42 protein-coding genes and 1 riboswitch are annotated in these 48,686 nt (G+C 40.9%); of the genes, 15 read left to right on the top strand and 27 right to left on the bottom strand.

The annotated features are described in order from the left end of the window. Positions 1-961, top strand: a 961-nt coding sequence (gene glnS, locus QMF79_RS03960; RefSeq protein ID WP_281772861.1) for a glutamine--tRNA ligase, incomplete at its 5' end; no start/stop codon positions are given. Between the two features lie 135 nt (positions 962-1,096). Here glnS and QMF79_RS03955 read toward each other — a convergent pair. From QMF79_RS03955 to QMF79_RS03945, 3 genes are all read right to left on the bottom strand, one after another. Next, positions 1,097-1,561 carry a threonine/serine exporter family protein gene (locus tag QMF79_RS03955; RefSeq protein WP_111427157.1) on the bottom strand — a complete coding sequence of 155 codons (465 nt, stop codon included), beginning with the start codon at positions 1,559-1,561 and terminating at the stop codon, positions 1,097-1,099. Between the two features lie 10 nt (positions 1,562-1,571). Beyond that, positions 1,572-2,333 (bottom strand): threonine/serine ThrE exporter family protein, encoded by a 762-nt coding sequence (locus QMF79_RS03950; RefSeq protein WP_281772860.1) that lies wholly within the window; start codon positions 2,331-2,333, stop codon positions 1,572-1,574. 193 nt (positions 2,334-2,526) lie between these two features. Beyond that, positions 2,527-3,603, bottom strand: coding sequence for an acyl-CoA dehydrogenase family protein (locus QMF79_RS03945; RefSeq protein WP_281772859.1), 1,077 nt, complete (start codon positions 3,601-3,603; stop codon positions 2,527-2,529). 210 nt (positions 3,604-3,813) lie between these two features. Here QMF79_RS03945 and QMF79_RS03940 point away from each other — a divergent pair, with 210 nt between their 5' ends. From QMF79_RS03940 to QMF79_RS03925, 4 genes are read left to right on the top strand one after another with little or no spacing between them, the layout of a single operon-like run. After that, complete coding sequence (locus QMF79_RS03940; protein WP_281772858.1) at positions 3,814-4,605, top strand: ABC transporter ATP-binding protein; 792 nt, start codon at positions 3,814-3,816, stop codon at positions 4,603-4,605. Between the two features lie 25 nt (positions 4,606-4,630). Continuing rightward, a complete protein-coding gene (locus QMF79_RS03935) occupies positions 4,631-4,813 on the top strand; it encodes a hypothetical protein (RefSeq protein ID WP_231550897.1) in 183 nt (60 codons plus the stop codon). After that, entirely contained in the window at positions 4,770-5,807 is a 1,038-nt protein-coding gene (locus QMF79_RS03930) for an ABC transporter substrate-binding protein (protein ID WP_281772857.1), read from the top strand. The genes QMF79_RS03935 and QMF79_RS03930 overlap by 44 nt, the downstream gene beginning before the upstream one ends. An 11-nt stretch (positions 5,808-5,818) precedes the next feature. After that, the gene (locus QMF79_RS03925; RefSeq protein ID WP_111427153.1) at positions 5,819-6,529 is read left to right on the top strand and encodes an ABC transporter permease; all 711 of its coding nucleotides are present in this window, start codon (positions 5,819-5,821) and stop codon (positions 6,527-6,529) included. A gap of 71 nt (positions 6,530-6,600) precedes the next feature. On the opposite strand, the gene QMF79_RS03920 is transcribed toward QMF79_RS03925, so the two are convergent. The 8 genes from QMF79_RS03920 to QMF79_RS03885 all read right to left on the bottom strand — a co-directional run bounded on the left by QMF79_RS03920 (position 6,601) and on the right by QMF79_RS03885 (position 13,817). Beyond that, complete coding sequence (locus QMF79_RS03920; protein WP_281772862.1) at positions 6,601-7,428, bottom strand: metal ABC transporter permease; 828 nt, start codon at positions 7,426-7,428, stop codon at positions 6,601-6,603. Further along, positions 7,428-8,312, bottom strand: coding sequence for a metal ABC transporter permease (locus QMF79_RS03915; RefSeq protein WP_281772856.1), 885 nt, complete (start codon positions 8,310-8,312; stop codon positions 7,428-7,430). Before QMF79_RS03915 ends, QMF79_RS03920 begins: the two co-directional genes overlap by 1 nt. 3 nt (positions 8,313-8,315) lie before the next feature. Next, positions 8,316-9,098 (bottom strand): metal ABC transporter ATP-binding protein, encoded by a 783-nt coding sequence (locus tag QMF79_RS03910; RefSeq protein ID WP_281772855.1) that lies wholly within the window; start codon positions 9,096-9,098, stop codon positions 8,316-8,318. Positions 9,099-9,116: 18 nt separating this feature from the next. Next, positions 9,117-9,998 (bottom strand): metal ABC transporter substrate-binding protein, encoded by an 882-nt coding sequence (locus QMF79_RS03905; protein WP_111313137.1) that lies wholly within the window; start codon positions 9,996-9,998, stop codon positions 9,117-9,119. Between the two features lie 150 nt (positions 9,999-10,148). Next, positions 10,149-11,285 (bottom strand): methionine biosynthesis PLP-dependent protein, encoded by a 1,137-nt coding sequence (locus tag QMF79_RS03900; RefSeq protein ID WP_281772854.1) that lies wholly within the window; start codon positions 11,283-11,285, stop codon positions 10,149-10,151. Between the two features lie 174 nt (positions 11,286-11,459). Then, positions 11,460-12,269, bottom strand: coding sequence for a 4-hydroxy-tetrahydrodipicolinate reductase (dapB, locus tag QMF79_RS03895; RefSeq protein WP_281772853.1), 810 nt, complete (start codon positions 12,267-12,269; stop codon positions 11,460-11,462). Positions 12,270-12,333: 64 nt separating this feature from the next. Next, positions 12,334-13,419, bottom strand: a complete 1,086-nt coding sequence (gene rlmM / locus QMF79_RS03890) for a 23S rRNA (cytidine(2498)-2'-O)-methyltransferase RlmM (RefSeq protein WP_281772852.1) — start codon at positions 13,417-13,419, stop codon at positions 12,334-12,336. Beyond that, the gene (locus tag QMF79_RS03885; RefSeq protein ID WP_281772851.1) at positions 13,419-13,817 is read right to left on the bottom strand and encodes a DUF423 domain-containing protein; all 399 of its coding nucleotides are present in this window, start codon (positions 13,815-13,817) and stop codon (positions 13,419-13,421) included. The genes rlmM and QMF79_RS03885 overlap by 1 nt, the downstream gene beginning before the upstream one ends. A gap of 154 nt (positions 13,818-13,971) precedes the next feature. Further along, a riboswitch (molybdenum cofactor riboswitch) is annotated at positions 13,972-14,106 on the top strand. Here QMF79_RS03885 and moaA point away from each other — a divergent pair. The 4 genes from moaA (at position 14,099) to moaE (ending at position 16,393) form a co-directional block, all read left to right on the top strand. Further along, entirely contained in the window at positions 14,099-15,136 is a 1,038-nt protein-coding gene (gene moaA, locus QMF79_RS03880; RefSeq protein ID WP_281772850.1) for a GTP 3',8-cyclase MoaA, read from the top strand. Its footprint overlaps the riboswitch before it by 8 nt. Before the next feature lie 67 nt (positions 15,137-15,203). Then, positions 15,204-15,680: a cyclic pyranopterin monophosphate synthase MoaC gene (gene moaC / locus QMF79_RS03875; RefSeq protein ID WP_119222840.1), complete on the top strand. Its 477-nt coding sequence runs from the start codon at positions 15,204-15,206 to the stop codon at positions 15,678-15,680. Positions 15,681-15,690: 10 nt separating this feature from the next. Further along, positions 15,691-15,936 carry a molybdopterin synthase sulfur carrier subunit gene (moaD, locus tag QMF79_RS03870; protein WP_281772849.1) on the top strand — a complete coding sequence of 82 codons (246 nt, stop codon included), beginning with the start codon at positions 15,691-15,693 and terminating at the stop codon, positions 15,934-15,936. Between the two features lies 1 nt (position 15,937). Continuing rightward, entirely contained in the window at positions 15,938-16,393 is a 456-nt protein-coding gene (gene moaE, locus QMF79_RS03865) for a molybdopterin synthase catalytic subunit MoaE (RefSeq protein ID WP_281772848.1), read from the top strand. A gap of 177 nt (positions 16,394-16,570) precedes the next feature. Here moaE and QMF79_RS03860 read toward each other — a convergent pair whose 3' ends face one another. Beyond that, the gene (locus QMF79_RS03860) at positions 16,571-17,389 is read right to left on the bottom strand and encodes a PHP domain-containing protein (RefSeq protein ID WP_281772847.1); all 819 of its coding nucleotides are present in this window, start codon (positions 17,387-17,389) and stop codon (positions 16,571-16,573) included. Then, positions 17,389-18,009, bottom strand: coding sequence for a DNA glycosylase (locus tag QMF79_RS03855; RefSeq protein WP_281772846.1), 621 nt, complete (start codon positions 18,007-18,009; stop codon positions 17,389-17,391). Before QMF79_RS03855 ends, QMF79_RS03860 begins: the two co-directional genes overlap by 1 nt. 184 nt (positions 18,010-18,193) lie before the next feature. Between QMF79_RS03855 and gyrB the strand changes: the two genes are divergently transcribed. After that, on the top strand, positions 18,194-20,626 hold the full coding sequence (gene gyrB / locus QMF79_RS03850) for a DNA topoisomerase (ATP-hydrolyzing) subunit B (protein ID WP_281772845.1): 2,433 nt from the start codon (positions 18,194-18,196) through the stop codon (positions 20,624-20,626). Positions 20,627-20,677: 51 nt separating this feature from the next. On the opposite strand, the gene ligA is transcribed toward gyrB, so the two are convergent. Next, positions 20,678-22,720 (bottom strand): NAD-dependent DNA ligase LigA, encoded by a 2,043-nt coding sequence (ligA, locus tag QMF79_RS03845; RefSeq protein ID WP_281772844.1) that lies wholly within the window; start codon positions 22,718-22,720, stop codon positions 20,678-20,680. A gap of 80 nt (positions 22,721-22,800) precedes the next feature. Next, positions 22,801-23,709 (bottom strand): cell division protein ZipA, encoded by a 909-nt coding sequence (gene zipA, locus QMF79_RS03840; protein WP_281772843.1) that lies wholly within the window; start codon positions 23,707-23,709, stop codon positions 22,801-22,803. Between the two features lie 104 nt (positions 23,710-23,813). Here zipA and cysZ point away from each other — a divergent pair, with 104 nt between their 5' ends. After that, positions 23,814-24,662, top strand: coding sequence for a sulfate transporter CysZ (gene cysZ, locus QMF79_RS03835; protein WP_281772842.1), 849 nt, complete (start codon positions 23,814-23,816; stop codon positions 24,660-24,662). 21 nt (positions 24,663-24,683) lie between these two features. Here the strand turns inward: cysZ and QMF79_RS03830 are convergent, their stop codons facing one another. The 7 genes from QMF79_RS03830 to seqA all read right to left on the bottom strand — a co-directional run bounded on the left by QMF79_RS03830 (position 24,684) and on the right by seqA (position 37,578). Then, entirely contained in the window at positions 24,684-24,875 is a 192-nt protein-coding gene (locus QMF79_RS03830) for an alternative ribosome-rescue factor A (RefSeq protein WP_281772841.1), read from the bottom strand. A 144-nt stretch (positions 24,876-25,019) separates the two neighbouring features. Continuing rightward, a complete protein-coding gene (gene topA / locus QMF79_RS03825; RefSeq protein ID WP_281772840.1) occupies positions 25,020-27,620 on the bottom strand; it encodes a type I DNA topoisomerase in 2,601 nt (866 codons plus the stop codon). Positions 27,621-27,814: 194 nt separating this feature from the next. Beyond that, positions 27,815-28,897 carry a chorismate synthase gene (gene aroC / locus QMF79_RS03820; RefSeq protein WP_281772839.1) on the bottom strand — a complete coding sequence of 361 codons (1,083 nt, stop codon included), beginning with the start codon at positions 28,895-28,897 and terminating at the stop codon, positions 27,815-27,817. Between the two features lie 32 nt (positions 28,898-28,929). Then, positions 28,930-32,229 (bottom strand): mechanosensitive channel MscK, encoded by a 3,300-nt coding sequence (gene mscK / locus QMF79_RS03815; RefSeq protein WP_281772838.1) that lies wholly within the window; start codon positions 32,227-32,229, stop codon positions 28,930-28,932. Positions 32,230-32,236: 7 nt separating this feature from the next. After that, positions 32,237-35,557 (bottom strand): mechanosensitive channel MscK, encoded by a 3,321-nt coding sequence (mscK, locus tag QMF79_RS03810; RefSeq protein WP_281772837.1) that lies wholly within the window; start codon positions 35,555-35,557, stop codon positions 32,237-32,239. Then, positions 35,554-37,008, bottom strand: a complete 1,455-nt coding sequence (gene menE, locus QMF79_RS03805; RefSeq protein ID WP_281772836.1) for an o-succinylbenzoate--CoA ligase — start codon at positions 37,006-37,008, stop codon at positions 35,554-35,556. Before menE ends, mscK (QMF79_RS03810) begins: the two co-directional genes overlap by 4 nt. A gap of 6 nt (positions 37,009-37,014) precedes the next feature. Continuing rightward, on the bottom strand, positions 37,015-37,578 hold the full coding sequence (seqA, locus tag QMF79_RS03800) for a replication initiation negative regulator SeqA (RefSeq protein WP_281772835.1): 564 nt from the start codon (positions 37,576-37,578) through the stop codon (positions 37,015-37,017). 114 nt (positions 37,579-37,692) lie between these two features. Between seqA and QMF79_RS03795 the strand changes: the two genes are divergently transcribed. Together QMF79_RS03795 and cmoA are read left to right on the top strand one after the other, a co-directional pair. Further along, positions 37,693-38,481, top strand: a complete 789-nt coding sequence (locus tag QMF79_RS03795) for an alpha/beta fold hydrolase (protein ID WP_281772834.1) — start codon at positions 37,693-37,695, stop codon at positions 38,479-38,481. 14 nt (positions 38,482-38,495) lie between these two features. After that, positions 38,496-39,218 carry a carboxy-S-adenosyl-L-methionine synthase CmoA gene (cmoA, locus tag QMF79_RS03790; protein WP_119222826.1) on the top strand — a complete coding sequence of 241 codons (723 nt, stop codon included), beginning with the start codon at positions 38,496-38,498 and terminating at the stop codon, positions 39,216-39,218. A 50-nt stretch (positions 39,219-39,268) separates the two neighbouring features. Here cmoA and tsf read toward each other — a convergent pair whose 3' ends face one another. From tsf to rlmE, 5 genes are all read right to left on the bottom strand, one after another. Beyond that, positions 39,269-40,120, bottom strand: coding sequence for a translation elongation factor Ts (gene tsf / locus QMF79_RS03785; RefSeq protein ID WP_281772833.1), 852 nt, complete (start codon positions 40,118-40,120; stop codon positions 39,269-39,271). A gap of 105 nt (positions 40,121-40,225) precedes the next feature. Next, positions 40,226-40,942, bottom strand: coding sequence for a 30S ribosomal protein S2 (rpsB, locus tag QMF79_RS03780; protein WP_005706354.1), 717 nt, complete (start codon positions 40,940-40,942; stop codon positions 40,226-40,228). A 260-nt stretch (positions 40,943-41,202) separates the two neighbouring features. Beyond that, complete coding sequence (locus QMF79_RS03775; RefSeq protein WP_281772832.1) at positions 41,203-42,981, bottom strand: ABC transporter ATP-binding protein/permease; 1,779 nt, start codon at positions 42,979-42,981, stop codon at positions 41,203-41,205. Between the two features lie 168 nt (positions 42,982-43,149). After that, the gene (gene ftsH / locus QMF79_RS03770) at positions 43,150-45,081 is read right to left on the bottom strand and encodes an ATP-dependent zinc metalloprotease FtsH (RefSeq protein WP_281772831.1); all 1,932 of its coding nucleotides are present in this window, start codon (positions 45,079-45,081) and stop codon (positions 43,150-43,152) included. Positions 45,082-45,128: 47 nt separating this feature from the next. Continuing rightward, the gene (gene rlmE, locus QMF79_RS03765) at positions 45,129-45,755 is read right to left on the bottom strand and encodes a 23S rRNA (uridine(2552)-2'-O)-methyltransferase RlmE (protein ID WP_281772830.1); all 627 of its coding nucleotides are present in this window, start codon (positions 45,753-45,755) and stop codon (positions 45,129-45,131) included. 271 nt (positions 45,756-46,026) lie between these two features. Here rlmE and guaB point away from each other — a divergent pair, with 271 nt between their 5' ends. Then, positions 46,027-47,493, top strand: a complete 1,467-nt coding sequence (gene guaB, locus QMF79_RS03760) for an IMP dehydrogenase (RefSeq protein ID WP_281772829.1) — start codon at positions 46,027-46,029, stop codon at positions 47,491-47,493. A 109-nt stretch (positions 47,494-47,602) separates the two neighbouring features. Further along, positions 47,603-48,686, top strand: a 1,084-nt coding sequence (gene guaA, locus QMF79_RS03755) for a glutamine-hydrolyzing GMP synthase (protein ID WP_281772828.1), incomplete at its 3' end; no start/stop codon positions are given.

Genomic DNA, 48,686 nt, shown 5'->3' with positions numbered 1-48,686 from the left:
AGAATTCCAAGACAACCGTCGTTTATATGACTGGGTGTTAGACAATATCAGTATTGAACGCCCATTACCGCATCAGTACGAATTCTCACGTTTAAACTTAGAAGGTACTTTAACTTCTAAACGTAAGCTATTAAAATTGGTAAACGACGGAATTGTAGATGGTTGGAACGATCCGCGTATGCCAACCATTTCTGGTTTACGTCGCCGTGGTTATACGCCAGCATCTATTCGTGAATTCTGTCGTCGTATTGGCGTGACTAAACAAGATAACGTAGTGGAATACTCTGCCCTTGAAGCCTGCATTCGTGAAGATTTAAACGAAAATGCACCACGTGCAATGGCTGTAATTAATCCTGTTAAAGTAGTGATTGAAAACTTCGAAGGCGAAGAGTGGTTAAAAGCACTAAATCATCCAAATCGCGAAGAATTAGGCTCTCGCGAATTGCCTTTCACGAAGGAGCTTTACATTGACGAAGCTGACTTCCGTGAAGAAGCAAACAAACAATACAAACGCTTAGTATTAGGTAAAGAAGTGCGTTTACGTAATGCTTATGTGATCAAAGCAGAACGTGTAGAAAAAGATGCAAGCGGTAAAATTACTACCATTTATTGCACATACGATCCTGAAACCTTGGGTAAAAACCCTGCAGACGGTCGTAAAGTGAAAGGTGTAATCCACTGGGTTTCTGCAACACATGCCAAACCTGCAGAATTCCGTTTATACGATCGCTTATTCACTGTACCGAATCCCGGTGCGGAAGAAGAGATCGAAAGCGTCTTAAACCCAAATTCTTTAGTAGTAAAACACGGTTTTGTTGAACCAAGTTTAGCAAACGCAAAAGCAGAACAAGGTTACCAATTCGAACGTGAAGGCTATTACTGCTTAGATAGCAAAGATAGCCACCCAGAACATTTAATCTTCAACTTAACTGTAAGCTTAAAAGAGAGTGTAGCGTTTTAATTAGACGATAAATTACATAGGGGCTAATCATATTAGCCCTTTTTAATAGGATTATTTAAGGAGAACATTATGACTCATCGCACATCGCTAGTGTAGTAAAAAGTTGGACGGAGATAACCCGTCCCTACGCTAATATTACACCACAGGTTTCTCCCGATAAAACAACAAACCCGGCAATGCCAATCCAAACACAATCGCCCCCAGAATAAAGGTGGTATTTAAAAATGCACTAATCGCATTTTCAAACCTAATTTCAGAGAAGCCGAAATGATGAAGCTGCACCATCCCAATCATTGCCTTATAGGCATATACCCCAGGAATCATCGGAATAATTGCCGCAACAGTAAATGCTTTTGGATGTGCTAAATAACGGTGAGATAAATGCACACCAATAAAGCCAATCACACAGGTAGCAAAAAAAGTAGCAAAGACAATAGGAGTATGGATTTGCAGTAATAATGTGCGGGTAACATGCCCTAACGCACCTAAAATAGCACAATATTTCAACGCTTTTATAGGTGTATTAAACACCAAGCCGAACCCTACCGCAGGAATGGCTGCAAAGAACATATCGTCTAACAAACTGAATATAAAATCCATTTTAATGCCCTCAACTCGAAATATTCATCGCGCTTAACGCAAACACAATCCCCAAACAAGCCCCAAAAGTGAGAATAGTAGCAATTGTCCAACGCCCAATCCCCATATTGATATAGCCTTTCAAAATATCCGCCAGCGAATTGATAAGAGGAAAACCAGGTACAAGCAATAAAACGCTCGAAGCTAACGCCACTTGCGGATCGTTTCCCCACTGATATTTCAAGCTTAACCCCGAAATCAGCGATGCTACAAAAGAGGTCATCGCAAATACAATCAACGGATTATAATGCCGTTTTGATAAGGCTTGCCGCACAAACATTCCCACTGCAGAAGCGAAAAAAGTAATCACACAAATCACCCAATCTCCCCCTGAAAGATGATCAAAAGAAGCACAAGAAAGCCCTATCATTCCGACCACTAGTATTGGTGGATATTTCAGCGGTTTTAATCGATTCAACTTTTGTTGTGCCATCTCTAAATCATATAGTTTATGCTCCACCGCAATTACAATCCGCTGCACATCAGTGACCATCTGCATATTAATTCCTTTATCGCTGTTTTTCCGCGTGGTCGTAATGCAGTGTTCATCTGAAAGTGTTGTCAGCACAATTGCATTCGCCGTTAAAGCACACTCTACACTCTCTACACCTAATGCTACACCCAATCGCTGAGCCATTTGTACCACCACCGTACTCTCCGCCCCGTGTTGCAACAGCAATAACGCCACTTGAACACACGCCCTTGTTACCGCCCGTTGATGTTCCTGTTCCATATTGAACCTCGTACAAAAATTAAACTGCCCGAATTATAATCCTAATGCTTCAATGTAATTAGAAAATGAACTTAAGTTATGATCTAGGTCAAAAGATAAGAAAATTGATGTAGTCGCAAAAGTTCCAAAAAACAAACCGCTTGTAGCAGGAACGCTACAAGCGGTTTGTTTTTTATTAGGATTTGCAATAACTTTATTTAGCTGCCTGCAAAATGGTTTTTAACTGTAAAACACTCGGTGTTACTACAGGCAAAAATGCCCCTTCTCGCCAACGACGGATGAAATCTGAACCTGCATTTTGCAAGTAGCCACGACCGCCAGAAGCCTGTAATTCAAGCAATAAACTTGAGGCAACCACATCTACAATTTCAATACGTACATCAAACAAGGCTTTTGGATTGTCGATAAAGAAATTGGATTGATTTAATCCTTCTGCTAAACGGTGCTCTAAATTAGCTAATTTTTGTACCTGTTCATCATATTCTGGTTTTAGCACAGAACGATTATCCACGTAATCCAGTGATTTTTTCACTTCCGCAAGGCTACGTGCTGCCAAACCAAATGCCATTGCACATTGTAAACCTAAGAAAGTTGGGCGCACTTGGGCTAAATATTCCCCCGCATTTTCTGCGATGATCCAATCAGGATCGAGCTCCACGTGATTTAACTCTATCGCCACCGTATTACTGCCTTGTAGTGCTACAAGCGATAATTCTTTCGTGCGAGTCACACCATTTACGTTATACGGTAACACAACAATCACAGGTGGTTTGCTTCCATCTGCATATTCCGCAGCAAAAATTGTGATAAATCCACTCTCTTTTAGATTGGTAATCCACGGCAAGCGACCTTGTAAATAGCGTTTTTCGCCTTCTTCTACAATTGTTACTTGTAATTCTTCAATGCCTGAAAGGAATTTCACCGCATTTGATAAGCCCGTGCCACCCGATAATTCGCCATTTAATAAATCATCTAGCCAACGTTCACGCGGCAAGCTATTTTTGCTGCTTAATAAATTTTGGATTAAGGTACGATGCCCCCAAGAGATAAAACCTGCCGTTAAGGAATAAGTAGAAATTTCACGCACAGCTTCAATCGCTTGCTGGAATGAACCACCTTTACCACCCAATACTTCAGGCACACCAATTTTAAAAATACCTTCTTGTGCCACTCGTTTAAATAACTCATCAGCATATTGATTTGATTGATCAATCTCTGCTGCGTGTTGGTTTAACCATTCAATAAATTCAGTTGATAGATATTTAGCCATAAAATGCCCCTTTAATCGTTAAAAAATAAAGTTGGAGCGATATTAGACAAAAAGCAAACGATTGAGAAATAATAAAAACCTACTTATTATTCATTTTTGTTCTGAAAACTATTAGAACAAAAAATTATAAAGGATTAAGCAAGGATATTTCCCTCACAAGCACTCCTCTTTTATTGTAACGCCATCTACAACAACTTTTTAACAAATGATATGGCTCTTACTGTTAATAATATCGCCTTAGGCTACCGCAAAAATGATCAAACTAATGTAATTTTGCAAGATGTCTCTTTTGATGTGCCTGAAAAATCGCTAACTTGCATTCTTGGCCCAAGCGGCGTAGGAAAATCTTCTCTACTCCGCGTTATTGCAGGGTTAGATAAACCACTTGCTGGGAAAATTACGCTCTTCGATAAATCGATTACCGAACCGCAACCCGAAGTTAGTTTTGTATTTCAATCTGCCAATCTCTTGCCTTGGCTTAATGTACAGCAGAACGTTGCCTTTGGTTTAGATTTCACCTGCCACAAGCGGTCAAATAAAGCTGAAATTTCGCAAAATGTAGACAATGCCATTGCAGAAGTTGGCTTAACGCACGCCATCAATGCGATGCCACATGAGCTTTCTGGCGGAATGGCTCAACGAGTAAATTTAGCCCGTGCAGTAGCTCGTCAGCCTAAGTTAATTTTGATGGATGAACCTTTCTCAGCACTTGATCCCATTATTCGCCAACAAATGCAGCTGATGACACGAGAGATTATCGACCGCCATCACACCAGCGTGGTGATGATTACCCACGATATTGACGAAGCCCTTGCGATTGCTGATCAGGTTATTCTGCTTGGTAACCGCCCTGCCAATATTGTTGGACGTTGGGATATTGTCAGTTCTTATCCACGCGAGAATTTATTACTACTTAATGAAATTCGTGTTGATATTCTAAAAACGTTACAACGAAACGAAAATAACAAAAAACAAGAGCAAACTGTTGAATTTGTGATTTAGTAAAAGAATAAACAATGAATAAAAAATGAACAGTCGTCGCGATTTTCTAAAACTTCTCAGTCTGTTTAGCTTTGCAGGAAGTGCACCGCTTTTGCAGGCACAAAAGCTAAAACGAACTAATCAGCCCGAACAACCTGTCCGCATTGGCTATTTACCGATTACGGATGCCCACTCCTCTGCTTGTCGCTCACGCTCAAAAATTGTTTGAGAAACAGGGCATCAAAGCCGAAAAACCTATAATGTTTCGCAGTTGGTCGCAACTGGTCGAAGCTTTTTTAAGTGGTGAAGTGAATCTCGTCCATCTACTTTCACCGATGTCGCTCTGGCTAAAATATGCCGCAAATGCACCTGTGAAAGCGGTTATGTGGAATCACTTGGCAGGTTCCGCTCTTACCGTGCAACCGCAGATTGAACGAATTTCTGATCTTGGTGGAAAAACTGTTGCTATTCCGTTCTGGTATTCTATCCATAATATTGTGGTGCAACAGCTGTTGCAAGCAAATAATCTAAGTGTAACCACTAAAAAATCGAAAGAAAACGAAGTGAAATTAGTAGTAATGTCGCCTTCTGATATGGTAACTGCCTTAGCAAATAGCGTGATTGCTGGATTTATTGTTGCTGAACCTTTTAACGCATTGGCAGAAGCCAAAGGCGTTGAAAAAATTTTGCGATTTAGTGCTGATGTTTGGCGAGATCACGCTTGCTGCTTAACGATGATGCACGAACAAGATGTGACAGAACGCCCAGAATGGACACAAAAAGTCGTAAATGCCCTAACCGAATCGCAAGTTTTCTGCGTAAATCAACCGCTTGAGGTAGCAAAAACTCTTGCACGTGGTAATGGCTACACACCGCACAGCCAAGAGGTTTTAGAAAAAGTGCTAGCCCCTAGCGAACAGCAATGGGCGGAATATCTGGCTCGCGGTGCAGTAAAACACCCCGAATGGCACACGCACGGGCATCAACAACGCATTGGCTTCCAGCCTTATCCGTTTGATTCTTATATGGAAAAGTTGGTTGAATTTTTACAAACCACGAAATTATCGGGCAATAACGGTTTTCTTGCTGAACTCAATCCAACACAAGTTGCACGTGAATTGAATGCCCCTCAATTTATGAAAAAATCCTTAGAACAAGGTGATTATCTAACCGTTTTTGGATTACAAAATGGTTTTGAGCGTGTTGAAGAAATTGATGTATAAAAGGAACAACAATGAAACAAAAAACATTACTTAGTGCAGGTGGACTACTCTCCCTGCTGATTATCTGGCAACTTAGTTCATATTGGCTTTCACAACGCATCTCGCTTGCCAGCACACTCGCCCCTCTGCCTACACTTGATAGCTTTATCTGGCTTATTAGCTCGGGCGAAATTTTCCCACATCTGTTTGCTAGCCTACAACGCATTTTCGTCGGATTAAGCTTTTCCCTTATTGTCGGCGTACCCATCGGTTTATTGCTAGGCTTCTTCAAAAAACTAGAAATATGGTGCACGCCCGCGTTTCAACTGCTACGAATGATCTCTCCACTTTCTTGGATGCCAATTATCGTAATGCTACTCGCCTTCGCTTCCGTTTGGTCGCTGATTATCTCCACCAGTGCAGGCGTGAAAAGCATCGATCCGCAATGGCTTTTACTTGCCCGCTCACTCTCTGCCTCTAAACAAGAGACACTCTGCAAAATTGTCGTCCCAGCTATTGTAGGACACGTTCTCACAGGCTTACGTGTTTCAATGGGCATTGCGTGGGTTATTCTCGTACCGTGTGAAATGCTTGGCGTGAATGAAGGGCTAGGCTATTTTAGCCTTGATACCCGCGATCGCCTCGCCTACTCCGAATTGATGGCAGTTGTGGTCATTATTGGCTTAATCGGCTGGGGACTAGATAGCTTAATTAGATGGGCATTGGTGAAAGGGGGAAAATAACTTTTCCAGTTAATAATCCCCCTCTTTAGCAAAGAGGGGAGTAGATAAACGAAGAAATTACATAATTATTCCTACTTCCTCAACTTCAACTGCACCACTGCTAATGCCGTTAAGAAAACAACCGCTTGGATGAGCACAATGAAAGGTCCTGTTGCGGCATCAAAATGGAAGCTGAGGAAAATGCCCCAGAAAACGCTGTTTACTGAGGTTAAAATTGCGATGAGCATCATTCGTTCGAAGCGTTTGGTAAGAATATAGCCTGTAATCCCAGGAGTAATAAGCATAGCGACTACCAAAATTACGCCGACTACTTGCATGGCACTAATAATGACTAACGCCAATAATACCAGCAAGCTGTAATGCAAGAATGTAGTGTTTAAACCCACAGTGCGGGCATGCATTGTATCGAAGCAGTAAAGTAAGAAATCTCGACGTTTGAGGACAATCACAAGGAACACAAAGGTGGAAATAATCAAGCTTTGATAGAATTCGTGGACAGTAATCCCGAGTAAATCGCCAAATAGAATGTGCATCAAATGTTGGTTGCTTTCTACTTTGGTAAACATGACCAAGCCGATAGCAAACATCCCTGAGAATACTATGCCCATCACGGTATCTTCTTTAATTCGGCTATTTGTTTTTAAATAGCCTACGGCAATGGTACAAAAAACGCCAGAGAAAAACGCACCAATTGCGAGCGGGATAGAGAGCATATAAGCAAGTACAATCCCTGGTAACACCGCGTGGGAAATCGCATCCCCCATCAAAGACCAGCCTTTTAGCACTAAATAGCAAGATAACGTCGCACAGATAATCGCTACAACCAGCCCGATAATCAACGCCTGTTGCATAAAAGGAAACGCAAGCGGTTCAGCAAACCATTGATAAATCGCATTCATCATAGACTGCCCCCTTGACCTGCTTCACAAGCGATGGTTTTTGCGGATTGATTTGCAAATCGGCGTGGAATCAAGCCATATTTTGGCGAGAAGAAAAATGCGATTAAGAAAATCAAAGTTTGCAATGTGACAATACAACCACCTGTTGCACCGTCAATGTAATAGCTGACATAAGCCCCAACAACGCTGGTAATACCGCCTAATAGTGTTGAAATAATCAACAATTTGCCGAAGCGATCAGTTAGAAGATAGGCTGTCGCCCCTGGGGTAACTACCATTGAGATCACTAAAATCGCACCTACGCTTTGCAGTGCAGTCACCACACAAGCACTGAGCAAACTAAAAAAGATGATTTTTAACTTAAGCGGTGAAATCCCAACTGCTTTGGCTTGCACTTCATCGAAAAAAACCAACAAGAGATCTTTCCAATAAAAGAGTAAAAGCACGATAGTGATGCCCAGAATAATCAATACTTGGTTTACATCTTCATCTGCAATGCCCAGAATATTGCCGAGAATGATCGACTGCACGTCTACCGAAGTTGGATGAATGGAAATAATAAATAAGCCCAAGGCAAAAAAGGTGGTAAAAATAAAGCCGATGACCGCATCTTCTTTGAGTTTAGTTATGGATTTCACAGCAAGAATCGCAAGCGTAGCAAAAAATCCAGAGAAAAAAGCACCCATCGCATAAGGTAGAGAAAAAGCATACGCCAGAGCAACGCCTGGTACAACTGCGTGCGATAACGCATCGCCAATCAATGACCAACCTTTGAGCATTAAATAGGAAGAAAGAAACGCACACACCGCCCCAATCACACCGCTTAGTGCAATGGCTTTAAACATATAGTCGTAACTAAAGGGTTCGAGTAATAATTCCAACATACTCTACTCCGCTTTTTGACTTGGATTTTGATTAAAATGTGAAGTTTGAAATTGATAACGCAACACACCACCAAACACTCGTTCTAAATTTTCTGGTGTAAAGGTTTGTTCAATAGAACCTGTGGCAAGCACGGTACGGTTAATCATCACTGCTTGATCGCAGAAACTTGGTACAGTGCTTAAATTATGAGTAGAAACTAAAATTAGATGCCCGCTATCACGAAGCTGTTTAAGTAGCTCAATAATCGCATTTTCTGTTTTCACATCCACGCCTGTGAACGGCTCATCTAATAGAATAATTTTGCTCTCTTGAGCAAGCGAGCGAGCCAGAAAAACCCGCTTTTTCTGACCGCCCGAAAGTTCACCAATTTGGCGATCAGCAAGATGAGCAATGCTCACTCGCTCCATCGCCTCTTGGACTTTTTGTTTGTCTTTTGCAGAAGGAATACGCAAAAAGCTCATATAACCATAACGCCCCATCATCACCACATCGTAAACTGACACAGGGAACTGCCAATCCACTTCTTCACTTTGTGGTACATAAGCAATTAAGTTTTGCTTAAGTGCTTGTTTCACAGATAAACCACATAATTCAATTGAGCCTTTCGGGTTAATTAACCCCATAATGCTCTTAAATAACGTTGATTTACCACTGCCATTCACACCTAATAAGGCACAAATGGTGCTTTTCTCAAGAGAAAATGTGACATCGTGTAACGCTAAGTGCCCATTGTTATAACGCACGCTAACATCTTTTACGATGAGTGAAGTCTGGGAAGTATTCATTTTGGTTATTTATTCCTTCTATTTACGGTCAAATCCATCTGCGACGGTACCAACAGTCACTTTTAATAAGTCAATATAAGTTGGAACAGGACCATCTTTGGTTGAAAGTGAGTCAACATAAAGCACGCCGCCGTATTTTGCTCCTGTTTCTTTCGCTACTTGTTTTGCAGGTTTGTCAGAAACAGTACTTTCACTAAATACAACAGGAATATGATGTTTACGAACACCGTCAATCACTTTACGAATTTGTTTTGGTGTGCCTTGTTCATCTGAGTTAATTGCCCAGAGATAAAGCTCTTTGAAGCCATAATCACGAGTTAAATAGCTAAATGCCCCTTCACTGGTTACTAACCAACGTTGACCTTCAGGCACTTTCGCTAAACGTTCGCGTAGCGGTTGGTCTAATGCCATAATTTTATCCGCATAGGCCTTCGCATTTGCATTATATTTTTCTGCATTTTCAGGATCGTATTTCACCAACGCTTTGCGGATATTTTCGATATATACCAACGCATTTTTTGGCGACATCCAAGCGTGCGGATTTGGTTTATCTTTGTAAGGACCTTCAAAGATAGACATCGGCTCAATGCCTTCTGTCACCACCACGGCTGGTTTATCTTTAATATTGGTGAAGAAACGTTCAAACCACATTTCGAGGTTCATCCCGTTCCATAAAATCAAATCAGCAGATTGAGCTTTCACAATATCTTGCGGGGTTGGTTGATATTCGTGAATTTCCGCACCTGGTTTGGTAATTGACTCAACAACAGCAGAATCCCCTGCTACGTTTTGTGCAATATCTTGAATAACAGTGAATGTTGTCACCACTTTCAGTGGCTTAGCATACACAGATCCCATTGAAAGTGCCACCGCACTTAATACAGCCAATAATTTTTTCATTTTAATCTCCTTTAAAAAATATGGTTAATTGGCAAGAATATTCTAATCCGATTATATTTAAATGCAAATAATTTTTATCTTATGAATTTAATTTATTGTGTGAAAAAAGCGTACTTCTTTTTAAGGTTTAAAGAAATACGCTTTTACATATTATTTCAATTGATTGAAGGCTTGGCGAAGATCTGCTTTTAAATCATCAATATGCTCAAGCCCTACTGAGAAACGCAACAAGGTGTTCGTAATCCCGCGGGCGATACGTTCGTGTTCAGGAATATCCATATGCGTTTGGGTTGCAGGGTAAGTAATGAAACTTTCCGTACCACCTAAACTTTCCGCAAAGGTGATCAGCTGAATCGCTTTCAAGAATTTCGGCACCCACTCTTCTTTTTGCAGACGGAAAGAAAGCATACCGCTTTTGCCTGAATAGAGTACGCTGTCAATTTCTGGCTGTTCTGCTAAGAATTTTGCCAGTTCAGTCGCGTTAGATTGGTGGCGTTCCATACGCAACGCAAGTGTTTTCAAACCTCGCACAGCAAGATAAGAATCAAATGGAGAAAGCACTGCACCAGCCCCGTTTTGGATATAGTACAAACGCTCGCTTAAGTTCTGACCTGCTTCGTTTTTCGTCGCTTCAGAATCTTTAGCAACGATTAAACCTGCCAATACATCGTTATGACCTGAAAGGTATTTGGTCGCACTGTGAATGACAATGTCTGCACCGTGTTCAATTGGGCGGAATAACACTGGGGTTAAGAAGGTATTATCGACGATCAAAATCAAGTTATGTTTTTTCGCCACTTTTGAGATCTCGTCCACATCACACTCTTCCATTAACGGATTTGATGGGGTTTCGATGAAGATTGCTTTAGTGTTTGGTGTGATCGCCGCTTCAATCGCCGCCACATCTGCAGTGTTCACGTACACAGGTTTCACGGTATGATTGTTTTTATAGCAGAAATCTAACAAGCGGTAAGTACCGCCGTAAACATCGCTAGAAATAATCCATTCATCTGGCGATTTAAATAGCGACATAATCAGCTGAATCGCCGCCATACCTGAAGCGGTTGCAAAACCTGCATCACCGCCTTCTAAATCAGCAACCCCCTGCTCTAACACGGCACGAGTTGGGTTTTTGGTTCGAGTGTAGTCAAAGCCTGTCGATTCACCCAAGCCATCACGCCCGTAAGCGGTCGATAAAATAATAGGTGTTGCCACTGCGCCTGTTCTAGGGTCAGTACGATTGCCCAGTTGCACTAAAGTGGTTTCGATATTGTTGAATTTGGTCATTTTATATTTCCTATATAGCTCCCCTCTTTAGAAAAGAGAGGCTGAGAGAGATTTGATGCGATGTGAATTAGATCAGAGGAAAATTTGATATCGTGAGAATCTCCCCTAACCCCTCTTTATAAAAGAGGGGAACTTTCTTTAACGCATCAACATCATTGCGTTTACAATAAATTCTTACAAATTATTCAGGTCTAACACATCTGTCATATCAAATAAGCCTATTTGTTTGCTTTCAAGCCATTTAGCAGCACGTACTGCACCGTTGGCGAAAGTCATACGGCTAGAGGCTTTGTGGGCAATTTCTACACGTTCGCCCTCATCAGCAAACCAAACGGAATGCTCACCCACCACATCGCCTGCACGAATAGTTGCAAAGCCGATTTCATCACGTTTACGTTCGCCTGTAATGCCATTGCGTTCAAACACGCCGTGAGTTTTTAAATCTCGTCCAAGAGTTTTAACGATATGTTCGCCCATAGATAACGCCGTGCCTGATGGCGCATCAACTTTATGGCGGTGATGTGCTTCAATCACTTCAATATCGCAATAATCGCCCATCACTTTTGCTGCTTTTTCTAACAGTTTGAATACCAAGTTCACGCCAACGCTGTAGTTAGAAGCAAATACAATGCTGATTTTTTCTGCAGCGGCTTGAATCGCTTGCTTGCCAACATCATCAAAACCTGTCGTACCAATGACCATTTTCTTATGATTCGCCACACAAAAGGCGATATGTTCCAACGTGCCTTCTGGACGAGTAAAATCAATGAGTAAGTCAAAATTTGGATTTTCTGCCAATGTGGCTTTAATTGCCACGCCTAAATTACCCAAGCCAACTAATTCGCCCACATCTGCACCGATGAGTGATGAACCTGCACGCTCAAAAGCCGCAGTCAGTTCAACACCCTCAAATTGGTGAACCGCCTGAATTAAGTTACGCCCCATTCGACCGCCAGCACCGACGATCCCGATTTTTAATGTCATCTTTGCTTCCTTTTATTGTTTTGAATAAGTTTTATAGAGGGAACTCCTCCCCTACGGAGGTTCTTTATTTTTTGCCTAAAACCGCCACGTGTACCGTAATTTCCTCACGGTCGTGGTAAAGATGCTTCGCCTGAATCTTAAACCAGAATCCTTGTTTGGTGAGCTCCTCTTCCAAGTAATTCAAGCAAAGTTGTACTTCTTGATAACGTTTTTTCATCGGCAATTTAAGGTTGAAAATCGTCTCACGACACCAACCATTGATAAGCCATTTTGCCATCAATTTGCTGATACGAATCGGCTGTTCCACCATATCACACACGAGCCAATCGATTTGCTTGCGTTTTGGTGGTTGGAATTTAAAACCATCTTCCGCACAATGCTCAATCCGTCCTGTATCGTGCAAGCTTGCTGCCATTTTACCGTGATCGACTGCATAAACAAACAAGCCTCGCTTGACAAGCTGATACGTCCAACCACCTGGGCAAGCACCTAAATCGACACCTGTCATCTCTTCAGTAAAGCGTTTTTTCTCTTCTGCTTGTGGCACAAAAGTTAAAATCGCTTCTTCTAATTTCAACGTGGAACGGCTTGGTGCATCGGCAGGGAATTTTAAACGCGGAATACCCATAAAAAACGGTGAACGGTTATCATTATAAGCATAGCCCACATAACAACAACCAGAACGTACAAACAAGATATGCAAACTCACGCTACCCTTTGCCTGTTCTGATTTGCCCAACCAGCCCTGTTTTTTCAAATGGCTACGCAGTGGCACGGTAAATTTTCTGCAAAAAGTCAAAAGCTCTTTTGCTTCGTTCGTGTCGGGCGTTTCAACAAAAACATCGCTGCTGTTACGTGGATTTAAGGCTTGATATTGTTCAATAATCGGCGAAATTCGATCATTTTCGGGTAAATTTTGCAACAAATCGCCCACCACAATCATTTGGCGAGCAAAAATGAGCTGGTCGAATTTTAGCTCACGTGCTAAACGATCTGCATCGCCTGCTTGATAGCATTCGAAGATCACATAACCGCTATTCTCTTTTAAATTGGAGAAACCAAACACGCCTAATTCTGCCGCTTTTTCGGTAATTTCGCCCGCCATCTCTTTTTCAAAGCCAGCACGGCAATATAACGCAAGTTTGTTCATTATTTTCGAGTTCTCACGCTAATGTAAAAAAGAGCCGACCAGCCGATCATAAATAAAATACCACCAATCGGGGTTGACCACGCAAAACCTTTCACGCCAGTAAATGCAAGGCTGTAAAGGCTACCGCTGAAAAGCAAAATGCCTAAAATCCAGCTTCCGCCGATAATGTTGAAAGCTTTGGCACGACAAGCGGGCGGATTTTGCACTTGATTTGCAATTTGGAATAAACCTAATGCAAGCAAGGCGAGCGTGTGGAAAACTTGATATTGAATGCCTGTTTGAATCCAAGCAAATTCTTTGGATTCAAGCACATTTTGTAAGCCGTGAGCGGCAAACGCACCCAGTGCGATACAGAAAAAGCCACTAAAGGCACTAAAAGCTAAAAATTTGTTTTTCATCGGGTTCTCGTTAAGTTTTTGTTAAACAAATAAATGTCCGTATTATAAAACGCTTTTTCTTTGCGGATCTACCTTTTGCAAAAAACTTTTCAAAATCTACCGCTTGCGGGCTATTGCGTTATTTCTCAACTCCATTAAAATACGGTCAATTTTATTATTTTTATGACTCCGAGCTTGCTTGCCTAAGTCTCTGATATGGCAAACTCGCCAGTAGCAAGAAATTGCTCAATGGTTCGCAAAGAAATGAACGAGCCACTCGTGTTTAGAAAGGTGTCTTTTTTATGCAAAGTCCGATTATTCCTATTAAAAATGTAGGTAATGACGGCGAAAATGTGATTTCTGGCTTAGTTGATCGCTTCCAGCGTCAATATACCTATCTGCGACTTTCAATTACGGATGTCTGCAATTTTCGTTGTACCTACTGTTTACCTGATGGCTACCAGCCTCCTGCTCATAAGCAAACGTTTTTAACACTCTCTGAAATTCAACGGGTGGCGAATGCGTTTGCATCACTTGGCACAGAAAAAATCCGTATCACAGGCGGCGAACCGACCTTACGTAAAGATTTCCTCGAAATTGCCCATACTATCGCCCAAACACAAGGCATTCGCAAAGTAGCGCTAACCACTAACGGCTACCGTATGGAAAAAGATGTCGCTTTTTGGCGAGAAGCGGGCATCACCGACATTAATGTGAGCGTAGATAGCCTCGATTCTCGTCAATTCCAACTGATTACAGGCGAAAACAAGTTGCAATCAATCTTAACAGGGATCAATAAAGCCTTTGCTGTAGGCTACAAAAAAGTCAAAGTGAACGCGGTGCTGATGAAGCAATATACCTTGCCTGAGTTGGACAAATTCCTTGCTTGGATCAAACATCAACCTATTCAAATGCGATTTATTGAGTTGATGGAAACGGGTGAGATGGATCATTTTTTCAAAACGCAGCATCTTTCTGGGCAATCTATACTACAACGCCTTTTACAAGAAGGTTGGGTATTACAACCAAAATCGCTTTCCGATGGACCAGCGAAAGTATTATCGCACCCCGATTATGTGGGCGAAATTGGTTTGATTATGCCTTATGAAAAATCGTTTTGTGCCAGCTGTAACCGCCTACGCGTCTCTGCCACAGGCAAATTACACCTCTGTTTATTTGGCGAGGAAGGCGTGGATATTCGCGATTTATTGCAATCTGATGAGCAAAAATTACAGCTCGAAATGCGTTTAAAATCTGCCTTGCAAGACAAGCGAGAACATCACTATTTGCACATTGGCGATAGTGGCATTCGCAATAATTTAGCCTCGATTGGCGGTTGATTCTCTTGTAGGGACGTGTTGCTACTCACTTACAACAGCTATATTATTTTTAAATAAAATTCTTACTATGACACAATTTACTCATATCAATCAAAACGGCGAAGCCAATATGGTCGATGTTTCAATGAAGCAAGAAACCGTGCGTGAAGCTCGTGCTGAAGCCTTTATCCGAATGAATCCTGAAACGTTACAGATGATTATTTCTGGCAACCACCATAAAGGCGATGTTTTTGCCACAGCTCGCATTGCAGGTATTCAAGCAGCAAAACGCACTTGGGATTTAATTCCGCTCTGCCATCCACTAATGCTTTCTAAAGTAGAAATTTCACTTGAAGCCTTACCCGAAACCAACCAAGTTCGCATTGAATCGCTTTGCAAGCTCACAGGCAAAACAGGCGTAGAAATGGAAGCCTTAACTGCGGCAAGCGTGGCGGCACTGACCATTTACGATATGTGCAAAGCGGTGCAAAAAGATATGGTGATTGAGCAAGTTCGCTTACTCAGTAAAAGTGGCGGAAAATCGGGCAATTTTGTCGCGAAATAGGAGAAAATTAATGATTACTGTACTTTTTTTTGCCCAAACTCGTGAATTGGTAGGCGTAGATAAATTAGAAGTAGAAGCACAATTTGAGACCGCAGAAGCATTACGACATCACTTAGCTGAACAAGGCGGCAAATGGGCATTAGCCTTAAAAGCAGGTAAATTATTAGTCGCTATTAATCAAAGCATCGCCCCGCTTTCTGCAAGCATCAAAGACGGTGATGAAGTGGCATTCTTTCCGCCTGTGACTGGAGGCTAAAATGAACAGCACACTCGTAAAAGTGCAAACTGAACCTTTCGATCAAAACGACGTTTACCGCTGGCTGGGCGAACATCACTCTGTAGGCGCAACCACCATTTTTGTCGGCAAAGTGCGAGAAATGAATTTAGGCGATGATGTATCAGGCTTATATCTGGAGCACTACCCTGCTATGACCGAAAAAGCCTTGCACGAAATTGTTGAAGAAGCCCGTAGCCGCTGGGAATTGCAACGCATTGCGGTAATTCATCGCATTGGGCAACTTTATACAGGCGATGAAATCGTGCTTGTGGGGGTGAGTTCCGCCCATCGTGGCAACGCTTACGCCGCCAACGAATTCATCATGGACTACCTCAAAACCAAAGCCCCATTCTGGAAAAGAGAAACCACAACACACGGTGAACGCTGGATTGAAGGGCGTGAGAGCGACCAACAAGCGGCTGAAAAGTGGCTGTAATTTGCAAATAATGTATATGGTAAGGAACATATCTTAAGAAAAGATACACCTCATTATCGTTTAATTGGCTTACCCTTCTATACCAAAGATCAATCTGATTTTACTCATCATTTTCAAAATACGATGAGCTAATGCACAAAGATAAAGGCAGATCGTGATGATGATCTGCCTTTTTATCTAAAACAACGCCCAAATCGGCTTGCATTCTTGCGGGAGGGTTAATCCTCTTCCTAACTCAATCCAACCTGTTGGATAATGAAAGTCTGAGCCGCCTGAGGCATACAAATCAAACTCTTTTGCCCAGCGGGTAATCAATTGACGTTGATCTGGTGTTTGTCCACAGCCTGCGACCTCAATGCCATCTCCACCCGCTTGTTTGAAATCTTCAATCAAACGATGCACCCAACGTCCCGTCATTTTATAGCGAAGTGGATGTGCAATCGAAATCACACCGCCTGCTTGATGTACGGTCTCAATAGCCTCTTGCATCTCGCACCACTTCGGCTTTACATAAGCGAGTTTACCCTGCCCCAAATATTTTTTGAATGCGTGTTCAATATTGCGTACATATTCTTGCTCAAGCAAAAAGCGTCCATAATGAGCTCGAGTCACTTCGCCACTAGCTAATTTTTTTGCCCCTTCGTAGGCATCTGGAATGCCAGCCTTTGCAAGTTTTTCGCCAATTTCGACCGCTCGTTGTTCACGCAATGCTGCCTGATTATCCAATAACGCCACTAATTCAGGATGTGTTTCATCCACATTAAGTGCGGCAAGATGAATGTTCTTTTCTTGCCAAACAATTGACACCTCTACCCCGCTGATAAAACGGATTGGCTGATTTTGAGCCGCAAACTTCGCATCAGCAATGCCTGCCACAGTATCATGGTCGGTTAAAGCCAGCATTTCCACGCCTTGCTCAACAGCTCGATTGACCAATTCGGTTGGGGTTAATAAACCATCTGAAGCAGTGCTGTGTGAGTGTAAATCGTATTTCATTAAATCAGCCCCACCATTTTGAAAAAGGTTTGATAGGCATCCACTTTTTTCTCAAATTTAAGCGGATAAGCCCGAGAAGTGGATGGCAAGCGGTATAATTTTAGCGGACGATTTACAGAATAAGGGTAATTAATCCACTCATTCGTTTTTGGTGGTTTCACTTTTTCAGGCAATAAACCGAGCAAGGTTTCCGTCGCTAATCCACCTGTGGTAAAAAGCCATTCCACTTTTGGCAAATCAATCAGAAGCTCGTCCATATCAACAGGCTCAACAATTTTCAAATCTTTATCTGCCGCATTACCCCGCAACCGAATTGCCGTTTTCGCCGAAGAACAAAGTGCAATCCCCTTCTCTTGCAAAAATGCCTCAATTCGCACAGGGTCGAACCGCTTTTCATCACCTACGCGAAAATGATCTTTATCGCCATAAAACACCTCGCCCATAATTCGCCACATATCGTTTTGAAAATTCGGATAGTGAAATTCCATACAGCGTTTTTCATCTGTAGGCGGAAACGTGCCCATCATCACCACTTTGGCTTGAGGCGGTAAAATAGGATTGAAAGGATGATGCTCTAAAGGGTATTCGGTTTCGGGTAACATAAAATTAACAATAGCCATTAAAAATGGCTCAATCCTAGCGGGGAAGTTACCGTTTGTCTAGCAAATTTAACCGCTCACAAGCGGTGTTTTTTTGCCTATTTTTCTCAATTCAACTTAATTTCTGTTATAATTCACTACAATTTTTTCGGCTTATTTGAATTGAATGCGAGCCACTTATTTTTGTAAAACATAGGAACAACGAATGTCTGAACAAAACCAACAAACTTATGATTCTTCAAGCATTAGGGTATTGCGTGGCTTGGAAGCTGTACGTACTCGACCTGGGATGTATATCGGGGACACCGATGATGGTTCTGGCTTACACCATATGGTGTTTGAAGTGGTAGATAACGCTATCGATGAAGCATTAGCAGGCCACTGTAAAGATATTATCGTGACGATTCACTCAGATAATTCCGTTTCTGTGCAAGATGATGGTCGTGGGATTCCTGTTGGTATTCACCCAGAAGAAGGGGTTTCTGCGGCAGAAGTAATTATGACCGTACTTCACGCTGGGGGTAAATTCGATGATAATTCTTATAAAGTTTCAGGTGGTTTACATGGCGTAGGCGTATCTGTGGTAAACGCTCTTTCAACCAAATTACAACTTACCATCCGTCGTGAAGGACATGTACACGAGCAATTTTATAGTCTAGGCGAGCCAGATGCTCCCCTTGCGATTATTGGCGAAACAGAAAAAACAGGAACAACTGTGCGTTTTTGGCCAAGCCTTGATATTTTCAAACATGAAACAACGTTCAAATACAGCATTCTTTCTAAACGTTTACGAGAGCTTTCATTCCTAAATTCAGGCGTTTCTATTCGTTTAGTTGATGAGCGTGATGGCAAAGAAGAACACTTCCACTACGAAGGTGGTATTAAAGCTTACATTGAATTTTTAAACGAAGGTAAAACGACGATTCACAACACCCCATTCTATCTTTCTACTGAGAAAGATGAGATTGGCGTAGAAATTTCACTGCAGTGGAATGATTCTTACAATGAAAATGTTTACTGTTTCACCAATAACATTCCTCAACGTGATGGCGGTACACACTTATCTGGCTTTCGCGGTGCATTAACGCGAGCATTGAAAAATTACATTGATAAATATTCAAGCAAATTACTGAAAAAAAATGATGCGAAAATTGATCCATCAGGTGAAGATGCTCGTGAGGGGCTAGTTGCGGTGATCTCAGTAAAAGTGCCAGATCCTAAATTCTCGTCTCAAACTAAAGATAAACTAGTTTCGTCAGAAGTACGTTCTGCAGTAGAAAGTTCAATGTATGAAGCATTGGAGAGCTATTTAGAGCTCAATCCTGCTGATGCAAAATTGATTGTAGAAAAGATTATTTCTGCAGCTCGTGCACGTGAAGCAGCAAGAAAAGCTCGTGAAGCTAGCTATAACAAAAGCGGTTCAAGCATTAAACGTCCTGATAAACTCGCTGATTGCCATGAAAAAGATCCTGCCCATTCAGAAATCTATCTTGTGGAAGGGGATTCTGCGGGTGGTTCAGCAAAATCTGGTCGTAACTCAGACTACCAAGCTATTTTGCCATTAAAAGGTAAAATCTTAAACGTAGAAAAAGCTCGCTTTGACAAAATGCTTTCTTCTAAAGAAGTCACTAATTTAATTTCTGCATTAAGAACAGGAATTGGTCGTGATCATTTTGACATCGAAAAATTACGCTACCACAAAATCATTATTATGACTGATGCGGACGTGGATGGTGCTCACATCCGTACGCTCTTATTGACGTTCTTCTACCGTCAAATGCCAGAGCTTATCGAAAACGGCTATATTTACATCGCACAACCACCACTTTATAAAGTGAAAAAAGGTAAACAAGAGCGTTATATCCAAGATAACGATGAAATGGCACAGTATGAGATTTCTATCGCTCTTGAAGATGCCAGCTTGTTTGTGAGTAGCGATGCACCTGCATTAAACGGAATGGCATTAGAAAACTTAATCACACAATACAATCAAGTACAAAAATTGATTGAACGCTTAATGCATCGTTATCCTTCTGCTTTATTAAATGAGTTAATTTACTCTCCTGCTCTTTCTACTGAATTTGCAAAAGAAGAAGCTAATATTACCGCTTGGGTAGAAAACTTTGTAAATCAATTATCAGAAAAAGAAACAGATGGAAGTTTCTATCGTGGTAACGTATTCTTTAACACAGAACGTCATTTCTATGAACCAGAAATTATTGTTACCACACATGGTATTGATACAACTTATAGTTTCGATTTTAACTTTATCACCAGCAACGAATATTCTCGTATCGTTGCATTAATGCAAGTGCTAAAAGGTTTACTGACACCAACGGCTTATGTAAAACGAGGTGAACGTCAGCAAGCAGTTAACTCATTTGCAGAAGCTTTAGAGTGGCTAATTAAAGAGTCTCGTAAGGGCTTGACTATCCAGCGTTATAAAGGGTTAGGTGAGATGAATCCAGAGCAATTATGGGAAACCACTATGGATCCTGTTGCTCGTAAAATGCTTCAAGTGACCATTACCGATGCCATTGTAGCTGATAAACTCTTTAGCACGCTAATGGGTGATGAAGTTGAGCCTCGTCGTGATTTCATTGAGGCGAATGCATTATATGCAGAATTAGATATCTAACAAACTACAAAAGAAAAGCTCATTTCAAACGAAATGAGCTTTTTTTTCATATTATTTCATCAAGTCAATAAACTCTTGTTCAGATAATACTTTCACACCCAACTCTTGTGCTTTGACTAATTTCGAACCCGCTTTTTCACCTGCAATTAGGTAATCCGTTTTACTTGAAACTGAACCAGAAACCTTACAACCTAAGCCTTGCAATAACGCTTTGGCTTGATCACGGGTTAATTGACTTAATGTACCAGTTAATACCACATTTTTATCTTTGAGGGGATTGTCAGCAATTTCCACTTTTTCGACCACTTGCCAATGAATACCTTGAGCTTGTAAAGCTTCTACGACGGCGACATTATGCGGCTCTTTCCAGAATGAAACGATACGATTTGCCACCACTTCGCCTACATCTTGCACCTCTTGCAGTTGTTCAAAGGTTGCCGCCTGAATTGCCTCAAGCGTACCAAAATGATTAGCTAAATTGAGTGCAGTTGATTCCCCCACATCACGAATGCCCAATGCAAAAAGGAAACGCGGTAAGGTAGTTTGTTTCGCTTTTTCTAGACTATTCAAGACATTCTGAGCCGATTTTTCGCCCATTCGCTCTAATCGCATCAAGATAGTCTTATTGAGCTTAAACAGATCTGCAGGCGTTTTAATCAATTCACTTGCCATCAATTGCTCGATCAACTTCTCGCCCACGCCTTCAATATCCATTGCTTTGCGAGAAACGAAGTGTTTTAACGCCTCTTTACGTTGGGCTTCGCAGAACAGCCCACCTGTACAACGTGCTACCGCTTCGCCATCTACGCGAACCACTGCCGATTCACACACAGGACAAGCAGTCGGAAATACGATTTTTTTTGCGTTAGTAGGGCGACGTTCTGTCACCACACCAATAATTTGCGGAATCACATCTCCCGCACGACGAATAATCACGGTATCCCCAATCGCAATACCAAGACGCTCAATTTCATCGCCATTATGTAAAGTTGCATTGCTGACCGTAACCCCTGCCACAAATACAGGTTCAAGCTTCGCTACAGGCGTAATCGCCCCTGTTCGCCCCACTTGAAATTCCACATCATTAAGCACAGTCATCTCTTCTTGTGCAGGGAATTTATAGGCAATCGCCCAGCGTGGCGAACGAGAGATAAAGCCAAGCTGTTCCTGTAAAGCGATGTCGTTAACTTTTAACACCGTGCCATCAATATCATAGCCTAATTTGGGGCGTTTGGCTTGAATATCCGTATAAAATTCAGCTAATTGTTCTACCCCTTTGGCAAGGCGAATTTCGTTATTAACAGGAATACCAATTGATTTTAACCATTGCAAACGGTCGAAATGCGTGTTTGGTAAAGGCTGCTCAGCCTCATAAATACCGATACCGTATGCATTCAGTGTAAGCGGGCGTTGTGCGGTAATTTTAGGATCTAACTGACGAAGAGACCCAGCCGCCGCATTACGCGGGTTCGCAAAGGTTTTCTCGCCGTGCTCTAACGCTCTTTCATTTAACGCATTAAATCCCTTTTGAGGCATAAATACCTCACCACGCACTTCAAGTCTAGCTGGCGGATTATCCATATTTAAACGCAGCGGTACATTGCGAATAGTGCGGACGTTGGCAGTAATATCTTCGCCCGTTGTACCATCGCCACGAGTTGCAGCTTGGGTAAGAACACCATTCACATACAAAATACTGACTGCTAAACCATCTAATTTAGGCTCACAACAAAATACCATCGTTTCAGGATTACGATGAATTTGCCCTTCAATACGATGCAAAAAACCTAATAACTCTTCATGAGAGAAAGCATTATCAAGCGAAAGCATAGGTAACTCGTGAGTAATTTGGGTGAAGCCTGATAACGGTTTTGCCCCTACTCGTTGCGTTGGCGAGTCAGGAGCAACCAGTTCGGGATGGGCTTTTTCAATCGCTTTGAGTTCGTTCATTAAGCGGTCATATTCCGCATCAGGCACAAGCGGATTATCTAACACGTGGTAGTGATATTCATATTTACGCAATGTTTGGCGAAGCTGTTCCAACTCTGCTGCTGAAATTGCTTGTTGATTTAAAGTATTTGCAAATAAAGGCATAGTAAACTCGAATTTAGTAAAAGGGTCTATAAAAAAGACCGCTTGCAAGCGGTCTGTTTTCCTAAAAAGTATGCAGATGATTAGCTCACGCGTTTTAAATATTCAATGCGAGCATTTTCATCAAAGATTTCGTGGCGATCGTTTAAAACAAAGCCATTTAATGCACTAGCTAAGCGTTCCGTACATTGTAACATCAATCTTAAATTAGTTTTCAGATTGCCGTCAGTTGGTAGATGCATAAAAATCACTAAACCAATGGTTGAAAAATCTTTTAAATTGTTAAGATCAAACACGCCTGGTTGCATCATATTCGCAACACTAAAAATCACAGGCGAATTGCTATTCCCCAAATGTTTATAGCGATGAAAAATATTATATTCTCCATATTCAAAGCCTAATGCTTCTAAGCATTGTACCACGTGTTCACCTTCAAATTGATACCCTTCTGCCGACACTACATAAAACGTGATCATATCAGCAGGGATTTCTGGCTCGGACTCAATGGATTCTTGAGCAACTGAAATAGACTCCTCTATCGTTACCGACACTGCTGGCTCTACCACTTGTTCTACATATTGTGCGACATTCTGCTCTACCAATTGACTACTATAAATTGGACTGAACGTAGATTGACCATAAATTGGCGTGGCGTTTTCTCGCTCTAATTCCCTTACTACATTATTTTCTTCTTGTCCTGGTAAACGGATTTTAATTCCGCTAAGTGAGTTTTGTACATCACGTTGAATTTCTGCTGAAGACTGTACTTCTACCTCTGATGTTGCTACATTTTCTACTTGTGAATGTAGCGATGTATCAAAATGAGAATGAATTTCTGACGGCACATTATTTATAGGTGTTGAAGGTGGACGTTGTGAAAAAGAGTTAGAAAAAAGACGCGATTTTTCGCGACGATTAGACAAAAAACTTGACCCTATCAAAATTGCAATCAGCAATCCTGCCAGAATAAAGAAAATAATATGAAGTTCCATAAATCCTCCAGAAAATCATCTAAAAATTTAAGATTCACTATTTGCGAAAAAAGATGGCATAGCTTACCATATTTCAAACAAAATTTTGAGCATTTAAGGTTTTTATGTCATTGTTATTTTCATCTCCACAAAATCAAGTTTCAGCGGGTTTTCATTATTTCATCAAAGGCTGGAGCTTGTTGGCACAGAAAAAATTCTTACCATTCGTCATCATTCCATTAATCATTAATGTATTACTGATTATTGGGCTTTCTTGGTTTTTCTTAAGTAGCATGAACCATTGGGTCGAACTCTTACTTCCATCTTGGTTAGATTGGATCTCGTTTATCCTTATCCCACTAGTTTTCGTATTATTGCTGGTCAGCTTTTACTTTGCCTTTACTACACTGGCAAATTTTATTGCCGCCCCATTTAATGCACTATTATCCGAAAAAGTGGAACTACAACTTACTCATCAACCGCTGGATGATGCATCATTATTTGGCATGCTCAAAGATATTCCACGAATGTTCAAACGTGAATGGCAAAAAATGATGTATAGCGTGCCACGTTTAATTGCTTTGTTTTTCCTTGGTTTTGTACCTGTTTTAGGGCAAACAGCCGTACCTGTGCTTGCCTTTATTTTCGGGGCTTGGATGGTTGCCATTCAATATTGCGACTACCCGTTTGATAATCATAAAATCAGCTTCCCGCGTATGCGTAATGCCTTAAGCCAAAATAAATGGATGAATTACACATTTGGTACCTTAGTAAGCCTATTTACTATGATTCCGTTTGTGAATTTTGTGGTAATGCCTATTGCCGTTTGTGGTGCAACGGCAATGTGGGTGGAAGAGTATCGACAATTCTTTTTAGATAATGCAACAGGTGAGTTTGAACGAAAAAATTATACTTTCTCTACAGCAAGAAAAAAAGATCTAACCACTCATTCTGGAAATTATGAAGTGAAATAACAAACCTAAGAAAAAGCCCATTTAAAATAATCGGTTTATTTTAAATGGGCTTTCACCTCGGTTTGCACCTTTATGTTTTTCGTGACGCTGATAGCTGCCTTTACCTTTTTTATTACGTTCCACTCGAGGGCGGAAAAGTGGATCGGTGACTAATGCTTTAACTGCGCTATCGTTAATCTTACCCCGTTGATGGGCATACTGATTTTTTGTCATATTGGTTTCCTTATTGAGTTGATTTATTTTGCGTTTTACGCAGTTGCTATTGTGACAAATTTGATACAGTTTGTACATAAGCCTCTCGTTCTTACTAAAAAAATAAGGCAGATTTTATTCAATCTGCCTAAATTTAAAATGAAATTAACGCATTACCCACTTCCCATCAACATAATCCATAATCCATTTCGTTTTCTTGCCATTCTTTTCGGAAGTCACATATTGACGTTTCTCTTTACGGCTGAAACTAATGATCGCTGTATTACCTTCAGGGTCAGTTAACGGTGCATCTGCCAAATATTGCAGTTTTTCTGGTAAGCGGTCACGATATTGAGCTAATTCGCTCACTTTTGCAGGACGGCTTTCACGCACTTTCGGGAAGTTATGTGCCGACATAAACACCCCAACCGCACTATCACGTAATACAAAATAGGCATCTGCTTTTTCGCATTTTAATTCTGGGAACGGAATTGGCTCTTCACGAGGTGGAGCAACTTCACCGTTTTTTAGAAGTTTACGGGTGTTATCACAGCTGGTACAGCCCATATATTTGCCGAAACGCCCCAGTTTTAAGTGCATATCCGCACCACATTTATCACATTCCACGATAGGACCATCATAGCCTTTAATTTTGAATGTGCCTTCTTCGACCAAATACCCATCGCAATTTGGATTGTTACCACAAACGTGTAATTTACGGTGCGGATCGATAATGTAACTATCCATAGCAGAATCACATTTCGGGCAGCGTTTACGTGCCATTAACGCCTTAGTTTCTGAATCTTCATCTAAAACGTTAATCAATTCCTCTTCAGGAATTAAATTCATCGTGGTTTTGCAGCGCTCTTTTAGTGATAATACATAACCTGTACAGCCTAAGAATACACCCGTTGAAGCGGTACGAATTGCCATTTTGCGTCCGCAAGTTGGACAATCTATATTGGTTGGTACAATACTATTTGGCTTCATACCACCTTGCAGCTCATCTAATTCTGCTTGAGTGAGTTGCTCGGAAAAATCTTTGAAAAATGCATTTAACGCATCAATCCAATTCTCACGACCTTCTGCAATTTTATCGAGCGTTTCTTCCATATTCGCAGTAAAATCATAATTCATTAAATCGCCAAATGATTCGTTTAGACGGTCGGTAACAATTTCGCCCATTTTCTCTGCATAGAAACGGCGGTTTTCAACATGCACATAGCCACGCTCTTGAATAGTCGAAATAATTGAGGCATAAGTTGAAGGGCGACCAATACCACGCTTTTCCAACTCACGCACTAATGCCGCTTCTGAATAACGTGCAGGCGGTTTGGTAAAATGTTGGCTAGGATTAACCGCTTGTAATGCTAATTTCTCGTTCAACTCAACATTTGGCAACTCTTGATCTTCTGCTGTTTTTCCTTGTACAGGTAACACTTTTGTCCAACCATCAAAACGCAATACGCGACCTTTTGCTTTTAGCTCATAATCGCCAGCAGTCACGGTTAAGCTGGTTGAATCATATTGTGCTGGCAACATTTGGCACGCTAAGAAACGACGCCAAATTAAGTCGTATAAACGTTCAGCATCTTTCTCCATACCCGATAAATCCGCCATTGTGACATTTACATCTGATGGGCGAATTGCTTCGTGAGCCTCTTGAGCATTCTCACGGCTAGAGTAGAAATTTGGTTTTTCTGGTAAATATTGCGAGCCGAATTGTTTATCGATATAACCACGAGCCATATTCAACGCATCTTGGCTCAAGTTAGTTGAGTCAGTACGCATATAGGTAATATAGCCCGCTTCATATAAGCGTTGAGCCAACATCATCGTTTTCTTCACGCCAAAGCCCAAACGGGTGCTTGCCGTTTGTTGAAGCGTTGAAGTAATGAATGGCGGACTTGCTTTTGAGCTGGTCGGCTTTTTCTCAATGTCGGTAACGATAAACGCAGATTGTTGTAAGTTTTTGACCGCTTGCATTGCTTCTGCTTCGTTCTTCGCTTGCCATTTTTTGCCGAGATAATTAGTTAGATCAAGCGGTAGTTTTCTGCCATTTGATTGCGTATCCGCCACAATTTCCCAAAACTCTTCAGGTTGGAAGGCTTTGATCTCACGTTCACGTTCTACTAATAATTTTACTGCAACAGATTGTACACGCCCTGCTGACAAACCGCGTGCCACTTTTTTCCAAAGTAGTGGAGAAACCATAAAGCCCACCACACGGTCTAAAAAGCGACGAGTTTGCTGTGCGTTTACACGGTCGATATTCAGATGTTCTGGATTTTCAAACGCTTTTTTAATCGCATTTTTGGTAATTTCGTTAAATACCACACGACTAAAGCGGCTTTCATCACCGCCAATCACTTCACGTAAATGCCAGGCAATCGCTTCCCCTTCTCTATCCAAGTCGGTGGCGAGATAGATATGATCGGCTTTTTTCGCCAACGTTTTAAGCTCTGAAACTACTTTCAGCTTATCAGGCATAATTTGGTAATTGGCTTTCCAACCGTGATAAGGGTCGATTCCCATACGTTTTACCAATGCATTACGTTCTTTTTCCGCTTTCACTTTTGCTTTTTCTTCGGCGCTCATTCCTTTAGTGGAAATTGGTTTCGCTCGTTCTGTTTTCTCTTCTGAGCCACTTTTCGGCAAATCCCGAATATGCCCGACACTTGATTTCACCACATAGTCACTGCCTAAGTATTTATTGATTGTTTTCGCTTTGGCTGGTGACTCAACAATAACTAATGACTTACCCATTGCTATTTCCTAATAATTAAAAAGATAAAGATGCTTTTCCGCTTATTATTTTTACAATAACAAGGCTACAAGCAAATTACAACATAAACACACTAAATAAAATGGCGATTGTTTAAAACAAATTCAACTTACCTTAAATAATAAGAGCTAAAACGTAATAAAGCCTATTAAGCATACACTTAATAGGCTAAAATTTATCTACATTGTGCTTTAAAGCGAAGTAGGTGGTCAAGCAGCACAATTGCCATCATCGCTTCTGCAATTGGCACGGCTCGAATGCCTACGCAAGGATCGTGTCTGCCTTTGGTAACAACTTCCACTGTTTCGTTGTTTAAATTCACGCTTTTACCTGGTACGGTAATGCTAGAAGTTGGTTTTAATGCAATATTAGCAATAATCGGCTGACCTGAGCTAATACCACCTAAAATGCCGCCTGCGTGGTTCGATAAAAAGCCTTCTGGGGTCATTTCATCGCGGTGTTGGCTGCCTTTTTGTTCGACCACTGTAAAACCATCGCCAATTTCGACCGCTTTCACAGCATTGATGGACATTAAGGCGTGGGCTAAATCAGCATCTAGGCGATCAAACACGGGTTCACCTAAACCAACAGGTACATTTTCAGCTATCACCGTGAGTTTCGCTCCGATAGAATCACCCTCTTTTTTGAGTTCACGAATGAGCTCATCAAACTGCTCGACCGCCACAGGATCTGGGCAGAAAAATGGATTGCTATTCACTTCATTCCAATCAATTTTGCTGATATCTGTCACTTTTTCAGGATCAATTTTAACCGAGCCAATTTGCGATAAATAGCCTCGTACTTCAATACCAAATTGTTCACGCAGATATTTTTTTGCAATCGCCCCTGCAGCCACACGCATTGCAGTTTCACGAGCGGAAGAACGACCGCCACCACGATAGTCACGAATACCATATTTTTGTTGGTAAGTATAATCAGCGTGACCTGGACGGAATTTATCCATAATATCACCGTAATCTTTGGAGCGCTGGTCACCATTTTTGATGATTAACCCGATACTCGTGCCAGTAGTTTTCCCCTCAAATACGCCCGATAAAATCTGTACTTTATCATCTTCACGACGAGGAGTAGTATAACGAGATGTTCCTGGTTTACGTCGGTCTAAATCGGGTTGAAGATCTGCCTCACTTAATTCTATATTCGGCGGTACACCATCCACGATACAGCCCAATGCAATACCGTGCGATTCGCCAAAAGTGGTTACCTTAAATAATTGTCCAATGCTGTTGCCTGCCATATTGCTTTCCTTTTATTGTTATTTGCAAAATTCTATGCGATTTTACCCGCTTGTGCTGCCAGATTATCTTCAGAATGCAAGTGAACATCAAGCTGATTGAGTGCAAAACGGATGCCATTTTCTCTAAAGAGCTGATTGATGCGATATTGCAAGAAGTTCATTGTCTCTATGCGATCACCCAATTCGCCCACAAACACGAGCAACTCGTGTTCTAATGCATTATCGCCAAAATGAAGCATATTGATTTCCACTTTTGGCTCACTCAACACTTTTGGTGCTTCGTTAACTGCCTGTAGAAGTAATCGCTGCATCAAATCAAGGTCGGTATCATAACTCACTTTAAAGAAAATTTGTAAGCGAGTGATAGTATTATTCAGCGTCCAGTTGATAAAACGATCCGTCACGAAGGCTTGGTTTGGTAATACCACTTCCATATGATCCGAATTTAGCAAAGTAGTAGAACGTAAACGAATCTTTGTGATAATTCCCGTGTACTGCCCTACTGTCACTTTGTCGCCAACTCGAATTGGACGTTCAAACAGCAAGATAGAGCCTGATACGAAACTGCCAAAAATCTCTCGCACCCCGAAACCCAAACCGACTGAAAGGGCGGTAAAGATCCATTGGATTTTTGTCCACGAAATCCCCAGTGCTGAAAATGCAGATACGCTGCCAAACGTCACGATAACGTAAGTCAACATCGTAATAATCGTCTGTGGCGTCCCTTTGGAGAGAGGTATTTTTGAGAAAACAGTCACTTCCAAAATACCCGTAATATTTTTAATCAACACATAGGTGATTATCACATAAAGCGAGGCTCGCATTAAGTTGAGTAACGTAACCGACTCAACCTGATTGCCTTCGTTGCTCTCCCATAAAATCACGCCATCAAGGTAGTAGGCGACACTAATCAGATCCGACCAAATTACATAAAGTGATACAAACAGCACCACCCAGCCAATCAAATCGGTGACACGATAAATCTGTTGGTTTACTACCGAGAGCTTGATAGTTTCATCTTCTTTTGTGCCGTTTTCTAACACTTGTTCACGCAATTTACGACGTTTATCTTGCAAACGACGATATGCTAAACGACGGGCGGAGATTGCCACAAAACGATATGCAAAATAGCGCCCAAAAACCCAAAGCAAAATCACAAAATAGCTATTGAGCAAGTGGGTAATGAGATAAACTGCGGTATAGTAATAGCCTAAAATAATGAGGATAATCAATGAGATAGGCACAATCACTAAAATCAGTCGTAATAGACGGAATAAGCTAATACTTGTGTTCGTTGTACCCTCTTCTTTCTTAGCTTTTTGGTATTCACGAATCGCTCGGTTAAGCAATGGGCGAACCACAAAAAGGCAAAGTGCCAACGCAATAATTGACATCACCTGTCCAATCGCATCGTTGAGATAGCCAATCTCATCAATTTGCGATGGAATAGACGACACCAATAATAAACCGACAATCCAAATTGATTGCTTGATAATACGTTGGAAAATACGGTTACTCTCTTGCGGCATGCCAAAATGGCGGAATGCTAAACCATTTGGACGAAGTAATGAAAGCATCGTCGCAAAGAACCACCAATAAAGCGTTACTCGCACACCCCAACGCCCAATTGCAATCGGGTCGTTAAAGAAAAGAAACCCTATCGCATTATAAGCGGTGAAAAATATCAGTGTACTTGGTAAAGCCAACAATATTGTCCAAAACATCGCTTCTGGCGTCAACCAATGACTATCGTTAGTCAGCGTGTTTACTCGTGAAGCAAGGCTTGCCAAGCGGTCTTTTATTGCCGATTTTTTCCAATTGATAAGTAATGCAATCAACAAGGAAATAGAGGTAAACAACACCGTAGATAATAAATTCGGCTGTACGTTTTCAATCCCAACATAATCGGTCAAAACACCTACTTCTGCAAATGCTAACGCAGGAAAAGCCTTAAGCCACGCAAAATCAATCGGATTATTGCTATTTACCCAGAAACTTTGCTGTTGTAGTTTACGTTGCAAGGCATCACCAATCGCCAAGGCTTGGCGTTGGTTATTTTCAATCGTAATCGAAAGATTAAGCTGGCTGTTTAATGACTTAATAATCTCATCCAACAATTTTTGACGCTCTTTGAGAATATTATTTAACGCACTATTCTCTTCATTCGTTAAAGGTTCTTCCAAGTTATGTGTCAGATTGCGGACATAATCATCAATATTATAAAGCTCATCGCGTTGTTGCGAATATTCAAACAGATTAACCCGCACATTTGAAATCGATTTCGCTAAATTGTTGTTAATTTTTTCGGTAGGCAACGTTTGTTTCTGCTTATTAATTACCTTTGAAAGCACAAGTGTGCCCTGCAATGCACTGATTTGCTCGTCAATATTGCGTTGCGTTTGAGTAAGGCTTTCCAACACATTTCGCATCCGTAAATCATCGTGCGAAAGCGTATTTAATTTCTTAGTTTGTTGCACCAAAAATTGGCTTAATTCTTTATTATGATCTAGTTCATCTGTAATTAAGAAATTTTCAATACTACTTGCAATGCGTTGACTAGCGACATCTTTTGCCTTTTGCTCGGAATCTTCTAAACGCTTAGTATTAAGCACCTCTTGCAATACCGATAACTGCTTTTGCATTAACGCTTGACGTGCTGCAGCCTCGCTTCGTTTTGCTTCATCAAAAGCAATCAATCGCTCTGCATTATTGCTGAGTAAATTGTTATAACGATTGCTCTCTTCAATAAAACGGATTTCAGCATCCCAGCGCTCCATCTCATTCAGTAAGTGGCTCTGTGGTGGCAAGCTTTTTACACGGTTAATCTCTTGCAACCGTACGCTATTTTCATTCAATAAACGTTGGTTATTTTTAAGCAAATTGCGGTCGTTCGAAATTTGAGCATCTAATGCCAACAATTGAGACTGCACACTCTGCAAATCTGCTTCAATTCTTTCTTGCTGCTTAATCAGATCCGCTAATGAGAGCGAATTAAAGCTATTTTCTGAAACCGCATCTACTTCTTTTTTATTCTCTATAGTACGTTTTTGCACCTGTGCGAGATCTTGCGGCAAGGCTTGCAGCTGCTTTTCTAATACCGCAAAATCTGCTTTTTGCTTTAAAGTTTGCTCATTAAAATGCTTGGTTAATTCCAGGTTTTGATCTTGAGCATTCATTTCAGCTGACTCTAATGAGCCCGATCTTAATGCACTAATCTGCTGCCTTAAACTCTCTTCCGCTCGGTTTTGAGAAACTTCCGCCCAAACCTCATGGGAAAAAAGCGTGAGGCTGAATAAGCAGGAAAAGAGTATACTTGCGGTGTTTTTAAACATTCTTATCCTAATTTCTTGCGGTTAAATCTTCCGTTGCCCATTTCACTTCTTCATTAGTGTTTTGATTTTTGATAAAAATATCCAACTGATTAAAGGCAATCTCAATTCCGTATTGTTCGAAAAGTTCGTTAATACGGCGGTTGAGTTGATCAATGGTGCGAATACGTTCGCTTAATTGCCCCACATAAACACGCAACTCGTGATCTAATGTGCTTGCCCCAAATGAGAGGAAATATGCCATGGGTGCAGGATCTTTAACTACTGTGGTATTTTCTTCGGCAGCTTGAAGTAATAATTTCTTCACTAACTCTAAATCTGAGCCATATGCCACACCGATACTAATCACTAAACGAGTCATTGAACTGGTTAATGCCCAGTTCACCACGCGTTCAGTAATAAAAGCTTTATTTGGCACGATCACTTCTTTTTTGTCATTGTCAATTAAAGTAGTTGCTCGAATACGGATTTTCGACACTGTTCCATTAAATGAACCGATGGTGATCATATCACCAACACGAATAGGACGTTCAAATAAGATGATAATGCCTGAAACAAAGTTCCCAAAAATTTCTTGCATACCGAAACCCAAACCAACCGATAATGCCGTAAAGAGCCATTGTAGCTTAGACCACGACATTCCCAAGGTTGAAAAGGCAAAAGCCGCTCCTAACACCACTAATAAATAGGTTAATAAGGTGCTGATGGTATAAGGCGTACCTTGAGAAAGCGAAAGATGTGGGAAAACAAAAGTTTCCAACAAACCACTTAAGTTCTTAATCAACACATAGGTCACCACAATAATCACTAGTGCAACCAATAGATTAAGCAAGGTAATCGACTCCATCACCACGCCTGCATCAGTCGTCACACTTTGTTGCCAGAGTGTTACGCCTTTTAAGTAATATGCAACGGTAATAAGATCAGACCAAACCCAATAAAGCGCCGCAAATAAGCCAACCCAGAGCACAAAATCAGTTACTTTTAGCATCTGATTTTTGATCTCACTCACAGCCATTTCATCTGCTTTGATTTCAAATGGTACATCCTCTTCGCCGAAGTTATGTGCTTGCTCATTGCTTGCCTGTTTCGCTAAAGACTCTTTTTTCTCAAGCAAACGGCGATGTGCTAAACGGCGGGAAGAAACTGTAAAGCCACGGTAGCACACATTGCGGATGATAATCCAAGTGGTTACCGCAAAATAAGTTGAAATCAGATGTTCAATGATGACCAATGATGTGTAGTAATAACCCATCACAATCAACACGATCAATGCAATCGGTGCCAGTAACAAGACCAAACGCACAAAACTTAATGCCCCTTTGGGTGCATGAATATCCTCTGCTGTGTTTTGATACGTTGAAATCGCTTTTCTAAATCCCGGTGCGATAATAAAGACGGTCATCACTAGAACAGTTATGGTCATAATTTCGCCTAACACATCATATGTAATGCCTGTTTCCACATTGGCAAAAATAGAAGTATTCAGCAATAATCCAATCACCCAAACGGAGCGTTTTAGAATATTATAGAACAACTCATTACTTTTTTGTGGCATATCAAAATGCTGATAACCAATGCCGTGCGGACGCAAAATTGCCATCATAAACGCAAAGCAGAACCAATATCCTGCCATTTTCAAACCCCACGGCCAAATTGGAAGTGGGTCTTGGAAACAGATGTAAGTCACCAAAATAAACACCATTAAAAACATAAAGGTGCTTGGCAAGCATAAAATCGTGGTTAAAAGAATCGCTTTAGGTGTATTCCATTGGCTATCGGTTTCTACCGATTTCATTCTGTTATTGATCTCGGTTAATTGGCGTTTAATGTTCTCTTTTTGACGCAAAATCAAACCAATGAGCAACAATAAACTACCAATTAAGAGCGTGGCAGGAATCACATTGTCACGCCAATTTGAAAAATCGAACTGTTTGCCAATCTCTTCTAACTGAAATCCAAGTGTTGCACCTAATTTCGCAAACCACGCAAAATCAATCGCATTATTACTTTTTACCCAAAAGCTTTGCTGTTGCAATTTTTGTTGCAACTCATCGCTGATGGTTTGTACCTGTTTCTGTGTCAGTTCAATGTTGATCGCCAAATTCAACTGAGTATTCATCGATTTAATCAATTCCACAAAAGTTTTCGTACGAGCTGATAAAATCTCCGTTAGCTGTTTCTTTTCAGCATCTGTAAAAGTGTTTTTCTCCTCTTTTTCGAGCTTCGCAATATAACTTTTAGGATCCGCAATTTTATCTTTGAACTCAGTCATATCAAAAATATTCACACGGAGTTCATTAATGCGTTCTGCCAAACCTTTGATCATCTCATCTTGTGGCAAAACCGCACGCTGCTTATTGATAATACGCGAAAGCACAAGCGAGCCTTGCAAAGAACTAATCTGCTCATCCAAATTACGTTGTGTTTGCTCTAAGTTATCCAACACACCTTTAATACGCAAATTTTCTTGCGAAAGCTCATTCATTTTGGTGGTTTGATCAAGCAATTCTTGTGACATTTTGGCATTAAAATCCAATGCACGAACAATCACAGGATTGCTCTCCGCATTCACATTTTTTTCAAGCGTTTGCGTTGCTTGCTCTACTTTGACTTTAGATGCCTGCATCAATTTTTCACTAATCGCTTGCTGAATAGCAGCAAGTTCATTTTGCAATTGTTGCTGTTGTAATTTTTTCTCTTCCAACTGACTATTATAGAGTGCCGAAAGATCTTCATTGCCTCGCAGTAAAGTTTGATTGTAGCTATTTTGTAAATCTAACAACGCCAATTCTGTGGTTAAATTCACTTTTTGCTCATCACTTATGTTTGCATCTAATAAGGCAGAATTGACCGCTTGTTTGCGCGTGACATTGTCGCTTAAAGCAGCTTGTGCTTTATCAGGCACTGCATTTTGGGTGACTAATTTTCCATTTAGCGATGCCATTTCTGTTTGTAAATTATTCAATGCCTCTTGCTTAGCTGAAAGCAACCCCTGCAAATCATCTAGCGAAATATGTTCAAATGACGGCACTGTCACCGTACTATTTTTTAATTTGGTAAGATTATCTTGGCTCTTTTTTAGACTCGCTTTGGAATGTTCAATCTCACTATTTAACGCTTCATTATCCACTTTCTGCTTCGCAATTTGAGCCAACAACGATTGAGTATCTTGCAAGGTTTTTAATGTTGCTTTCGTTGCATTGGTTTGCTCCGCTTTTTGCAACGTTGCAATCTGTGCCTGCAATGCTTTTTCACTCGGTAAATCGGCTTGTGCGAGTGAGATGCCAAAAATCATCGTAGCAAAAACGAAAAAATATTTCTTCATCATAAATTATCCTTACAGGTGAGCCCTAGTTTAACGGCAACCTCAGCTTTTAGTTTTTGTCTGGAAATTTTAATTCCACCTTGTTGTAAATTTTCATCTAACGGCAAGTAGCAAATAGGATGTTTAAATCTTTCTAAATGCTGTGTCGCAAAATTTTGTAGTTTTTCGACCGCTTGTGTTGAGAATGGTTCGAGCAAATCCACCACCGCCACAGGGCGTTCGCCAAACTCAACATCTGCAATCGGTACAATAAAAATCTGCCTGAGTAAACCTGAAGCAAACAACACTTTTTCTACCTCTTCAGGCTGAATATTCTCCCCACCCGAAATAAACATATTGTCCAATCGACCTTTAACAATCAAATGACCTTGCTCATTCCAACAACCAAGATCTTTCGTTTGCAACCAACCTTGTTCATTCGTAAGCGGTCGAATTTCGCCATTTTTTTGCCAATAACCAAGAGCTAAACAATTACCTTTCACCCAAATTTCATTTTCCACCAAACGAATTTCCCGTCCAGCTAATGGTTTACCAACATTATCTAACTCATCTTTCACGGTGCAAATAGTGGACGCCATCTCAGTCATTCCATAGCCTGAGAAAGTGGTAATGCCCTGCTCTTTCGCTTGTTGGACTAATTCCGCTGGAATAGAAGCACCGCCTAGCAAAATAGTTTGTTTTTTAGACCGTTTGTGAAGTTCCTCTGATGCCAAATAACGTTGCAGTTGAGTAGGCACAAGGGAGGCGTGCGAAACTTGAGAAAGTAGCTTAAAAAAATCTGCTTTATCTTCATTCACATAGAGCGTTGCCCCTTGTGAAAGCCAACGCCACACAATCCCCTGCCCTGAAACGTGAAACAACGGCAAACTCAGTAACCAGCTATCGCCTTGTTTAAAATCAAGTAATTCACACACACCTTCCGCATTCGCTAGATGGTTTTTGATGCTATGCACCACGGCTTTTGGCGAACCTGATGAGCCAGAAGTGAGCGTTAAAGTAGCAGGAGAGGCATAATCTAAAGTAGGCAATTCACAAGCGGTAAGATTTTCATCAAAATTTGTAAAAAGCTGATCGGTAATCAAAAACTGAGTGCTATATTGCTCGCAAAGTTGCGTTGTTTTTTCTGATGAAAATGCAGGATTAAGCATTAAGATCTTTTTATTTAATGCTATCACCGCACAATAACTGAGCAAACCTATTAAACGATGTGAACCTTGATAGCCAATCAATTGAGCTTGTGAAAAAGAAGGCAGCGAAGAGAGAAAATTAGCCACTTGAGCCATAAGATGGTGAAAGTCTTGCCAACAAATTTGCTCAGGCAAAAAAGGGAAAAAGCGGCTTTCCCCTTTTTCCCAAACAATAGCGGTGCGTTGTTCCACATTCACCTTATCATTTGCTTTACTACCTGCGTTATTCCCCCAGCAAGCAGTCAAAAAACACGAAGATTTCACCATAGTAGTTTAAACAAATAAGCCTTGCACGCGTTTAATCAATTTTTTAGGCAACCCCATTTCTCTCATCACATTGGTTACAATTAAACCTTTGCGACTAGTGTTGTTATTAGTCACCACCCAAAATGGCGAGCTTGGAATTTGTTTCGCTTTTACGCTATTTCCGTGTGCTAATAATGATGCTTCATCTTTAGCAAAATAGGTTCTTGAATTTCCTGTTACCATTTCCGTCGCTTTAGCAAAAGCATTAGGATTGTGTTGATATAAAGCCTCAAGCAATGTTAAAAAACGCACCACACCTTTCGATGGTTGATTAAAAATTTCTGAAACCAATACGTTCTCAATCTTTTGAAAATGTTGCTCTTTAGTATCAACTCCCTCATTAGGTTTTACTTTTGGCTTCGATGTTGCTTTTAATTCATCGATCACATTTTGCTGAACTAGAGCAAATGGTTGAGGTGATGAAGGTAAACGTAATAGACGACGCAAAATATCTGAAGCACTTTCGCCAATTGATTGTGTTCTGCTCGCAATGTAATGATATAATTCATCATCAATTTCGATGTTTTTCATCTTATCCCCTTAATTTACTTGAATTTTACTGAGCGAATATTGTTTTGCATTATAATCAAGTTCAGGATCTTTTTGTAGATAAAAATCGCTCAAATTTAGTGAAAAGAATAACTTATGAATAAAAATTTACTTTTAAATTATCAACTCCAACCTGCCACCGAAGCCCCAAATGCCCAAACAATGGTGTTTTTACACGGCTTGTTTGGCGATATGAATAATCTTGGTATTATTGCTCGCAATTTTGCCGACCAATTTAATATTTTACGCGTAGATCTTCGTAATCATGGTGTATCATTTCACGTAGATGAAATGAATTACACGTTGATGGCTGAAGATCTTAAAAACTTACTAATTGAATTACACTTATCCAATGTGATTGTGATCGGGCATTCAATGGGTGGCAAAACAGCAATGACACTTGCCAATATCGCTCCTGCATTAGTCGATAGATTGGTGATAATTGATATTGCTCCCACAAAGAACCCAACGCATCGCCACGATGCTAATTTTGCAGGTTTATTTGCAGTAAAAGAAGCAAAACCTGCCAACCGACAAGAGGCAAAAAAAGTGCTCAGTCAGTTTGTAAAAGATGAAGGCGAACAACAATTTATGCTGAAAGCCTTTGACCCGCAAAAGCCTGACTATTTCCGCTTTAATCTTACAAGTATTAAAGCGAATTATCTCAACATTATGGATTGGCAAGCGGTCTATTTTGACAAACCAACGCTCTTTATTAAAGGTGGGGCTTCCGATTATATCCAATCAAAAGATACGGAAACAATTTTAGCTCAATTCCCGAAAGCAGTCTCTTTTGTCGTTGCAAATGCCCATCATTGGGTGCACGCTGAAAAACCTGAAACAGTTGTGCGTGCAATCCAGAAATTTTTAGAAAAAAACTCATAGAAAATAGGAACAATATGAAAGATACGATTTTTTCCGCACCAATTGAAAAATTGGGCGATTTTACTTTTGATGAAGCAGTGGCAGAAGTTTTCCCTGATATGATCCAACGCTCCGTACCTGGCTATTCCAATATCATTACCGCAATTGGAATGTTGACTCAACGTTTTGTGACCGACCATTCTAATATTTATGATTTAGGCTGCTCTCGCGGAGCTGGGATTTTATCTATCCGTCGAAATATTCAAGGCAAGCAAGCACAAATCATTGGAATTGATAACTCACCTGCAATGGTAGAACGCTGTCGAGCTCATATCAATGCCTATCACTCTAATGTACCCGTTGAAATTTTATGTGATGATATTCGTCAAGTAGAAATTAAAAATGCTTCAATGGTTGTACTCAATTTTACTCTGCAATTTTTACCTCGTGCTGATCGTTTAGCTTTATTGAAAAAGATCCACCAAGGTTTAAATCCAAATGGAATTTTGGTGCTTTCGGAGAAATTTACCTTTGAAAATGAAACAATGAATGAATTGCTGATTGATTTGCACCATACCTTCAAACGTGCAAATGGCTATAGCGAGTTAGAAGTGAGCCAAAAACGCACTGCACTGGAAAATGTAATGCTCACCGATAGTATTGAAACTCACAAAAAACGATTACAAGAAGCAGGCTTTAGCCAAATTGAACTCTGGTTCCAATGCTTTAATTTTGGTTCGATGGTTGCCATCAAATAAGCGAAAAAGCAGGCATAAAGCCTGCTTTTTAGTTCTCATAAGAGAAAGAATTAAGCGTTACCGCCAGTGATTTTCGCTACTTCTGCTGCGAAATCTTCTTCTTTCTTCTCAATACCTTCACCTACTTCTAAACGAATGAAGTTAGTAACTTTAGTATTCACTGATTTTAAGTAGTCACCTACAGTTTGTGAAGGATCCATTACGAATGCTTGACCAGTTAATGAAACTTCACCTGTGAATTTCTTCATACGACCTTCAACCATTTTCTCAGCGATTTCTTTTGGTTTACCTGAGTTGATTGCGATATCGATTTGGATTTGACGTTCGTGTTCAACCACATCTGCTGAAACGTCTTCTGGGTTTACGAATTCAGGTTTAGATGCTGCAACGTGCATTGCTACTTTACGCAATTCTTCTTCAGAACCTTCACCAGAAACTAATACACCGATTTTCGCACCGTGTAAGTATTGAGCAATTACTTGACCATCTAAGAATTGAACGCGACGGATAGTCATATTTTCACCGATTTTAGCTACTAATGCAACACGTTGTTCTTCAAATTTCGCTGCTAATTCTTCGATTGAGATACCTTTGTTTGCTACTGCGTAGTCTGCAACTTCGTTCGCTAAACCTACGAAACCTGCATCTTTTGCTACGAAGTCAGTTTGGCAGTTCATTTCAACTAAAACACCGAAACCGTTAGTAACGCGTGCTAAGATAACGCCTTCAGCCGCAGTGTTACCTGCTTTTTTAGCTGCTTTAGCTTGACCAGATTTACGCATGTTGTCGATCGCTAATTCGATATCACCGTTCGCTTCAACTAACGCTTTTTTACATTCCATCATACCTGCGCCAGTACGTTCGCGAAGTTCTTTTACTAATGATGCTGTGATCTCAGCCATTTTACTATTCCTCAGAAATGAATTTTAGATAAGAGAAAGCAGGGATTACTTTTCAGCCCCTGCTCTCAGATGATTTAAGGGCTATGCCTTATTTCAAAATAACGATTATTCTGCGTCTGCTGCTAATTCAGCTTCAACATTTGACCCTTTGCCTTCTTTGATTGCAGCTACTGCTGAATCTAAGTAAAGCTGGATCGCACGAGTTGCGTCATCGTTACCTGGGATGATGTAGTTTACGCCATCTGGTGTAGAGTTAGTATCAACGATAGCAAATACAGGGATACCTAAGTTGTTTGCTTCTTTGATAGCGATGTGTTCATGGTCAGCACCGATTACGAAGATCGCATCTGGTAAGCCGTTCATGTTTTTGATACCACCTAAGCTTAACTCTAATTTTTCTAACTCACGAGTACGCATTAACGCTTCTTTTTTAGTGATTTTATCAAAAGTACCGTCTTGAGTTTGAGCTTCTAAATCTTTTAAACGTTTGATTGATTGACGTACTGTTTTCCAGTTAGTCAACATACCACCTAACCAACGGTGGTTTACGTAGAATTGTTGGCAATCTACTGCTGCTGCTTTAACTGCTTCAGACGCTGCACGTTTTGTACCTACGAATAATACTTTACCGTTATTGCTTGCAATGCGAGTTAATTCTGCTAATGCTTCGTTGAATAATGGTAATGTTTTTTCAAGGTTTACGATATGAACACCATTACGAGCACCGAAAATGAATGGTTTCATTTTTGGATTCCAGTAACGAGTTTGGTGACCATAGTGAACGCCTGCGTTAAGCATATCGCGCATAGAAACTTGTGCCATAAGAATTTTCCTTTAAAGTTGTTTGCCTTGCCACTTATGAAAGACAAGACGGGGTTTAGCCTCCATCTATCCTAGAAAACCGACCACAAAGTAGCACCCCAATTTCTAGTTTGATGATAGATGTGTGTTTTTGTGTTGAAAAATAAGTTCTGTTTTCTATCTAAAATAGACAAAAAACGGGGTGTATTATGTCAAAAAAAATGGCGAGAATCTAGCACAATTTGCAAGCGGTCAAAAAAATTTAACCGCTTGCAAATAAATTAGCTATACGCACATTCAAAGCGTGGTTTGCCTAAGGTTATCTGCTTATTATGGAACTGCTGAAGCGTGCACCGATGCCCCACGCTGATAATAATACTCTCTGGCAACCAATGTTTAATTGTGAGATATAACATTGCCTCCGTTGGTTCATCTAATGCTGATGTCGTTTCATCTAAGAAAATCAGTTGCGGTTTTGCCAACACAATACGGACAAAAGCAACACGTTGTAACTCCCCTGGTGATAGCGTAGCTTGCCAATCCATATCCACATCTAATGAATTAGTATATTTATCCAATGAACAGACTTCCATTGCCTGACGAATTTCAAAATCAGAGACCTTTAAATTTGGATAACAAATTGCCTCACGCAATGTTCCCTCTGGCATATAAGGGCGTTGCGGTAAAAACAGCGGTTTATTTAAACAAGCCTGCTCTGCCACACCAAAAGTCTCAAATGGATAAATTCCCGCTAAGGCTTTTAACAAAGTTGTTTTCCCTGCACCAGAAGCCCCTTGGATTAACAACGCATCGCCTGCCTGCAATTCAATATTGATATTTGAAAGCAAAATTTGACCGCTTGCATCCTTGATTCCAAAGTCACGTAAGTAAAACCCTTTTGTGCAAGGATAAGTTGGCTGACTAGGAAGGCTATCCAAATGATCAAGTGTAGTAAAGAAACCGTACAGACGGTTTAGTCTTGCCTGATAGAGCGTAAATTCTTCATAAAACAAACGGAAGAACGACAGGGCACGCATCAAACGGTTAAAAGATTGCACAGTTTGATGCATATCACCAAGTGTTGCCTGCCCAGCAAAAAATCGAGGTGCTTGTAACATTAACGGTAAAATCATCGCTGTTTGAGTCACCCCTGTGTTAAAGCCGTCTAACCCTAACATTCTTCGTACAATCTCCCAGCGATTTTGAATAATGAAATTAAATCGCTCGTGCAAGTGCTTTCTCTCTTTCTCTTCGCCAGAATAAAACGCAATACTTTCCGCATTTTCACGCACGCGAATAAGCGAATAACGATAATCTCCTTGTAACTTCTCTTTATTAAAGTTTAAACGAATAAGCGGACGACCAATCCAAACCGAAAGTGCAGTTGCAACAAGAATAAAAATATAGATAAAAAAGACAACACCTTTCGGAATTTCCAAGCCAAACAGCATTAGCAACCCTGACAACCCCCACAAAATAATGGTAAATTCAATGGTCGCAACAATCGCATTGAGCACGCCTTTTACCGCTGAAACCGTGCCCGAAATAAATGCTGAGGCGTCTTGTTCGATACGCTGATCGATATTGTCGGGCAGATCTTTCTGGTAACGAAGTAGATAGTAATTTTTATGATCGAGCCAACGATTTAGCATTTCTGCATTCAATTTTTCAAGCCATTTAATTTCAAAGGCTTGCGTGATCAGATAATTCACGATGGAATGCGTAATTTTAACCAACACAAGTAAGGCGTTAATACCCGCAAAAAACCAGAACGCATCGACCGCTTTGTCTTGCAATGATTTATACAAGCCGTTGTAGAAATAGGTATTTAGCACGCTAATTCGTACTTCTAGCAGTACAAAAAGCAAGAGCAAAATAATCAGCCCTAAGGTTTTCCCTTTATGACTTACCGCCCAAGCTGGCTGTGCTACTCGCCAAAATTGTTTGCCAAAGTCCGTTTTACGCAAAAAAGAGAGTGCGATGGATAATCCAACTAAAAGGAAAACCAACGCACTCATTAACCAAGAAAAGCTGTTATTTAATTCTATTTGCCAATTCATTCTGCTTCCTAAATAAAAGAACGGAATTGCGAATAATTCACAATTACGAGCACTTTATTTTATCGAGTAAAATGCAATTGTCAATTATAACCCCAAAAGCGACCAACATATAGGCAAAAAGTAAGCCAGAAATATCACTATTTCTGGCTTACGAAATGTAAAGAAGAATTATGAATTATCCGCCATATCACCTTCTTTTGGATCGATTTCTAAATCTGTTCGAATAGGTTTTTCTGCCGTTTCTGCTTTATTATTGTGTGATGGATCTTGTGTTGGTTTATCATTCCAACCAGACGGCTCTCCCACTGGACGGCGTGCCATTAAGTCATCAATCTGTTTGCGATCAAGCGTTTCATATTTCAATAACGCATCTTTCATTGCGTGTAAAATATCGATATTGTCTTCTAACGTCTGTTTCGCACGGTTATAGTTACGATCAATGATTTTACGCATTTCGGTATCAATCAATTTTTGTGAATCTTGAGAAACACCTTTGATTGCACCCATGCCATCTTCATTTTGATAGAAAATTGGACCAAGCTCTTTCGAAAAGCCCCATTGAGTCACCATCGCACGTGCAATCTGAGTGGCACGATGAATATCAGACGAAGCCCCTGTAGTAATTTTATCTTCACCAAAAATCAAGCCTTCCGCAATACGACCAGCAAATAAGGTAGAAAGTTGGCTTTCTAATTTGGTGAACGTTTCACTTACGCGGTCGCCTTCTGGCAAAAATTGGGCAAAGCCTAATGCTTGACCACGTGGAACAATAGTCACTTTATTAAGCGGATCGTGTTCTGGCATTAAGTAACCTACGATAACGTGCCCTGCTTCGTGGTATGCGGTGTTGATGATCTCTTTTTCTGTCATCGTATTAGAACGACGTTCAGGCCCCATATTGATTTTATCACGGGCTTGCTCGAAATCTTCCACCGTTACTACTCGGCGATTTTTACGTGCGGCAAATAACGCAGCTTCGTTTACTAAGTTCGCTAATTGTGCACCCGAATAACCAGGTGTACCACGCGCAATTTGCATTGCATCAACACCCTCTGCAAGCGGTACTTTTTTCAAGTGAACTTGCAAAATTTGCTCACGCCCTTTCACGTTTGGCAAATCAACGGTTACCTGGCGGTCGAAACGACCTGGACGGGTTAATGCGTCATCTAATACATCAGCACGGTTAGTTGCCGCGATAATAATCACGCCTTCAGAACCTTCAAAACCGTCCATTTCCACTAACATTTGGTTTAAGGTTTGTTCGCGTTCATCGTGCCCACCGCTGAAGCCTGCACCACCACGCTTACGACCTACCGCATCAATTTCATCAATAAAGATGATACAAGGGGCGTTTTTCTTCGCTTGCTCGAAAAGATCACGTACACGAGAAGCACCTACCCCGACAAACATTTCCACAAAGTCGGAACCAGCCATTGTAAAGAAGGGCACCTTGGCTTCGCCCGCAATCGCTTTCGCTAGCAAGGTTTTACCTGTTCCAGGTGGGCCAACCATCAAGATCCCTTTTGGAATGCGCCCGCCCAATTTTTGGAATTTGCTTGGATCGCGTAAGAAATCAACCACTTCGCCTACTTCTTCTTTCGCTTCATCACAACCAGCAACATCTGCAAAAGTGGTTTTAACTTGATCTGCAGTCAGCATTTTCGCCTTGCTCTTACCAAAGCTAAATGCCCCTTTTCCGCCACCGCCTTGCATTTGACGCATATAGAACGCATAGAAGCCAATTAAAAGCAACATCGGGAACCACGAAATTAAGATTTGCGTTAATAATCCGCGGCGTTCTTCTGGCTGACCTGTTACCGTTGCATCTGTTTTCGATAAATCAGCTAACAAATCACGGTCATACATCGGCATCACAGTTTGATATTTCGTACCATCTTTTTTGGTCACGTTAATTGTTTCACTGTTGCTCGTCATATCTACATCTTTTAATGTATTCGTACGAATATCATTTAAGAAAGTCGAATATGCCACCGAATTATTGGCATTGTTACCAAAGTTTGAATTGAAACCTTCAAAGGCAGTCATCAACACAATCGCAACCACTACCCAAAGGATGATATTTTTCACAAAATCGTTCAAGATTAAGCCCCTACACTAGAAATAACTAGAAAAATAAAAAATGAAGATTAGCCTTTATAGCCCGTCGCCACAATATAAACTTCTCGTGAACGATCACGCGAAGCCTCTGGTTTCCGGACTTTCACACTGCTAAACATCGCTCGAATTTCACGCAAATACTCGTCAAAGCCTTCACCTTGGAATACTTTGACCACAAAACTGCCTTTTGGTGCCAATACTTGACGGCACATATCTAACGCTAATTCCACTAAATACATTGCACGTGGAATATCAACCGACGGCATCCCGCTGAAATTCGGTGCCATATCCGACATTACCACATTCACCATATCATCACCTACACGCTCAAGCAGTGCATTTAACACGCTCTCTTCACGGAAATCACCTTGTAAGAAATCTACTCCAACAATTGGATTCATATCTAAAATATCACAGGCAATAATACGCCCTTTTCCGCCAATCTGCGTGACAGCGTATTGAGACCACCCGCCTGGTGCTGCACCTAAATCCACCACGGTCATTCCTGGTTTAAACAAGCGGTCTGTTTTTTGGATTTCATCTAATTTGAAATACGCCCGAGAGCGTAGTTTCTGCTTATGTGCCTTCTGCACGAATTGATCTTTAAAGTGCTCCGCCAACCAACGTGACGAGCTGGCACTACGTTTTCTTCCCATTCTGCCTTATTCTCTATAAAACGCTGTCTGTTAATTTCTTAGTGTACCATAATAAGGACTATTTATCGCTATTCAAGTAAATAAACTGATTTCTTTAATAGTTATTACATTCTTTAAACAATTTTTCTACGCATTTTCCCTAAGCACTTGAGAACCGGCAAACGATTGCTTAATTCTGCATTTTTATGATTTACAGGAGCAGAAAAGCCCTGTATAATTCGCCCGCAATAATTTCTGGCACAATTTTTATTTTATTAAGGAACTATTGCAAATGTCTTTACGAATCAAACAAGAAGCCCTTACCTTCGATGATGTTCTACTCGTCCCTGCACACTCTACCATTCTTCCAAACACTGCCAACCTTTCCACTCAACTCACTAAAGAAATTCGCTTAAATATCCCAATGCTTTCTGCGGCGATGGATACCGTAACAGAAACCAAATTGGCAATCTCTTTAGCACAAGAAGGCGGTATCGGTTTTATCCACAAAAATATGACCATTGAACGCCAAGCAGATCGCGTACGTAAAGTGAAAAAATTTGAGAGCGGTATCGTGTCTGAACCTGTCACCGTTTCACCTGATTTATCCCTTGCAGAATTAGCAGAACTGGTGAAGAAAAACGGCTTCGCGGGCTACCCTGTTGTAGATGGCGAAAATAACTTAATCGGTATCATTACTGGTCGTGACACGCGTTTCGTAAAAGATTTAAGTAAAACTGTTTCACAATTAATGACGAAAAAAGAAGACTTAGTCACCGTAAAAGAAGGTGCAAGCCGTGAAACAATTTTAGAATTAATGCACCAAAACCGCGTAGAAAAAGTGCTTGTTGTTGACGATGCTTTCAAATTAAAAGGCATGATCACCGTTAAAGACTTCCAAAAAGCGGAACAAAAACCGAATGCATGTAAAGATGAATTCGGTCGTTTACGTGTCGGAGCGGCAGTGGGTGCAGGCCCAGGTAACGAAGAACGTATCGACGCATTAGTAAAAGCGGGCGTAGATGTATTGTTAATCGACTCTTCTCACGGTCACTCCGAAGGCGTATTACAACGTGTTCGCGAAACTCGCGCAAAATATCCAAACTTGCCTATCGTTGCGGGTAACGTAGCAACGGCTGAAGGCGCAATCGCATTAGCAGATGCAGGCGCAAGCGCAGTGAAAGTAGGTATCGGACCAGGTTCTATTTGTACTACTCGTATCGTGACCGGTGTAGGTGTTCCACAAATCACTGCTATCGCAGATGCCGCTGCGGCATTAAAAGATCGTGGCATTCCAGTTATCGCTGACGGTGGTATCCGTTTCTCTGGTGATATTGCAAAAGCTATTGCAGCAGGTGCGAGCTGTGTAATGGTTGGTTCAATGTTTGCCGGTACTGAAGAAGCACCGGGTGAAATCGAACTTTATCAAGGTCGTGCATTTAAATCTTACCGTGGTATGGGTTCATTAGGTGCGATGGCGAAAGGATCATCAGACCGTTACTTCCAATCTGATAACGCTGCAGACAAACTCGTACCAGAAGGTATCGAAGGCCGTATTCCATACAAAGGTTACTTAAAAGAAATCATCCACCAACAAATGGGTGGCTTACGTTCCTGTATGGGCTTAACTGGCTGTGCAACGATTGATGAACTACGCACCAAAGCAGAATTTGTTCGCATTAGCGGTGCAGGCATTAAAGAAAGCCACGTTCATGATGTTGCTATTACTAAAGAAGCACCGAACTATCGTATGGGCTAATCTTTAAGGTGGGCTTTAGCCTGCCTTTTGCTGTTTAAAGTGCGGTTGGTTTTTGCAAAGTTTTAAATAATATAAACCGCTTACACTATCAATAATAAGAGCATTATAAATGACAAATATCCACAATCACAAAATCCTGATCCTCGACTTCGGTTCACAATATACTCAACTGATTGCACGTCGTGTGCGTGAAATCGGTGTGTACTGCGAACTTTGGGCTTGGGATGTAACCGAACAACAAATCCGTGAATTTGCTCCAACGGGTATCATTCTTTCTGGCGGTCCTGAAAGCACAACTGAAGAAAATAGCCCGCGTGCACCTGAATATGTATTTAATGCTGGTGTACCAGTATTAGGCGTTTGCTATGGAATGCAAACTATGGCGATGCAACTTGGCGGCTTAACCGAAACGTCTGATCACAGAGAGTTCGGCTATGCTTCCGTTTCTCTTGAAAATTCCACCGCACTTTTTGCAAATCTTAACGATAATTTAACCGCTTCTGAGCCAAAATTAGACGTTTGGATGAGCCACGGCGATAAGGTAACGCGCTTACCAGAAAACTTCAAAGTAACTGGCACAACGCTAACCTGCCCTATCGCAGCAATGTCAGACGAAAGCCGTCGTTTCTACGGTGTGCAGTTCCACCCTGAAGTAACGCATACTAAAAAAGGCTTGGAATTATTAACCAACTTCGTAGTAAACATCTGTGGTTGCGAAACCAAATGGACAGCAGAAAACATTATCGAAGATGCCGTTGCTCGCATTAAAGAGCAAGTGGGCAATGATGAAGTGATTTTAGGTTTATCTGGTGGTGTAGACTCTTCTGTGGTTGCATTACTTTTACATCGTGCCATCGGTAAAAATCTACACTGCGTATTCGTAGATAACGGTTTACTCCGCTTACACGAAGGCGATCAAGTCATGGAAATGTTTGGCGATAAATTCGGCTTGAACATTACCCGTGTTGATGCGGAAAGTCGTTTCTTAGGTGAACTTGCAGGTGTATCGGATCCTGAAGCGAAACGTAAAATTATCGGTAAAGTATTCGTAGATGTATTCGATGATGAATCGAAAAAACTCACTAATGTCAAATGGTTGGCACAAGGTACAATCTACCCTGACGTGATCGAATCTGCCGCAAGCAAAACCGGTAAAGCACATGTGATTAAATCACACCACAACGTAGGTGGCT

The organism is Pseudohaemophilus parahaemolyticus (assembly GCF_938021905.1).
GTDB classification, from domain to species: Bacteria; Pseudomonadota; Gammaproteobacteria; order Enterobacterales; family Pasteurellaceae; genus Haemophilus_A; species Haemophilus_A parahaemolyticus_B.
Note: the sequence above shows the minus strand (reverse complement) of the source record. Positions and strands in the feature narration are given on the sequence as shown.

Excerpts from the sequence above, each read along its gene's own strand:
- QMF79_RS03955 (WP_111427157.1), bottom strand. The coding sequence starts at position 1,561 with ATGGATTTTATATTCAGTTTGTTAGACGATATGTTCTTTGCAGCCATT.
- QMF79_RS03950 (WP_281772860.1), bottom strand. The coding sequence starts at position 2,333 with ATGGAACAGGAACATCAACGGGCGGTAACAAGGGCGTGTGTTCAAGTG.
- QMF79_RS03945 (WP_281772859.1), bottom strand. The coding sequence starts at position 3,603 with ATGGCTAAATATCTATCAACTGAATTTATTGAATGGTTAAACCAACAC.
- QMF79_RS03940 (WP_281772858.1), top strand. The coding sequence starts at position 3,814 with ATGGCTCTTACTGTTAATAATATCGCCTTAGGCTACCGCAAAAATGAT.
- QMF79_RS03935 (WP_231550897.1), top strand. The coding sequence starts at position 4,631 with ATGAACAGTCGTCGCGATTTTCTAAAACTTCTCAGTCTGTTTAGCTTT.
- QMF79_RS03930 (WP_281772857.1), top strand. The coding sequence starts at position 4,770 with ATGCCCACTCCTCTGCTTGTCGCTCACGCTCAAAAATTGTTTGAGAAA.
- QMF79_RS03925 (WP_111427153.1), top strand. The coding sequence starts at position 5,819 with ATGAAACAAAAAACATTACTTAGTGCAGGTGGACTACTCTCCCTGCTG.
- QMF79_RS03920 (WP_281772862.1), bottom strand. The coding sequence starts at position 7,428 with ATGAATGCGATTTATCAATGGTTTGCTGAACCGCTTGCGTTTCCTTTT.
- QMF79_RS03915 (WP_281772856.1), bottom strand. The coding sequence starts at position 8,312 with ATGTTGGAATTATTACTCGAACCCTTTAGTTACGACTATATGTTTAAA.
- QMF79_RS03910 (WP_281772855.1), bottom strand. The coding sequence starts at position 9,098 with ATGAATACTTCCCAGACTTCACTCATCGTAAAAGATGTTAGCGTGCGT.
- QMF79_RS03905 (WP_111313137.1), bottom strand. The coding sequence starts at position 9,998 with ATGAAAAAATTATTGGCTGTATTAAGTGCGGTGGCACTTTCAATGGGA.
- QMF79_RS03900 (WP_281772854.1), bottom strand. The coding sequence starts at position 11,285 with ATGACCAAATTCAACAATATCGAAACCACTTTAGTGCAACTGGGCAAT.
- dapB (WP_281772853.1), bottom strand. The coding sequence starts at position 12,269 with ATGACATTAAAAATCGGGATCGTCGGTGCTGGCGGTCGAATGGGGCGT.
- rlmM (WP_281772852.1), bottom strand. The coding sequence starts at position 13,419 with ATGAACAAACTTGCGTTATATTGCCGTGCTGGCTTTGAAAAAGAGATG.
- QMF79_RS03885 (WP_281772851.1), bottom strand. The coding sequence starts at position 13,817 with ATGAAAAACAAATTTTTAGCTTTTAGTGCCTTTAGTGGCTTTTTCTGT.
- moaA (WP_281772850.1), top strand. The coding sequence starts at position 14,099 with ATGCAAAGTCCGATTATTCCTATTAAAAATGTAGGTAATGACGGCGAA.
- moaC (WP_119222840.1), top strand. The coding sequence starts at position 15,204 with ATGACACAATTTACTCATATCAATCAAAACGGCGAAGCCAATATGGTC.
- moaD (WP_281772849.1), top strand. The coding sequence starts at position 15,691 with ATGATTACTGTACTTTTTTTTGCCCAAACTCGTGAATTGGTAGGCGTA.
- moaE (WP_281772848.1), top strand. The coding sequence starts at position 15,938 with ATGAACAGCACACTCGTAAAAGTGCAAACTGAACCTTTCGATCAAAAC.
- QMF79_RS03860 (WP_281772847.1), bottom strand. The coding sequence starts at position 17,389 with ATGAAATACGATTTACACTCACACAGCACTGCTTCAGATGGTTTATTA.
- QMF79_RS03855 (WP_281772846.1), bottom strand. The coding sequence starts at position 18,009 with ATGGCTATTGTTAATTTTATGTTACCCGAAACCGAATACCCTTTAGAG.
- gyrB (WP_281772845.1), top strand. The coding sequence starts at position 18,194 with ATGTCTGAACAAAACCAACAAACTTATGATTCTTCAAGCATTAGGGTA.
- ligA (WP_281772844.1), bottom strand. The coding sequence starts at position 22,720 with ATGCCTTTATTTGCAAATACTTTAAATCAACAAGCAATTTCAGCAGCA.
- zipA (WP_281772843.1), bottom strand. The coding sequence starts at position 23,709 with ATGGAACTTCATATTATTTTCTTTATTCTGGCAGGATTGCTGATTGCA.
- cysZ (WP_281772842.1), top strand. The coding sequence starts at position 23,814 with ATGTCATTGTTATTTTCATCTCCACAAAATCAAGTTTCAGCGGGTTTT.
- QMF79_RS03830 (WP_281772841.1), bottom strand. The coding sequence starts at position 24,875 with ATGACAAAAAATCAGTATGCCCATCAACGGGGTAAGATTAACGATAGC.
- topA (WP_281772840.1), bottom strand. The coding sequence starts at position 27,620 with ATGGGTAAGTCATTAGTTATTGTTGAGTCACCAGCCAAAGCGAAAACA.
- aroC (WP_281772839.1), bottom strand. The coding sequence starts at position 28,897 with ATGGCAGGCAACAGCATTGGACAATTATTTAAGGTAACCACTTTTGGC.
- mscK (WP_281772838.1), bottom strand. The coding sequence starts at position 32,229 with ATGTTTAAAAACACCGCAAGTATACTCTTTTCCTGCTTATTCAGCCTC.
- mscK (WP_281772837.1), bottom strand. The coding sequence starts at position 35,557 with ATGATGAAGAAATATTTTTTCGTTTTTGCTACGATGATTTTTGGCATC.
- menE (WP_281772836.1), bottom strand. The coding sequence starts at position 37,008 with ATGGTGAAATCTTCGTGTTTTTTGACTGCTTGCTGGGGGAATAACGCA.
- seqA (WP_281772835.1), bottom strand. The coding sequence starts at position 37,578 with ATGAAAAACATCGAAATTGATGATGAATTATATCATTACATTGCGAGC.
- QMF79_RS03795 (WP_281772834.1), top strand. The coding sequence starts at position 37,693 with ATGAATAAAAATTTACTTTTAAATTATCAACTCCAACCTGCCACCGAA.
- cmoA (WP_119222826.1), top strand. The coding sequence starts at position 38,496 with ATGAAAGATACGATTTTTTCCGCACCAATTGAAAAATTGGGCGATTTT.
- tsf (WP_281772833.1), bottom strand. The coding sequence starts at position 40,120 with ATGGCTGAGATCACAGCATCATTAGTAAAAGAACTTCGCGAACGTACT.
- rpsB (WP_005706354.1), bottom strand. The coding sequence starts at position 40,942 with ATGGCACAAGTTTCTATGCGCGATATGCTTAACGCAGGCGTTCACTAT.
- QMF79_RS03775 (WP_281772832.1), bottom strand. The coding sequence starts at position 42,981 with ATGAATTGGCAAATAGAATTAAATAACAGCTTTTCTTGGTTAATGAGT.
- rlmE (WP_281772830.1), bottom strand. The coding sequence starts at position 45,755 with ATGGGAAGAAAACGTAGTGCCAGCTCGTCACGTTGGTTGGCGGAGCAC.
- guaB (WP_281772829.1), top strand. The coding sequence starts at position 46,027 with ATGTCTTTACGAATCAAACAAGAAGCCCTTACCTTCGATGATGTTCTA.